This is a genomic window from Dongia sp. (assembly GCF_041918875.1).
Taxonomy (GTDB): domain Bacteria; phylum Pseudomonadota; class Alphaproteobacteria; order Dongiales; family Dongiaceae; genus Dongia.
Genome location: NZ_JAYRUV010000017.1, coordinates 56,206 through 105,872, shown reverse-complemented (window position 1 = coordinate 105,872; position 49,667 = coordinate 56,206). Strand labels below are relative to the sequence as shown.

Genomic DNA, 49,667 nt, shown 5'->3' with positions numbered 1-49,667 from the left:
ATATGCGCGACATGCATATTGACCGAGTCGCGATTTCAGCAACGACCGATGTGTTGGTCGCATCCATGAGTGATGACGGGCCGCTCCCCGCCTATCGCGCGATGCAGCGTGGCGGTCGCTTGCACCACGATCCTGCGCAGGAGCTTGCAGCCGAAAAGCTGCAGTCGCTCTACATTGCGCTGAAGGACTATCGCCCTGAGGGTGACAACGGCTCCGGCTTGCGTGGCTGGGCGGAGCGCCTGGGCTTTGCACGCCGGCGCGATGAGACCGCACCGCAAGGCCTCTATATCTATGGCGGCGTCGGTCGCGGCAAGTCGATGCTGATGGACATCTTCTTCGCCCATGTTCAGGTGGAGAAGAAGCGCCGCGTCCACTTCCACGCCTTCATGCTGGAAGTGCATGAGCAGCTCCATCAATGGCGCCAGGAAAAGCCCAAGCAGGTGGACCTTATCCCCGCTTTGGCCGAAAAGCTCGCCGATGAAGTTTCGCTGATCTGCTTTGACGAATTCCATGTCACCAACATCGCCGATGCGATGATCCTGGGGCGGCTCTTCAGCGCGCTGTTCGAGCGCGGCGTGGTGATGGTGGCGACCTCGAACTGGACGCCGGACGATCTCTACAAGGGCGGCCTGCAGCGCGATCAGTTCCTGCCCTTCATCGCGCTTCTGAAGGAGAAGCTCGACGTGCTGGAGCTGGATGGCGGGCGCGACTATCGCCTGGCGCGGCTCAAGGACATGAATGTCTATCACTATCCGCTGGGCGACCTCTCGGCACGACAGATGCGCGACGCCTTCGCGCGCTTGACCGACAACGAGCCGCCGATCGCCACGCATCTGCTGGTCCAGGGCCGCCGGCTCGAAGTGTCGCGCCAGGTCGCCAACGCCCATGGCCGCGTCGCCTGGTTCGACTTCGACGAGCTTTGCGCAAGGCCCCTGGGTGCGGCCGACTACCTCGCCATCGCCACGCATTACGACGTCGTGCTGCTGGACCAGGTGCCGCGGCTTGAGACGGATCGCCGCAACGAAGCGCGCCGCTTCATGACGCTGGTCGACGAACTCTACGAGCATAAGGTGACGACGATCGTCGCCGCCGCGGACAAACCGGAACGGCTTTATCCCAGCGGCGACGGCGCGTTCGAATTCGAACGCACCGTCAGCAGGCTCAACGAAATGCAGTCGGTCGACTATCTGACGCGACCGCATTTGACGTGAGGTGAGGGGGGATTTTCGCGAGAAGAGTTAATGCCTCTTGCCCTTGTGGCAAATTCAGGTTATTAACTCAACATCTAGAGGAGTGCGCTCGGGGCGCAGGTGCATTGCCTAAGCGAAATCGTGGCAATGCGTAAGAGACATCAGGATTACAGAATGGCACGGAAGAAGATAGCCCTAATCGGCGCGGGTCAGATCGGCGGCACATTGGCGCTGCTCGCTGGCATCAAGGAACTTGGTGACGTCGTTCTTTTCGACGTGGTCGACGGCGTGCCGCAGGGCAAGGGCCTGGACATCGCCGAAGCGTCGCCGGTCGAAGGGTTCGATGCGAAATATCTGGGCGCCAGCGACTATAAGGCGATCAAGGGCGCCGACGTCATCATCGTTACCGCCGGCATCCCGCGTAAGCCAGGCATGAGCCGCGACGATCTCATCGCCACCAATGCCAAGGTCATGGACACGGTCGGCAAGGCGATCAAGAAATACGCGCCCAAGGCCTTCGTCATCTGCATCACCAATCCGCTCGATGTCATGGTCTATGTGCTGCAGCAGGCGTCCGGCCTGCCGGAGAGCCATGTCGTCGGCATGGCGGGCGTGCTCGATTCCGCCCGCTTCCGCTATTTCCTGGCCGAGGAGTTCAACGTCTCGGTCGAGGACGTAACCGCCTTCGTGCTGGGCGGCCATGGCGACACGATGGTGCCGCTGGCCCGCTATTCGACGGTGGCCGGCATTCCGCTGCCCGACCTGGTCAAGATGGGTTGGACCACCCAGGAAAAGCTCAACACCATCATCCAGCGCACCCGCGACGGCGGCGCTGAGATCGTCAATCTCCTGAAGACGGGTTCCGCCTTCTACGCGCCGGCCAGTTCCGCGATCGCGATGGCCGAATCCTATCTGAAGGACAAGAAACGGGTTCTCCCCTGCGCGGCCTATCTCAACGGCCAGTATGGGGTAAAGGGACTCTATGTCGGCGTACCGGTCGTGATCGGTGCGGGCGGCGTAGAGAAAGTGGTCGAGATCGACCTCAACAAGGCTGAAAAGTCCATGTTTGACAAGTCGGTCGCGGCCGTAAGGGGCCTCATCGATGTGGTGAGGAAGCTTCAAAGAGGAGAGAAGCAATGAAGAAGACCATCGAACTGGCGGCCAAGAAGGTTGCCAAGAAAGCCGCCAAGAAGTCGGCTAAGAAGACCACGAAGAAGGCCGCTGCCAAGAAGCCGGCTGCGAAGAAGACCGCCAAGAAGACCGCCAAGAAGGCCGCGAAGAAGAAGTAACTTCCGGTCTGGTCTTTTTTGACCAAACGGCCTGCGACGGCGACAGTCCTATTACCTTGTTCACTCGGCGGGTTTCAGTTCAATTGGCTTGAACCCGCCTGACATGGTGATAGAGTACGATCTGCTGCACCACAGCAAATCGTCGGCTGTCGCTGTCGCCCGCTTTTTTTCTATGAATTCCTAAAGACTTCCTAGGAACAATCGCGCGGCCCGGTGGCTGGCGAACGACCGCCGGGGTGCAGTCCTTCGCAACGCAGCAAGCGGGTCAGCCCGGATGAACATCCACGAATATCAGGCCAAAGCCCTGATCAGGAAGTTTGGCGTCGCCGTTCCAGACGGCCATGTCGCCTATTCCGCCGATGAGGCGGTCGATGCAGCACAGAAACTGGGTGGCGGGCTTTGTGTCGTGAAGGCACAGATCCATGCCGGCGGCCGCGGCAAGGCGGGCGGCGTCAAGGTCGCGAAGTCCATGGACGATGTGCGCTCCCTCGCCAAGTCCATGCTCGGCATGACCCTGGTGACACACCAGACAGGCCCGGTGGGCAAGGTCGTGAAGCGGATCTATGTCGAGTCCGGCTGCGACATCAAGCGCGAGCTCTATCTCGGCATGCTGGTCGATCGCGCCACGTCGCGCGTCACCATCATGGCCTCCGAGGAAGGCGGCATGGAGATCGAAGAGGTCGCCGCCAAGAACCCGGAAAAGATTCTTAAAGTGGCGATCGACCCGGTCACCGGCGTGCAGCCCTTCCACGCGCGCCAGATCGCTTTCTTCCTCAAATTGACCGGCAACCAGATCGCTTCCGCCACCAAGTTCATCATGGCGCTCTACAAGGCCTTCACCGACCTCGACTGCTCGATCGTCGAGATCAACCCGCTGGTGGTGACTGGCGCCGGCGACGTGCTGGCGCTCGATGCCAAGATCAATTTCGACGATAACGCGCTCTTCCGCCACAAGGATGTCGAAGAGCTGCGCGACCCGGACGAAGAAGATCCGGCCGAGCTTGAAGCGGCGAAGCACAGCCTCAACTACATCAAGCTCGACGGTTCGATCGGCTGCATGGTCAATGGCGCCGGCCTTGCCATGGCGACCATGGACATCATCAAGCTTTATGGCGGGTCGCCCGCGAACTTCCTCGATGTGGGCGGCGGCGCCACCAAGGAACGCGTCACCGCCGCCTTCAAGATCATTCTTTCCGATCCCAATGTCGAAGGCATTCTGGTCAACATTTTCGGCGGCATCATGCGTTGCGACGTCATTGCCGAAGGCGTCGTGGCGGCCGCGCGCGAAGTGAGCCTGCATGTGCCGCTGGTCGTGCGCCTCGAAGGCACCAATGTCGAATTGGGTAAGAAGATCCTGGCGCAATCCGGGCTGCCCATCCTGTCCGCCGACAATCTGGCGGACGCGGCCGAAAAGGTCGTCAAGGCCGTGAAGGAGGCGTGAGGAATCATGTCCGTACTCGTCAATAAGAACACCAAGGTCATCTGTCAGGGCTTCACCGGCGCGCAAGGAACGTTCCATTCCGAACAGGCCATCGCCTATGGCACCAGGATGGTGGGCGGCGTCACCCCGGGCAAGGGCGGCACCAAGCATCTCGATCTCCCGGTCTTCGACACCGTCAGCGACGCCGTCGCCAAGACCGGCGCCAATGCCAGCGTCATCTATGTGCCGCCGCCCTTCGCGGCCGACGCCATCCTCGAGGCGATCGATGCCAGGATTCCGCTGGTCGTGTGCATCACCGAAGGCATTCCGGTCCTCGACATGGTGAAGGTGAAGCGGGCGCTGGCCGGTTCGGCGACGCGCCTCATCGGCCCCAACTGTCCCGGCATCATCACGCCGGAGGAATGCAAGATCGGCATTATGCCCGGCCACATCCACAGGAAGGGCAAGATCGGCATCGTCTCACGCTCCGGCACCCTCACCTACGAAGCCGTGGCGCAGACCACGGCGGCGGGTCTCGGCCAGACCACCTGCATCGGCATCGGCGGCGATCCGGTCAACGGCACCAATTTCGTGGATTGCCTGGACCTGTTCCTGAACGACGACGAAACCCAGGGCATCGTCATGATCGGTGAAATCGGCGGCAATGCCGAGGAAGACGCCGCTGAATTCTACAAGGCTGCCAAGAAGAAGAAACCCATCGTCGGCTTCATCGCCGGCGTCACGGCCCCTCCGGGCCGGCGCATGGGCCATGCCGGCGCCATCATCAGCGGCGGCAAGGGCGGTTCGGGCGACAAGATCGAGGCCATGAAAGCGGCCGGTTTCGTCGTGGCGGATTCCCCGGCGGCCCTCGGCTCGTCCATGCTGAAGGCGATGGGCAAGTAACGGTGGCCCCGATCCCTCAATCCGGGGGCCGTTTTACGACCGCAAACAACTATGCTTGGTACTGGCATGCCAGGTTCCGGGTTGATATCCCGGGACCTGGTTGCTATCTCACAAAATCCTTCCCCAGCGGCACGCTGCGGGAAACAGTAACCATTGGGTAACCATCCCATGCGCAAATGACGGTCAGCGGGATTTGTCGGAGAAGTCGCCGGGCACGTATACCGGCTGCTTCCCTGACAAATCCGCAATCGCCGGACGGCGGATGGCCGGACATCGGCCGGACGCCAGAATTGCCTTTCCTGAAGGCGTATCGGGGTTACGCTCCGATGCTAGACCTTTTGGTGACTTGATCTCTTATGGGCATCGGCCCAAACGGGTGAACCATGAACCAGCCAAATCCCAATCTCACCGCCGTCCCCAACTTCCTATCCGGCCCCAACGCGCCCTTCATCGAAGAGCTCTACGCCAAATACCTGGCCGATCCCCATTCGGTGGATGAATCCTGGCAGGCCTTCTTCGCCGAACTGAAGGAAGAAGCGGCGGCGGCGCTCAAGGACCTCCATGGCGCCAGCTGGGCGCCGCGCGAGCGCGATGTCGAAATCGGCAATGGCGGCTATGCCGAAGCCACCGCCGGCACCGCCGCGCCGCGCGCCTTTCCGGGCGGCCATGTCAGCGTCGCCGAGCAGCGTGCCGCCGCCCGCGATTCACTTCGCGCCATCATGCTGGTGCGCGTCTACCGGGTGCGCGGGCATCTCGAAGCCAATCTCGATCCCCTCGACCTCAAGCCCCGCGCCAAGCATCCCGAACTCGACTACCGGACACATGGCTTCACGGACGCCGATCTCGACCGCGAGATATTCCTCGACGGCGCCATGGGCTTCGAGACGGCGACCCTGCGCCAGCTCATCCATGCGCTACGCCAGACTTATTGCGGGTCGATCGGCGTCGAATACATGCACATCCAGGATAATGACCAAAGGAAGTGGCTGCAGCAGCATATGGAAGGCAGCCGCAACCACCGCGACTTCACGGATCGTGGAAAAAGGGCAATCCTCGAGCGCCTGACCGAGGCGCAGATGTTCGAGAACTTCCTCGACAAGAAATATACCGGCACCAAGCGCTTCGGCCTCGACGGGGGCGAGACGCTCATTCCGGCGCTGGAACAGGTCATCAAGCGCGGCAGCCAGCTCGGCATCAAGGAAGTCGTCATCGGCATGGCCCATCGTGGGCGTCTTTCCATGCTCGCCAACTTCATGAACAAGCCCTATGCGGCGATCTTCAGCGAATTCCAGGGCAACCCTTCCAACCCCGAGGATGTGCAAGGCTCGGCCGACGTCAAATACCATCTCGGTACTTCGTCCGACCGCGAATTCGACGGCCGCGTCGTGCACCTGTCGCTGACCGCCAACCCGTCGCATCTGGAATGCGTCAACACCGTGGTGCTGGGCAAGGTGCGCGCCAAGCAGGACCAGAGGAAGGACAAGAACCGCGAGCAGGTCATGGGCCTGCTGCTGCATGGCGACGCGGCTTTTGCCGGCCAGGGCCTGGTGCCGGAATGCCTCGAGCTTTCCCAGCTCTTCGATTACGAGGTCGGCGGCACGATCCATTTCATCATCAACAACCAGATCGGCTTCACGACGAGCCCCACGGCGTCGCGCTCGGGCCCCTATTGCTCGGACATCGCCAAGGCGGTGCAGGCGCCGATCTTCCACGTCAATGCCGACGACCCGGAAGCGACACTGCATGTCTCGCGCATCGCCATGGAATTCCGTGCCGAGTTCAACCACGACGTCATCATCGACATGTTCTGTTATCGCCGCTATGGCCATAACGAGAGCGACGAGCCGGCCTTCACCCAGCCGCAGATGTACAAGAAGATCGCGACCCACCCCACCACGCGCCAGATCTATGCCCAGCGCCTGGTCGAAGAAGGCAGCATCAGCCAGGAAGAGGCCGATGCCATCATGAACAATTTCCAGGCCCGCCTGGATGCGGAGTTCGAAGCGTCGGCCTCCTACAAGCCGAACAAGGCCGACTGGCTGGAAGGCGCATGGGCTGGCCTTGCCACCGCCTCCGGCGACGAACGCCGCGGCGACACGGCGGTGCCCGAGGACAAGCTGCAACTGGTCGGCAAGGCGATGACCAGCGTGCCGGGCACCTTCAACCTCAATCGCAAGATCGCCCGCCAGCTCGCCCAGAAGGAAGAAATGTTCAAATCCGGCGAGGGCATCGACTGGGCGACCGGCGAGGCCCTGGCCTTCGGCACCCTGCTGGATGAGGGTTTCGGCGTCCGTCTTTCCGGGCAGGATTGCAAGCGCGGCACGTTCAGCCAGCGCCACGCCGTCTTCACCGACCAGGAGAATGAGGACGAATACGTCCCCCTCAATCATATCCGCGACGGCCAGGCATTCTTCGAAGTGATCAACAGCCCGCTTTCCGAAGCCGGCGTGCTGGGCTTCGATTACGGCTATTCCCTGGCCGAACCCAAATCGCTGGTGCTGTGGGAAGCACAGTTCGGCGATTTCGCCAACGGCGCCCAGGTCATCATCGACCAGTTCATTTCATCGGGCGAATCGAAATGGCTGCGCATGTCGGGCCTCGTGATGCTGCTGCCGCACGGCTATGAGGGTCAGGGGCCGGAGCACAGCTCGGCCCGCCTCGAGCGCTATCTGCAGCTTTGCGCCGAGGACAATATGCAGGTGGCCAATCTCACGACCCCGGCCAACTATTTCCACGCCTTGCGCCGGCAGCTGCACCGCAATTTCAGGAAGCCGCTCATCCTGATGACGCCCAAATCGCTGCTCAGGCACAAGCTGGCGGTCTCGAAGCTGGCGGAATTCGGCCCGGGCACCACCTTCCACCGGCTGCTCTGGGACGACAACACCAAGCTTGCCGACCAGAAGATCAAGCGCGTCGTCCTCTGTTCGGGCAAGGTCTATTACGATCTGTTCGAGGAGCGCGAGAAGCGCGGGATCGAGGATGTCTACATCATGCGCGTCGAGCAGCTCTATCCCTTCCCGGACAAGGCGCTCGCCACCGAACTGAAGCGCTTCCCCGGCGCCGAGATCCTCTGGTGCCAGGAAGAGCCCAAGAACATGGGCGCCTGGTTCTTCGTCTCGCCGGAAATCGATACGGTGATGGAAGAGCTCGGCACCAAGCAGCGCCGTGCGCGTTATGTCGGGCGGCCGGCTTCGGCCTCGCCCGCCACCGGCCTCTACAAACGGCATATCAAGGAACAGGCCAAGCTGGTCGACGAGGCGCTCAGCCTCGGCTGAGTGCCCCAGATACTGGCGGACGCTTTCAATTATCGGATTTGGGAGAGAAATGATGTCAACACCGATCACGGTTCCGGCCCTGGGCGAATCGGTCAGCGAGGCGACGGTCGCCAAGTGGATGAAGAATGTCGGCGACCCCGTGAAGAAGGACGAGGCGCTGGTCGAGCTGGAGACCGACAAGGTGACGGTGGAAGTATTCGCCAGCGCCGCTGGAACCCTGGGCGAGATCGCGGCGCCCGCCGGCACCACCGTGAATGTCGGCACCGTCATCGGCCGCATCGCCGCCGGCGGGGCTGCTGCGGCACCGGCGCCCAAGCCTGCCGCCGCCGCCGCTCCGGCGGCACCCGCCAAGGCGGCACCCGTCCCGGCCGGCAATGGCGATGACCGCCTCTCGCCCGCGGTGAAGAAGCTGGTCGAGGAGACCGGCGTCAATCCGGCCGCGGTCGCCGCCACCGGCAAGGACGGCCGCATCACCAAGGGCGACGTGCTGGAGCATCTGGAGAAGCAGAAGGCCGCCCCCGTCGCCGCGCGCCCGGCCCCGGCTCCCATCGTGCCGCATGTGCCGCGCAACCTCACCGAGCGAGAGGAGCGCGTGCCCATGTCGCGCCTCCGGCGCCGCATCGCTGAGCGCCTGAAACAGGCGCAGAACAATGCCGCCATCCTCACCACCTTCAACGAGGTGGACATGAGCGCCGTGATGGCCCTCCGGGACAAGTACAAGGACAATTTCGAGAAGAAGCACAAGGTGAAGCTGGGCTTCATGTCCTTCTTCGTGAAGGCGGCCCTGCAGGCCCTGAAGGAGATCCCGGCGGTCAATGCCGAGATCGACGGCGACGACATTATCTACAAGAACCATTACGATATCGGCGTCGCCGTCGGCACCGAACAGGGCCTGGTCGTGCCGGTCCTGCGCAATGTCGACGCGCTGAGCTTTGCCGAGATCGAATCCGGCATCGCCGAGCTGGGCAAGCGCGCCCGCGACGGCAAGCTCGCCATCGAGGACCTGACCGGCGGCACCTTTACCATCTCCAACGGCGGCACCTATGGCTCGCTGATGTCGACGCCGATCATCAACCCGCCGCAATCGGGCATTCTTGGCATGCACAAGATCCAGCAGCGGCCGATGGTGGTCGACGGCAAGATCGAGGCGCGGCCGATGATGTACCTGGCGCTCTCCTACGATCATCGCATCATCGACGGCCGCGAAGCCGTCACCTTCCTGGTGCGCATGAAGGAATGCCTCGAGGATCCGCAGCGCCTGCTGATCGAGCTCTGATCTCGATGGCACGCGCCGTGGCGAAGGCCAGGACCAGGGCGGCGGCCGCTAAACCCAAGCGACGGCTTCTGCCCTATTACAACCAGAGTACCGACTTCAGCTGCGGGGCGGCATCGCTCCTGATGGCGATGAAGGGACTGGATGCGGCGACGCCGTTCGACCGCGTCCACGAACTGCAGATCTGGCGCGAGGCCAACACGGTCTATATGGGCAAGGGCCATGCCGGCTCCTCGCCCTATGGCATCGCGCTCGCCGCCTGGCGGCGTGGGTTCCTGGCCGAAATCTGGCTCTCGCACAAGGGCGCCATCCTGCTCGACTACCAGCGTAAGCCCGAATGGCGCAAAGCCGGCAAGCTGATGCAGGATGCCGATGCCGCCGCCGTTGCGGAACTGGGCCTGCCTATCGAGATCCGCAAATGGACGGTGGCCGACCTTGCCAAGGCGCGGGCCGGGGGCGCCGTTCCCATCGTGCTGGTGACGACCAGGGCCTTCCATGGCGGCAACACGCCGCATTGGCTGGTCTTCGCCGATAGCGACGATGGCAATGTCTATCTCAACGATCCCTGGATCTCGCGCGACAAGGGCCAGACGGCGAAATTCCAGACCGGCCGCGCGGCCACCCACGCAGCCTTCGCGAAGATGGCCAAGTGGGGCCCGCGCCAGGAGCAGGCCGTCGTTCTCATCCGGGGACCGCACGTTTAAGGTGCCTAGGTTCGATTGTCATGCCCGCGAAGGCGGGCATCCATGGGCCGGTGGATTCCCGCTTTCGCGGGAATGACAAAGTTAAATTGCGGAAGCGCGCTCAGGAGCGCCTCGAGAAACGGAGTAGGTTATGGCGGAACAAGCATTCGATGTCGTCGTGATCGGCGGCGGTCCCGGCGGTTATGTCTGTGCCATCAAGGCGGCGCAGCTGGGCCTCAGCGTCGCCTGCATCGAAAAGCGCGGGGCACTTGGCGGCACCTGCCTCAATGTCGGCTGCATTCCCTCGAAGGCACTCCTCGCCTCCTCTGAAAAGTTCGAGGAAGCCGGCCATCACCTGGCTGTTCACGGCATCAAGGTCGGCGGCGTCGCCCTCGATCTCAAAGCCATGCTGGCGCGCAAGGACAAGGTGGTGGGCGACCTCACCAAGGGTATCGAATTCCTCTTCAAGAAGAACAAGGTCACCTATCTGAAGGGCGCCGGCACGCTGCTGGGCGGCGGCAAGGTGCAGGTAGGCGGCGAAGCCAACCAGACGGTCAGCGCCAGGAACATCGTCATCGCCACGGGCTCCGATTCGACACCTCTTCCCGGCCTCACCGTCGACGAGAAGAAGATCGTCACATCGACCGGTGCGCTTGCGCTCGAGAAGGTGCCGGAACATATGGTCGTCATCGGTGGCGGCGTCATCGGCCTGGAACTCGGTTCGGTCTGGCGGCGCCTGGGGTCGAAAGTGACCGTGATCGAATTCCTCGACCGCATCGTCCCCACCATGGACGGCGAGATCGGTGCGATGTTCCAGAAGGTCCTTGCAAAGCAGGGCATGGAATTCCGCTTAGGGACCAAGGTCACCGGCGCCAAGGCGAAAGGTGCCAGGACCGAACTGACCGTCGAGCCGGCAAAAGGCGGCGCCGCCGAAACCGTCATTGCCGACGTGGTGCTGGTCTCGATCGGCCGGCGTCCTTATGTCGAAGGCTTGGGGTTGGACAAGGCCGGCGTGAAGCTGGATGAGAAAGGCCGCATCGCCACCGACGGCCATTTCGCGACCGGCGTTCCAGGCATCTACGCCATCGGCGACGTCATCGCCGGCCCCATGCTGGCGCACAAGGCCGAGGAGGAAGGCGTGGCGCTGGCCGAGATCCTGGCCGGGCAGAAGGGCCATGTGAATTACGAGACCTGTCCCAGCATCGTCTACACTCAGCCGGAACTCGCTTCGGTCGGCAAGACCGAGGAGGAACTGAAGGCGGCCGGCATCGCTTATAAGGTCGGCAAGTTCCCCTTCATGGCGAATTCCCGTGCCAAAGCCGCAGGCGACACCGATGGCAGCGTCAAGCTGCTGGCCGACGCCAGGACCGACCGGCTGCTGGGGGCCCATATCCTGGGCCCCGGCGCCGGCACGCTCATCCACGAATGCTCGATGGCCATGGAATTCCAGGCATCGGCCGAGGATGTCGCGCGCGCCTTCCACGGCCATCCGACCCATAACGAGGCGATCAAGGAAGCGGCCCTCGCCATCGGCAGCAAGCCGATCCACATGTAGCGGCATGCCGCATCCTCCGACGAGAGCTGTCACACGGCCATGACCGAGGATGTAAAAACCAAGATCGAGACATTGCTGGCGGAAGCGGACGCCACCTTCGAGAGCAGCCATGCCCGCACGCTGGCCCTGACGCTCAAGGCACTCGATCTGGCCTTGCGCAATGGCGACGAAGGGCAGATCGCCGCCTGCCAGCTCGAATGCGCCAGGCAGCAGCGGATCATGTGCCAATATGCCGATGCCCTGGCCAATCTCGAAGCCTGCCAGGGGTATTTCATCCGCAGCGGCGACCGGCGGCGCCAGGGCATCGTGCTCAGGACCTACGCCGCCATTTACGACGAAGTCGGCCTTTTCGACGAGGCGCTGGAAAGCAACCAGCACGCCCACGCCTTGTTCGAAAATACCGGCGATATTTTCTTCCGCGCCATCTGCTTCGAGGATACCGGCAACATCATGCGCCGGCGCGGCTACCATGCCGAGGCCATCGCCGCGTTCGAAAACGGCCTGGCTTTGCTCGACGAACTGCCGCCCAGCCATGCGGTGACCCGGTCGCGCGCCCATCTGGGCTGTGGCCTGCTCGACGCCTGTATTGAAGCCGGCGACGATGCGTGGGTTCTTGCCACCATCGGCCGCGTGCTGGAACTGGTCTGCCTGATCGGCAATGGCAATCTCGAAGCCTATTGCCACAGCATGGCGGCCCTCGCCCAGGCCCGGCAGGGCGATGCCGCGGCGAGCCTCGCCACCGCCGCCGTCGCCCGCCACGCCTTGCAGCGCGCCGAATCGCCCTATGAGCGTGTGAGCTGCCTCATGTATCTGGGGCGGGCGCGCGATGCCCTGGGCGATTACGCCCAGGCCGAAGCCTTCCTCAACGAAGCCCTGACCGATGCCGCCGCCGCCGGCATCCAGGATCTTACCCTGAAATGCCATGCCGAGCTGGCGCGCATCTGCGAACGCAGCGGTGCCATCGGGGCGGCGCTCGACCATCTCAAGACCCTGCGCCGGCTGGAGGCCGACCTGCTGACCAGCCGCACCGATATCCGGCTCGACCGGCTGCGGCTGGAAGTCGAGCGGGAACGTTCGCGTCATTCCGAAGCAGATCGCGCCCGCCAGGAGCTGGAACGCGAGGTCGCCGCGCGGACGACGGAATTGCGCGCCGCCAAGGAGGCCGCCGAGCGCGCCAATCGCACCAAGAGCATGTTCCTGGCCAATATGAGTCACGAATTGCGCACACCGCTCAATGCCATCAACGGCTATTCCGAGGCCATGGCGATGGAACTGTTCGGCCGGATCGGCAACCCGCGCTATGTCGACTATGCCCGCAACATCTGGAGCAGCGGGCAGCATCTGCTCTCGCTCATCAATTCCGTGCTCGACCTCTCCAAGGTCGAGGCGGGTCGGATGGAGATCTCCTGCGAGGCGCTCCGCCTGCGCTCCTTCGTCGACGAATGCCTGGCGCTGGTGCGTGTGCAGGCCGAACAGAACGGTCTTTCTCTCCTGGCCGACGAAATGCCGCAGATCGAACTCTGGGCTGACCCCCGGGCCTTGAAGCAGGTTCTCGTGAACCTCATCGGCAATGCGCTGAAATTCACCCCGCGCGGCGGCGAGATCCGCCTCAGCGGCCGCATTGTTCCGGGCTGGATCGAGATCTTCGTGACCGATACCGGCATCGGCATGGCCGAAGCCGATATTCCGCGCGCCCTTACCGTCTTCGGCCAGCTCGACAATGCCTATGCGCGGCGCCATGACGGATCCGGCCTCGGCTTGCCGCTCGCCAAATCGCTGGTCGAACTGCATGGCGGCACGCTGTCGATCGATTCGGCGCCCGGCCAAGGAACCCGCGTCGCCATCCGCCTGCCGCTCGGCCGTCCCGATGACGGCCACGATGGCGGGATCAGTTCGCGCGCAGGTAACGTTTGAGAAAGGCGCCCCAGGGCGTCAGCGACCTGCCATCCGTCTTGCGCAACGCCGGACCGTAATCGTAGTTCCAGCACCAGCCCGTATAGGACAGTTCGTATTCGTCCAGCAGCGCCGCGAAGGGCTCGCCGAAACCTTTCGCCGTCCCGCTCCAATGCTCTTTCGAGCCGGGTTCGAAACCCCATTCGGTGACGATGACCGGCTTCTTTTCCCGCAAGGACGCAAGGTTCGGCTCGAAGGGCGCCAGCTCGCCGCCGGGATAGACATGCCAGACATAGGCCGTGTTGGCGTCGGCAAGCGGGTAGTCCGCCATGCCGCTGAGGTCGAAGGCCCACCCGGCCCCCGCCGCCAGGATCACATTGGCATTCCCCTGGCCGCGGATGAGATGCGTGAGCTGCTGCCAGAACGGCACCAGTTCGCGCCAGCGTCCGCCGTCATTGGCAAGTTCCTTGTCGTTGGAGGAAACGGGCTCGTTCCACAATTCGAAGAGGATGTCGTTGTCCCTGAAGGTACTGGCGACGGCGCGCCAGAAATCGAGCGCCAGGCTCATGCGCGTGTCGTACCAATCGGTCGTTTCGCTATCCGAGGCGACGAAGAAATCCTGCCGGTAGCCGTCCGGCCAGCCGATCGCATGATAGTCGATGATGACATAGAGGCCGGCCTCGCGCGCCCATTCGACATGTTGCGTGAGCCGCGCCAGCGCACCCACCGAATCGTCGCGCCAGTAGCCGGGATGGACGGAAAGGCGCACGATGTTGGCGCCCCACTCCCGCGCGATCTCCGGATAGGGGTTTTCATCCGCCGGCAGGTCGCCGACATCGCCCATGGCGATCCCCTTGAGGCGCAGGATCTGGCCCTGATCGACGAAATGGCTGCCGCGGACTTCCAGGGCGGTCGCCGGATGCGAATGCGCAAGCGCCAGAAACGCAAGCGACACTGCAGCGATCCATCGCATGGCCGGCCCTCCCCTGCGGTCGGCGGCTGCGATTGGCACGCGCCCGGCCGAACGTGCGGTCAGATCATATCGTCGAGCGGGAGATACATCCAATCGAGATCGGCCACTTCCTTGCCGCCGATCGCCAGGTAGAAATCCCTGGCCAGCCTGTTGGGCCGGTAGACCGACCACAGCAATTGACGAGCGCCGGAGCGGCGGGCCGCATCGGCTGCCGCATCCATCAGCGCGCGCCCAGCGCCACTGCGCCGCGCCTTGGCTCCAACCCAGAGGTCGATCACGATTTCGATGCGCATGCCAAGATCGACGTCGTAATTGGGCGCCATCAGCAGGTAGCCCAGCGCCGCCCCATCCTTTTCGGCAATGAAACCGCGAAAGGCCGGATTCGGCCCGAACCCGTCCGCAAGATACTTTTCAGCCGTGAAATTATGCCGCCAGCTGTCGCCAAGCGCGTTGAGATAGGCACCGAATTCCAGCACCATCTCCTGCACCGCGGCGACATCGGCGGCGGTGAGGCCCCTCACTGTCGTCATGTCATCCCGCCCCTATCTGCCGGCCGCGGTCACCAGGTCGGCCGGATCGGTCGCATGCTTGCCGCCGGCGAAGATATCATGGGCGAGGAGAACCGTGTCGGCATGCCAGCTCATCACCCGGTCGCAGGGCGGCGTCAGGTCGGCGCCCTGGCACAGGAAGGGCGCGCCCGCGGCATCAAAGCCGACGATATGGCCCGGCAGCGGCCGCAAGGCGAGGCCCGCCGGGGGTGTCGCCAGATCGGCAATGCCCTTGCTCTTCTCGCCCACCAGGTCGAGCAGCAGCGACGCCAGGCGGTACATGGGCAGCGCGCCCAGGCGCAGCGGCCCGTTCTTGCCGTCGATGACCAGGAGCGGCGTCTGCGTGCTGCGCGCCTGCACGGCCGGCGCGACATGGTCCTGCGGCCCGCCGAGAAAGCCCGATTCGGCATAGCCGGCGAGATTCTGCCCCAGCAGCGGCAGATGGTCGCCGAAGACGACGATGACCGAATCCGGATCGTCGCGCTGCCAGCGTTCGATCGCGTCCATCATCTCGCGCGATTTCCAGTGCACCACGCTGACATAGCGCTCGACCTCCTCGACCGCGCTCATCGTGTCGATCGCATGCGGGCGCTTATCGTCGAGATCGTACATCCAGTGGCCGTAATAGGTGACCGTATAGTCGAAGACCGGGCGCCCATCCTGGCTGGCCTGCAGCTTCTCCGCCACCTGCCGGTGCAGCGAGGCATCGGAGAGGAAGATCGAGGTCATGTCATCCTGGACGAAATCGGCGATCGACCAGAAAGTCTGGAATCCCAGCCGGTCATAGCTCGCCTGCCGGTTCCAGAAGCCCGGCGTGTTGGGATGCGAGGCGACCGTGCGGTAGCCGGCCTTGGCGAGCTGGCGCGGCAGGCAGGGAAGATCGTCATTGAGCGGCTGCTCGAAACGAACGGCCCCTTGCGCCAGCGGGAAGCCGCACAGCACTTCGAACTCGGCATTGGCGGTCTGCCCGCCGAAGGCCGGCGACATCGCGGTCGACCGGCCGGCTTGATCCCACAGCGCCAGGAAGCGCGGATCGAGCGGCGATTCCTTGAGGCCGGCTGCCGTCAGCGGCGCCGGATCCCAGAAGCTCTCCTCCAGCACGACATGGATGTTGCGCCGGTGGCCGGCCAATGTCGTGGGGGCCAATGTCGTGGGGGCCAGTGCCGTGGGCTCGGCCGCGGCCAGGCGCCGCTGGATCGCCGCCGCCACCGTTTCCCTGTCCGGCGCCGGGCTCGCCAACGCCACGCCGCGCACCAGTTCCTGCAGCAGGTGGATGGTGCCGCCGCGCCAGACATAGTTTTCGCGCTGGTCCCAGGGCTTGTCGCCCCAAAGCTGGTCCATCCAGCCGACCAGGCCGATCGAGCCGGCGCCGGCACTTAGGAAGAGGCCCGTCGCCGTCGCCAGCACCGACTGCCGCAGGCGGCCGGCAAAGCGCAGATTACCGAAGAAGAGCGCCAGGATCAGGAAACAAGGCACACCCGCCACCGCCCAGCCCACCGGCCCCATCAGGCGGATGAAGGCATCCAGGCTATGGATATCCTCCGGCATCAGGGGCCGGCCGGTGATGGCGCTCTTGGCGGCACTGCCGACATAGAGGGTGGCGATCAGCAGGCCCTGCAGAACGAGGAACAGCGACACCCGCCGCGACAGGGCGAAGAGCAGCATGGAGAGAAGCAGCAGCGCGGCAAGATCCGCCGGCACCCTCCACGTCACGATGGCGACGTTGAACAGGGAAGCCGAAAGGCCATAGGCCAGTGCATAGAACAGGCCGGTCGAAACCACCGGCAGCAGCCAGGGATGCCGGCGCAGAAGACTCATTTCAGGCTGGCCGCCACCGGATGCCGATGCCGCTCCAGCAGCGCAAGGGCATGGCCTTGGCCGTCGAAGATGTCGCGCGCCACCAGCTTCACATCCTCCATCCAGGCCTGCACCGGGCCGCAGGGGCCGTGCGTGACACCCGGATTGCACAGGAAAGGCTTCGCCGCCGCGTCATAACCGATGATCGTATCGGGCACCGGCCGGATGGTGAGATCCTCGGGCGGCGGCACCAGCGCGCCGATATTGGGCACATCGAGGCCCAGGCGCTTCAGTACCAGCTGGTTGAGCCGGTAGAGCGGCTGCGTGCCGAGTTTCAGCGGCCCCCTTTCGCCATCGATGACGATGAGCGGCGTCGAGCGCGAGCGGGCATACATGGCAGGCGGGAAATCGCCCCAGCCGCCGGCGAAGAAGCCGTTATTCTTATATTCTCCCCAATTATAGCCAAGATTGGGCAGGTGATCGCCGAAGGCGATGATGAGCGAGGTCGGATCATCGCGGCGCAGGCGCTCTATCTCGTCCATCAGCTCGATCGATTTGTAGTGCATGGCCGTGGCGAACTGGCCAAGCTCGGTGAGATCCGGGTTGATCGGCACCACGGCGGGGCGCTCCGGCACCATGTCGTAGGTCCAGTGGCCATAGAGTGTCACGATGAAGTCGAGCACTGGACGCCTGTCGCTTTCCGCCTTCAGCTTGGCGGCGATCTGGCGGTAGAGCGAGCGGTCGGACAGCATCCAGACGATCATCTCGTCGAGCGCGAAATCGCCCTTCGACCAGAAAGTATCGAAGCCGAGGCGCCGATAGGCGTTGATGCGGTTCCAGAAGCCCGGCGCGTTGGGGTGGGAGGCCACGGTCCGGTAGCCCTGGTCGCCGAGCAGCACCGGCAGGCAGGGCGCGGTGTTGAATCCCTGCTCGAACTTCACCGCCCAGCTGTCGACCGGAAAGCCGCACAGCACTTCGAATTCCGCGTTGGCCGTGCCGCCGCTGAAGGTGGGCGACATCGCCGTGCTGCGCCCGGTCTCGTCCCACAGCTTGTAAAAGCGCGGATCGAGCAGCGGTTCGCCGGAGAGGGTGGGCCGATCCTTGGGCAGCAGCGGCGTCGGATCCCAGAAGCTTTCCAGCAGGATGATGTGCACGTTGCGGGGCCCCGCCGCATCGAAGGCCGCCGGCTGCACGGCCGGGTTCCGCGCCGCCTGGTGCGCGCCGGCCTTGGCATCGATGCGGTCGAGCGCCGCCGCCACTTCCGCTTCGGTGGGCGCCGGCTTGCCCGTCGCATAGGCACGCAAGGTTTCCTGCAGGATGTGGAGCGCCGGCCCCCGCATGGTGAAATTCTCGCGCTGGTCCCAGGGATGGTTGCCGATCGCGATGTCGGCGCCGCGCAAGGCGCCTTCGGCGAAGAAGCCGCAGGCCAGCGGCAGCGCGATGAAGGCCGCCAGCGATGCCTTTGCCCGCCGGCCCGCGAACTTCAGATTGCCGACCAGCAGGCCGGCCATCAGCAGCAGCGGCAGCGCCACGACCACCCAGCCCAGCCATCCCATGATGCGCACCAGCGCCACCACGCTGTAGATATCGTCCGGCATCACCGGGCGGCCCAGCAGCGCGATCTTGGCGCTGGAGCCGATGAAGAAGGCGCCGATGAGAAGCGCCATCAGGGCGGCATAGGCCCAGACCCTGCGCGAGAAAGCGAGGATCAGCCGGCCGGCCGCCGCCAGGAACAGCAGGTCGATGAGGGCGCGGTGCGGCTCCACGACGACCCCGAAAGCCAGCGCCGAGACGGCATAGGCAGCGAGATAGCAGACGCCCACGACCAGCACCGGGATACGCCAGCGCTGCCACAATTGCGCGCCGAACCGGCGCCAATCCTTTTTCGCATGCATCATAACCCGATCGCCCCGGCTGCCTGCCTGCCCGCCGATTCCAGCTCGGAAGGCGCGTTTTTCTAACTGAATTTAACAAAAGAGTCTTGGATTGGTGCCCACGAACGTCACAAAATCGCGTGATCGATGGGCGAATGCCCGGGCCGGGTCGAGGTCGGCTCCTATCTTGATATATAAGTATATTCAACTAGTTAGCCTGACGTTCCGCGTTTCGGGCCGCTGTAAGCTTCTTGTCAGGAAAGGGTCACCAGATTGCGCTAAACCTGCCGGATCGGAGCCCCGGAACCAGAAGCCCGGGAACCAGAAGCCCTGGAACCAGAAGCCCTGGAACCAGAAGCCCTGGAACCAGAAGCCCTGGAACCAGAAGCCCTGGAACCAGAAGCCCTGGAACCAGACGGGCCTGACTTTTTAGGCCGACCATCTATCTATTTAAGGATCGCCGCGTTTTGACGATGACCCTCGCCGCCCGACCGCTCGACCCCCGCGACCTCATCCGCTCGATCTTCCTGTGGCTGCTGCTCATTCCGCTGGCCGCCATGGCGTTCGTCGGCGCACAGATCACGCAGCATGACTGGGTCGACAGCGTCAACGCCCTGGTCTATGCCTTCGCCGCCTTGGTGGCGCTCTCGCTGGCGCGCCAGGCCCGGCCCGCCGGCGCCGGCCCGGCGGAAGGCGACGCGGCCGATCCCTTCGGCCGCGTCTTCTGGATTGCCGCCGCCGCCTTCTGCATTTTCTTCGTCGCCTCCGAACTGGGCGGCGACGTCATCGAGCATTACGAGGCGCAGATATCGCCCGTCTGGCTGGGCGACCTCATGTGCTGGATCGCGGCGGGCGCCTTCGTTCTCGTCGTGGCGCGGCTGCGGCCGCGCCAGGCCGTGCACGCCACGCGCATCGCCACTCCCATCGTCGGCATCCTTGCCGTCGCCTTTGGCCTGCAGAGCGTCGGGCTTGGCCTCGGCATGGGCGAGCCGCATCTCCGTCATCGTTTCGGCCTGGCACCGGCCACCTATGACAATATCGACGACCTGCTGGAATTCGCCTATCTGCAGCTCTATCTGCTGGGCCTGATCGCGCTGGCTGCCGAGATTTCGGCGCGCCATGCCTTGCGTGCCCAGATCGCCGCCATCGAGAAGCTCGCCGATCCGGCCGCGATCCTGCGCGCGGCGCAGCTCGCCTTCACCACGGCGGCCCTCACCTCGCCCAAGCTCAGCCGCCGCCGGCTGCACCGTGCCTTGATGGGTCTGGCGCTCGGCACGGGCTTCGGCGGTATCGCCGCCGGCTATCGGCTGACGCGCAGGCTCGGCCCCGGCATCCGCGGGCGCAGCGGCAAATCGCTGCCGCGCCAGTTCGCCGAACAGATGCGCTTCATGTGGAAGTTCGGCCTGGCGCCCAATACCTATTACCAGTTCGAATTGTTCGACCCAGCGTTGGGGCAAGCCGCCGGCCAGTATCTGCAGCGCAACGAGACCAAGGCCGCCGCCTACAAGATCATGCACAAGCCGACCGGCCATCGCCTCAGCGAGAAGCTGAGCTTCCACAACCGCTGCAGGGAACTGGGCCTGCCGGTGGCACCGGTCGTCTTCGCCGCCGCCCGTGGAGAGGCCGATGCCGCCTTTGCCGGCGGCACCGACCTGCCGCACTGCGACCTCTTCATCAAGCCGTGCAAGGGCAGCGGCGGCCGGGGCGCCGTCAAATGGCAATATGCCGAAGGCATCTTCATCCATGCCGACGGCCGGCATATGACGCCCGCCGCCCTGCGCCAGTCGGTGATCGCGGAATCGGCGGACCAGGCGATGCTGGTGCAAAAGACGCTCGCCAACCATCCGGATCTCGCCGACGTGAATTGTGGAGCGCTCGCCACCATCCGCATCGTCACGGCGCGCAACGAGAACGGCACCTATGAAGTGACCAACGCCGCCTTCCGCATGCCGCGCGTGACCGGTTCGGCGGTCGACAACTTCCATGCCGGCGGCATCGCGGCCGCCGTCGACATCGCCACGGGGCGCCTGGGCGTCGCCACGGATCTCGGCCTCGGCGCGAATTCAGGCTGGTTCCCGCGGCATCCGATCACCGGTGCCGCGATCGAGGGCCGCCTGCTTCCCTGCTGGCGCGAAGCGCGCGACCTGGTCGAAAGCGCCCATCCGCATTTCAGCGACTTCGCCGTGATCGGCTGGGACATCGCCATCCTGCCCGAGGGCCCCTGCATCATCGAAGCCAATGGCGCGCCGGACCTCGACATCATCCAGCGCACCGCCAGGGCGCCGCTGGGCAATGCCCGTCTCGGCCGCCTCATCGCCTGGCACGTGAAACGCGATCTGCGCGGCGCGCTGCTGGGGTGAAGGGTCGTGGCGGAAAGGCGAAACACAACGCCACCGCCGCCCCCCTCCCGCAAGATCCCTTAACCGCGCCCGTATTTCAGCAGACGCAGACGCAGCGCGTTCAATTTGATGAAGCCCTGCGCGTCGCGCTGGTCGTAGGCGCCGGCATCGTCTTCGAACGTGACATGCTTCAGGCTGTAGAGGGATTTCTCCGACTTGCGGCCGACCACCGTCGCGTTGCCCTTGTAGAGCTTCAGGCGCACGGCGCCTTCGACATGTTCCTGCGACTTGTCGATGAGAGCCTGCAGCATCTCGCGCTCGGGCGAGAACCAGAAGCCGTTATAGACCAGTTCCGCATAGCGCGGCATCAGCTCATCCTTGAGATGTGCCGCACCCCGGTCCAGCGTGATGCTCTCGATCCCGCGATGGGCGGCATGGAGGATGGTGCCGCCCGGCGTTTCATAGACGCCGCGCGATTTCATGCCGACGAAGCGGTTCTCGACCAGGTCCAGGCGGCCGATGCCGTTGGCCTTGCCCAGCGCATTGAGTTTCGTGAGCAGGCTGGCGGGCGAAAGCTTCTCGCCGTCGATGGAAACCGCATCGCCCTTCAGGAAACCGATCTCGATATAGGTCGCCTTGTCGGGCGCGGCTTCGGGCGAGATGGTGCGCTGATAGACCATTTCCTCCGGCTCGGCCCACGGATCTTCCAGCACCTTGCCTTCGGAGGACGAGTGCAGCAGGTTGGCATCGACCGAGAAGGGCGCTTCGCCGCGCTTGTCCTTGGCGACCGGGATCTGGTGCTTCTCGGCATATTCGATGAGCTTCGTGCGCGAGGTCAGGTTCCATTCACGCCAGGGTGCGATCACCTTGATTTCCGGGTTGAGCGCGTAATAGCCGATCTCGAAGCGGACCTGGTCGTTGCCCTTGCCGGTCGCACCGTGCGCCACGGCATCGGCGCCGGTCGCGCGCGCGATTTCGATCTGGCGCTTGGCGATGAGCGGGCGGGCGATCGAGGTGCCGAGCAGATACTGGCCTTCGTAAAGCGCATTGGCGCGGAACATCGGGTAGACGAAATCGCGCGTGAATTCCTCACGCAGATCCTCGATGAAGATCTCCTTGATGCCCAGCATCTCGGCTTTCTTGCGCGCCGGCTCCAGCTCCTCGCCCTGGCCTAGATCCGCCGTGAAGGTCACCACCTCGCATCGATAGGTCTCCTGCAGCCATTTCAGAATGACCGAGGTGTCGAGACCGCCGGAATAAGCCAGCACAACCTTCTTGATATCGCGCGACATGCACCACCTTTTTCGAGGAAAAGCGGGCGGAACCTAGGGGAAATGAGGGTTAGTGGCAAGGGCGGGGTGGGCGGGGCTTCGCACCTGAGTTCGCAACGACACCTCGCTCTGCCCCCCACCTTCAGGCAGGGCTATCGCATGTGAAGTTATTTCAGGTCGTCATCCCCGGGCTTGACGCGGGGATCAGTCCGCAACTGAGGGACGGGGCCCAGTCAAACCTGATGCCCGGCCAATCTTGATTCAAGAGTGGGCCCGGGCATGACGAATTTGGATACATGCGATAGCCCTCCCACCTTCAGGGGGGAGGGCCGTCGGCGTATGCCGACATGCGTCGGCGGGAGGGGGGCTACAGGCGATGATTCTGGCCAGGATTCTGGCCGGCTGGCCTACTCCGCCCGCGTCATCGCCCGTTCCGCCGCCTGGTACTCGAAGACATGGGTGGCGCCCGTTGCCAGGGCGTTGCGGAAATGCGCCCTGGCGCCCGCGGCATCGCCCGCGAGATAGGCGCGGCGGCCGATATGGTATTCGGCGGCGCAAACCGCCTCGGCCCGAGCCGCGGGCGGCTGGGCCTCGGCCAGTTGCAGCACGGCGGCACCGTCGGCCCGGCCGAGATAGAGTTCAGCGAGGATCCGCGGCCAGGGTGGCAGCTGCCTGGCGGCGGCGAGATAGGTCCGCAGGTCGGCGGCGCGGCTCTCGTTCAGCGTGGCGGCCGCCACCTGGCGCCAGAGCTGCGCGCCGAAATGCCGTGGCTCGCGATTGGCCGTCGCATCGAAATCCACGAGCGCGGCCGCATCGTCGCCCTCGAGTTCGGCGGCAAGGCCGCGCATGAAAAGGGCGGTGAGATTGCCGGGTTCCACCCGCAGCACCTCATCGCAGGCCGGCCGCTCGAAAGCCAGGCAGGCCGCGAAGGTGGGATTCTCCGCCAGTGCCGCACCGGAATTGAGGCCGATCAAGATGCCGGCGGCCGGAATGGTGCATAAGGTTCGAAGCAGGCTGCGGAAAATGATGCTCGACATGGCGGAAACCGGTTTTGTAAACATGATCAAAGGTTAATACTGGCTTTAGAATTTGCGCAATGTCAGGATTTTCCTTCAGCTTTTTGTAATATTTAGACGTGTATTGTAATCATACATGTCGCCCAGCCGGCATTCGGGAGGGATGGACGGCCGGCGAGCTTGGGAACGGTTCGGCAAGGGCAATTCGATCGGGCCACCCCGTCATATATATTCTTGGCGACGAACCTGGGTTCTTGTATGCAGCGCCGCGTCGCGACGCGTTTTTGACGGAAGCTGACGCTTCAGATCCTTGAACCCCACCGCAGCCCCGGTGGGGTTCAAGTGCTCCCGGCGGGCCATCGTGTTTGCACACTCCCCCCATCGTGCAGATGGCCCGCCGGGCGCCCCTTTTTCCGACTTTTCAAAACTGATGGATTCTTATTTCGTTATTTTCCAATGTATTATATATTCAATAATAACTTAATATTCTAATATTATGGAATATACACATGACCCGCATCCAGGTGACCATAGCGCCCGGCTTCGAACTCTGCCTTGCCTTCGAGGCGGGAAACGGCGACGGGCAGGGCCTGGAGCTGGCGGCGGAGGTCGGCCCGCTTCTCGCGGGCTGCGATTCCGCTGCCCTGACGGCGGCACTGGCGGGACGGCCCGCGGAGAATTTGCGCGCTTTCGCCGCCGGCGATTTCGCTTCTTTCTGGCAGCGGCATGCCGGAGCCTATGCGGCGGCGGCCGATCGGCTGCGCGCTGTATTGGCGGCGCATCCTCGCGCCGATCTCGGCACCCTGTTCGGCTTCGACATCGCACTCGACCTGCAGCATCTGGGCCTGCGCCAGCGCAAGGGAGCCGCCAGGCGCATTCCGGCAACGCAGATCGACAATGTCCTGCTCTATCCCAGCGCCTTCAACCGGCGGCATTTCTGGTGCCTGGAACCGGCCGGGGCCGCCCATTACCGGGTTCACCTGCCGGTCTTCGACGCCGAACTGGCGCAAGCGGTACAGGCCGCCAACCGCCCGCAGCGCGCCGAGCCCGCCATGGCGGGAGATTTCGCCGCCATCTGCCGGGCGCTGGGCGACGCCAGCCGCCTTGCCATGGCGCGGATGATGGCGGCCCAGACGATCACGGGCGCCGAGATCGCCCGGCGCCTGCACCTGTCGACGCCCGCCGTGACGCACCATCTCAACATCCTGCGCCAGGCGGGACTGGTCGAGGAAAGCCGCGCCGGCACCGCGATCCAGCTGCGCCTGCGGCATGACCGCATCGAAGGCCTGGGCACGCTCGGCGGCGAATATCTTTTCGGCGGCGGCGCGCCCCCGCCGCAACGTTCGCGCCGGCGGGCGATCTAGAGTTTTCCTGTTTTCTCGGAATCGCACCACTCCCCTCACCCCAATCCCTCTCCCCGCGATAGCGGGGAGAGGGATTGGGGTGAGGGGTGCCTCCGCCGAGCGCTGAAGTGTGGCAATTCGAATCAGGGGATCTGTTTCAGGCGCCAGCCGGCATCGATGGCTTCGGGCAGGCTGCGATCGCCCTTGGCGGCGGCCGCGAAATGCGCGCGCGCCGCCTTGGCGTCCTTCTTCAGCAAGGCCGCTTCGCCCAGGTAATAATGCGCCTCCGCCTCGATCCGGCGGGCGACATTCTTGTCGGCAACCGATGTCGAGGCGAGCAGATCCTTTTCCGGGATCTTGCCGGCGATGGTCGCCAGCACCGGCATCGGCCATTGCTCGGGTGGGAATTTGGCCAGCGTTTCGGTGAGGATCTGCCCCGGGACCTTGCCGTCGGCTTGCGCGGCGGCGAGATAGCGGCGCAAGGCCGCGTAAGGGTTGTCGGTGCGCAGGCGCTCGGCCTCGGCGAAATCCTTCGCCGCCGCCTTGAAATCGCCTTTCAAGAACCCGGCGCGGCCGCGATTGTAGAAAGCCGCCGCCGCCTTTTCATCCTGGCTGACGATGGCTGAAAAATCCGCCGCCCCTTGGGCGAACTTGCCCAGGCGCAAATAGAGTCCGCCGCGATCCATCAGCGCGTCGATATCGCCCTTGGCTTCGCCCAGCAGGTCGCTGAGATCCCGCACCGCCGCTTCGTCGCGCCCCAGCGCCGCCTGCGACCAGGCGCGGCGATAAAGCGAATCCGGATCGCCCGGCACCAGCTTCAGCAACTTGTCGTAATCGGCGATGGCGAGATCGTGGCGCTTCATCGCGGCATAGACCGAGGCGCGCGCGAATAGCAGGTCGACCGCGCCCGGCGTCAGCTTCAGCGCCGCCGAAAAATCATTGACCGCCGCGGCACCCTGCGCACGCTGGCTCTGCGTGAGGCCGCGCCGGAACAAGGCGGCGGCCAGACTGTCGCCCTGCAATTGCCGGCTTTCGATCGCCGTGGTGCAGGTGACGATCACGGTCTGGGCGTCGGCGGGTTTCAGGCAGGCATCCAGCAGCGGGTTGAGTTCCGCCGCGGCCTTCGGTGTCGATTCGGGCGCCGGGTTTTCCTGTGCGACAGCCGTGGCGGACATCAGCAGCGGCACGAGAAAGGCGGCGGCGCCGCGCGCGAGGAAATGCACTTAGGCCGCCTCGCCCGCTTCGCCGGCGACGGCCGATCTGTCCCTTTCGGAACGGCGCTGCTTGACGCTGTCGCTCTTCAACTGGCCGCAGGCTGCCATGATGTCCTCGCCACGCGGCGTGCGCACGGGGCTCGAATAGCCGGCATCGAAGACGATGTCGGAGAAATCGCGGATGGCGCCGGGTGTCGAGCGTTCGAAAGGCGCGCCCGGCCACGGATTGAAGGGAATGAGGTTGACCTTGGCCGGCACCTTGGAGATGAGCTTCACCAGCGCCCGCGCATCGGCCGGACTGTCGTTGACGCCCTTCAGCATCACATATTCGAAGGTGATGCGGCGCGCGTTCGACAGGCCCGGATAGTTTTCCAGGGCCTTCATCAATTCCTTGATCGGGTACTTCTTGTTGATCGGCACGATCTCGTTGCGCAGCTCGTCATTGACCGCATGCAATGAGACGGCAAGATTGACGCCGAGTTCGGCGCCGCAGCGCTCGATCAGCGGCACGACGCCGGCGGTCGACAAGGTGATGCGGCGCTTGGAAATGGCGATCCCTTCGCCGTCCATCACGATCTTGAGCGCCTTGGCCACATTGTCGAAGTTATAGAGCGGCTCGCCCATGCCCATCATGACGATGTTGGAGAGCAGCCGCCCGTCCTTCGGGCTGGGCCATTCGCCCAGATGGTCGCGCGCCATCATCACCTGGCCCACGATCTCGTCGGCGGTGAGGTTGCGCACCAGGCGCTGCGTGCCGGTGTGGCAGAATTTGCAGGTCAATGTGCAGCCGACCTGCGACGAGACGCAAAGCGTGCCGCGATCCTCTTCCGGGATGTGGACCGTCTCGGCCTTCTGCTTGTCGTTGAATTCCAGCACCCATTTATGCGTCCCGTCCTTGGACGCCAGATCGACCGCGATGCCGGGCCGGCCAACGAAGAACTTTTCTTCGAGCCGCGCGCGAAAATCCTTGGAGAGGTTGCTCATCCTGGAAAAGTCGCGCTCGCCGCGATGATAGAGCCAGTGCCACAGCTGGCGCGCACGGAACCTGGGTTCGCCCACTTCCGCCATCAAGGCTTCCAGCTCTTCGCGCGACAGGCCGATGAGCTCGCGGCGGCCTTGCGCATCGACGGCCGGGACGGCAAGGGAATCGGCGTGTTTTTCGATACTCATCTCGTCTTCTTTTTCTTTCCGAACTCAGTTCGAACAGGCCTTGCTCATCGTCTGATAGGCCTTGGTGAAACCGGAGAGGTCGTAGGTATCCTGTACCTTGAGGCCCTTCGTCGTCGTCGCGGTCACCACCATCTGGTTCGATTTGCGCATCGCCTGCACCAGCGCCTTGTCGTCGGCCCGCGTCTTGACCCAGGCGCGGTCCTCCGCGACCTCGGTGAATTTGAAGGTGAAACCGCCGATCTTGACGATGACCGGGGTCTTGGCCTGCGGCGTGAAGCCCAGCACGATGGATACCTGGTCGAGCGCGCCGATCTCGGGGAAATGCGTCACCAGGGCCGCGGCCTGGCCGCGACTCTTCACATTGCCCTGCTTCGTGCTGGGCTCGCTCATGGCATAGCAGGTGCGGTTGCCGTCGGCCGTGGCCGTCATCGCCCGCCATTTCTTATAGGCGCCCAGACTCGTCGGCGTCTCCGCAAAGGCGGGTGCTGCCGTGCCGGCGGCGATCAGCAGGGGCAGCAGAACCCGGGCAAATGTGCGGCGATCGAAACGCATGGCCAGACGCATGGGGTGTTTTTCCGCTTAGACGAGGAATGACGTTAAGGGCGCCGGCCGTCATCGGGGCGCGCAATCCATTTTCATCCTCTAGCAAGGATCGGCACGGAAATCCACTGTCCGCGTGTCGAAAGGCCTGTGGATCAATCAGAATTGTTCTGTTTTTTCAGCTGCTTCTGCTTCCAGACTGGCAATCCGCGCTTATGTGCCGCAAGCGCCCGGGCCGGCCCGCCCACCCGGACCGGCCGCTCGGCGAAGCGCCCCAGGCTGATCATGCGGTCATACATGACGATGGCACCCGCCACCGACAGGTTCACGCAGAAGCGCGTCGGGATCTTGATGATGAAATCGCAGCGTTCCTGCATGGCGGGTGTGAGCGAATCCTTCTCCGCCCCCAGCACATAGATCGCCGCCGGCGGGTGGGTGAAGGTCGGCAGGTCGATGGCATCCTCCGTGATCTCGATCCCGACGATCCGGCAGCCCAGAGGCGTCTGGAAGGAGGCCACATCCGGATAGATCTGCACGGGCATGCTGTCGAAGGCCACGGACGTGTCGGAGGCCAGCACATCGCGCACATTGAAGCAGGCGCCGACGGTGAAGCAGAAACTGGCATGGAAGGCATGCGCCGTTCTGAGGACGGCGCCCAGATTCATCGGCTTCGAAATGCCCTCGACGCCGATGCCGAAATAGCCGCGATTGACGGGATTATTGCTCATGATGGGCCGGAAACTAGCGAAGGAACGGCCCTGCTTCAAGCCGGCGCCTTGGCCCGCGACGCGCAGGCGAGCCCGATCAGAACGGTCGCCCCGCCCAGCAGGGCAAAGTGGCCAGGTGCCTCGGATAAAAGGAAAAATGCGATCACGGAGGCAATCACCGGCTGGGCGTAGCCGAGGATCGCGGCCGTGCTGGCGGCCACTTTGGTGAGGCCGATATTCATCAGGAAATAGCCGGCGAAGGTGACGAGGCCGTAAAGCGCCATGAAGCCCATCTCGGCCGGTGCCGCAGGCAGGCCGCGATCTTCCCAGAAGAGGAGCGGAATGCAGAAGATACCGGCACTTAAGAGCTCCCAGAAGGTCACCGCGCGGACGTCATGGCCACGGCAGGAGCGGGCCGTGATGAGCAGGCAGCCGGCATAAAAGAAGGCGGCGGTGAGCGCCAGGAGGTTGCCCAATGTGCTGGATTGACCCGTCCCGAATGAGCCCAAACGGGGTCCCACACTCATCAAAATGACACCCGAAAAGGCGATGAGCCCGCCAGCCACCAACTGCCAAGCCATCGGCCGCTTCAGGAACATTATCTCGATCGCCGCCACCAGGAGCGGGTAGAGCATGACCAGAAGCGCTGCCTCCATCACCGTCGTGGTCATGATGGCGATGTTCCAGAGGACCAGGTCGGCCGCCAGCAGGAAGCCCGCAAAAACCACCGCCATCAATACCTTAGGCGGCAGCTTCACGCGCAGGCGGGCAAAAGCCAGCGACAGGATCGCCGCCACCAGCAGCCGCCAGCAGGCCGTGGCGGCCGGGTCGAGCGGCGACAGGCGCACGAGGATCGGGCTGAAACCGGAGAGCAGGATGCCCAAGCCGAGGGCGATATAAGCAGGCTGCATGATGTAACCGTCAAAATGATGTTTGGCGGTTACAGTATCTTCCGTGCTACTGTAACCAGTCAATTGAGTTTTAATGGTTACAGCTGTGAGCCAGATCGACAAAGACCTGCCCGCGCGCATACCCAGATCGGAATTCGTCGCCGGCCGGCTGGCGCTGGCTTTCTGCAACACGGTGGCGCTGCCCGATGCCGCCGACCGGCTGGGCGATCCGGCAGGCCTGGCCGCCTGGGCAGCGCGGGGTCAGCATCCGCTGGAACCTGTACCGGATGCGGAGGACCTTGCCGCCATGCTGGATCTGCGCGACATCCTGCGGCGCATTTTCGAGACGCTGGTCAAGGGCCTGTCGCCCATGCAGGCCGACATGGACCGGCTGGCGGCCCTGGCCCTGCCGCCGCGAATCTTCTGGGACCGGGAGGCCCATCGCGCGCGGCTTCTGCCTGCCGGCGGCGCGCTGGTTCAGCTGCGCCAGGCCATCATCGCGGATGCCGTCGACCTGCTGACGGGCGAGGCGCAATTGCGCATCAAGCGCTGTCCGGCGCTTGATTGCCGCTGGTTCTTTTTCGACACCAGCCGCAACGCGACCAGGCGCTGGTGCGCCATGGGCGATTGCGGCGTGAAGGCCAAGGTGCAGCGTTACCGCCACCGGCACGCCGACTTCTAGGCGCTGTTGCCAGGAGCCCCCTTGCGGAGGCATTGTGCGCGAAACCAGCTGCCGTGAAGAGTGCCCACATGAACCAGTTGCATCCGCATATCCATGCCGACCTGCCGCAAGGCGACAGCCCGATCCTGGTCGAGGTGTGGCGCGGCAACCTGGTCGAAAGCCGCCACCGCGCCATCGCCGCCGTGGTCGATGCGGACGGCCATGTCGTGAAGGCCTGGGGCGATATCGAGAAGCCGATCTACGGCCGTTCCTCCATCAAGCCGCTGCTGGCGATCCCGCTGGTGGAATCGGGTGCCGCCGACGCGTTCGGCCTGACCGAGCGCGAGATCGCGCTGGCCTGCGCATCGCATAATGGCGAGCCTGGTCATGTCGATGCGGTCAACGACTGGCTGGGGCGGATCGGGCTCGATGCCGAAAACCTCGAATGCGGGCCGCATTATCCCTATCACGAACCCAGCCTGCACGCGATGGTGCGCGGCGGCGTGGCACCGACGCGCGCGCATAACAATTGCTCGGGCAAGCATACCGGCTTCCTGGCCACCGCCGTGCATCTCAAGGAAGAGACCAAGGGCTATATCCGCTATGAGCATAGCGTGCAGCAGCGCCTGCTCGGCATTCTCGAACAGATGTGCGGGCAGAATCTGGGCGACGTGCCGCGCGGCATCGACGGCTGCGGCATTCCCACCATCGCCATCCCGGTGGGATATCACGCGCTGGGCATGGCCAGGATGGCCGACACGAAGGGCCTGCCGGCGGCGCGCGCCGACGCCTGTACCCGCATCCTTGCCGCCATGTCGCACGAACCCTGGTACGTCGCCGGCACGGGCCGCTTCTGCACCGACGTGATGAGGGTGACCGGCACCAAGGCCGCCATCAAGACCGGCGCCGAGGGCGTCTATATGGGCGCGCTGCCGGAATTGGGGCTGGGCATCTGCCTCAAGGTCGAGGACGGCAATGGCCGCGGCGCCGAGGTGGTGATGGGCCATGTGCTGCACCATTTCGGCATCATCGATGATGCGCAGGCGGAACAATTGCAGCAGTCCCTGCAGCCGACGCTGAAGAACTGGGCCGGCACGGCGGTCGGTTCCATCAAGCCGGCGCCGCTCCTCAACGAGACCGCGCCGTTCTGAGTCAGCGGCAACGCGCCGCAGTCTTCGGCCCTGTTTGTGCAGCGCGATCAATCTGGTCCTCGCCGCGCGCCAGTGACATCATGGTCGCCAAAGCAGGTCAGCGAGGGAGACGCCGCCATGAAGTCCAGCTATCGCCAGCGTTCGATCGGCAACAGGAAGCTCAGCCCCGAAACCTTGATGACGAGCTATGGCTACGATCCCTTCCTGTCGGAAGGATCGGTGAAGCCGCCCGTCTTTCTCACCTCGACCTTCGCGTTCAGATCGGCCGAGGATGGCAAGGATTTCTTCGACTATGTTTCCGGCCGCCGCACACCGCCCAATGCGCAGGATGCGGGGCTGGTCTATTCGCGCTTCAACCATCCGAATCTGCAGATCGTCGAGGAGAGGCTCGCCGTTCTGGAAGGCGGCGAAGCCGCACTGATGTTCGCCAGCGGCATGGCGGCGATCACCGCCTCCATCCTGGCCTTCGCACGGCCGGGCGACACGATCCTGCACAGCCAGCCGCTCTATGGCGGCACCGAGACCTTGCTGGTGAGCACGCTGGCGCCATTCGGGCTGAAGGCGGTGGGCTTCATGGAGGGCCTGAGCGAAAAGTCCATCATGGCGGCGGTCGAGCGGACAAGCGGCACCAAGGTGCCGATCGTCTATGTCGAGAGCCCGGCCAATCCGACCTGCGGCATCGTCGATTTCGACCTGGTGGTGAAGGCGGCGGATGCCATCGAGAAGCGGCAGGGATCGCGGCCGCTGATCGTCGTCGACAACACGATGCTGGGGCCGATCTTCCAGCAGCCGCTGCAGCATGGCGCCGACATCATCGTCTATTCGCTGACCAAATATGTCGGCGGCCACAGCGATCTGGTGGCGGGGGGCGTCATCGGGCGCGCCGGCGATCTCGGCGCGATCAAGAAGATCCGCAGCGCCTTCGGCATGCAGCTCGACCCGCATTCCAGCTGGATGCTGGGCCGCTCGCTGGAGACATTGCATCTGCGCATGGAGCGCGCCAGCGACAGTGCCGCGAAGATCGCACGCTGGCTGAACGATCACGCCAAGGTCGATGCGGTCTATCACCCCGACCTCATCACCCACGACAATTACCAGAAGGTCTACAAGAAGACCTGCCGCGCTGGCGGGTCGACCTTTTCCTTCACCTTGAAGAGCGGGCAGGAAGGTGCCTTCCGCTTCCTCAACGACCTTCACCTCTTCACGCTGGCGGTGAGTCTGGGCGGCACGGAATCGCTCATCTCGCACCCGGCCTCGACCACGCATTCGGGTGTCGCCAAGGATATCCGCGACAAGGTCGGCGTCACCGACAGCCTCATCCGCGTCTCGGTCGGGCTGGAGAATGCGGACGATCTCGTTGCCGACCTCGCGGCCGCGCTCGAGGGCATCTGAGAACCGGCTCCCTCCCCTCACGCATTCGTGAATCCATCGCGGCCACCCGTACCGAACGGTCACAGCGACATCACCGGCGCGAAACTAATATCCGAATCGGGCCATGACTTCCGTCATGCGCCGGATAGGAACGAGGAGTGGGACATGACCAGCGCAGTGTCGACGTCCAAAAAAGGTGGAACCCTTTACCGGCTGGGTGCCGTGCTGCTGGCTGTCGGCATGGCCGCGGCGGCGACGCCGGCCCTGGCCGACGGCAAGCACAAGAATCATTGGAAGCACGATAACGGCCATCATTACGGCCAGTACAAGCATCCGGAAGTCGTGCGTTATTACGACGAGCCGGATGTGATCTATGTCGAGCGGCCAGTCCATGTGCGCGAGCCGGTCTATGTGCGCGAACGCGTCTATGTGCAGCCGCGCCCCGTCTATGTCGAGCCGGTCTATCAGCGCCCGTCGATCAATATCGTGGTGCCGCTTTTCGACTGAACGAAGCGAGGGATTGAGCGAAGCGAGAGAAGGATGCCCGGCATGCAAGTCGGCCCGCATCTTTTTCGCGGGCATCTTTTTCGCGGGCATCTTTTTCGATTCTTCTTCCATGCTATATCTGCACGCGGTCCTTTTCGCGGCAGCAAGGAAGACGGAAGATGCGCGCCCTCATCTGCGAGCAGCCGAACGGTTTCGAGAATCTGCGCCTGGGCGACATGCCAGATCCCCAAGCGGGGCCCGGCGAAGTGCTGATCGACGTAGCCGCCGCCGGCATGAATTTCGCCGATTCGCTGATGACGGCCGGCAAATACCAGGTGAAGCCCAATCCGCCTTTCGTGCCGGGACTGGAACTGGCGGGAACGGTGGCAGCCATCGGCGCCGGCGTCACTCGATTGAAGCCCGGCGAGCGTGTCATGGCGGTGGTCGATCATGGCGCCTTCGCGGCCAAGGCGGTCGCCAAGGAAGCCGACACGTTCGCCATCCCGGCGGGACTCGATTTTCCGCAGGCCGCGGGCTTTCCCATCGCCTATGGCACGTCCTATGGAGCGCTGGTGTGGAAGGCGCGCCTGCAAAGGGGCGAGACGCTGCTGGTGCATGGCGCCGCCGGTGGCGTCGGCCTGACCGCCGTCGAGATCGGCAAGGCGCTGGGGGCCCATGTCATCGCCACGGCGGGCGGCGCCGATAAATGCGCCATCGCCGCCAGCCACGGCGCCGACGAGACGATCGATTACAAGACAGAGGATGTGCGCGAGCGCGTGAAGGCGCTGACCGCCGGGCGCGGCGCCGACCTGGTCTACGATCCGGTGGGCGGTGAGATTTTCGAAGCCTCCTTGCGTGCCGTCGCCTGGAATGCGCGGCTGGTCGTGATCGGCTTTGCCGCCGGGACGGTGCAGCAGATCCCGGCCAATATCCTGCTGGTCAAGAATGTCGACGTGCTCGGTTTCTATTGGGGTTCGTACCGCCAGCACGCGCCGCAGATGATGGCGCAGGCGTTCCAGGCGCTGTCCGGCATGGTCGCCGCCGGGCAGCTCTCGCCCCATGTTTCGCATAGCCTGCCGCTCGGCCGCTGGCGGGAAGGGTTCGAGACCCTGCTGGGCCGGCGCTCGGCCGGCAAGATCGTGCTGCTGCCGGAGGTGTAGGGGGCGGCGTTCGGTCCCTGTTTTCCGGCAATCATCGACCCCGTCCCCCAGCCTGCCCTCTCCCGGAGAGGGGCCCCAAGCTCCTCGAATCGCCCGATTTCCCGCGCCGGTGGCGCAAAGCGGATTGCCGTCGGCCCGCCGAAGTGACAGATTGACCCTCAGCCAGAAGGGCTTTCGATCAACCATCCACGCTGCCGATGCTCAAAGACTCGCGCCTGCTGTTCAAATTGTGGCTTAAGAATCCGCGCAGTATCGGGGCGGTGGCGGTGTCCGGGCCTGAGCTGGCGTCGGCCATGGCACGGCAGATCCCGCATGGGGCCCAGGGCTTCGTCGTGGAACTGGGCGGCGGCACCGGCGCCGTGACGCGCGCCATCCTGGCTTCCGGCATTCCGCCCGAGCAGCTGGTCGTCGTCGAGCGCGATCCCATGCTGCACAAGCATCTGGTCGAGCGCTTCCCGGGCGTCAGAATCCTGCTGGGCGATGCGCTGCATCTGCCCTCGCTGCTGAAGCGGCATGGCGTGGTTCCCGTGGCGGCGATCGTCTCCAGCCTGCCGCTGCTCTCCTTGAAGAAATCGATCCAGCTGCGGATCGGGGCACAGGCCTTCGCCGTCCTCGAACCGGGGGCGCCGTTCATTCAATTCACCTATGGCCTGTTCTCGCCCTTGCCGCGCAACCGCCTCGGTATCGTCGGCGAAGTCGAGGAGCGCGTGCTGCAGAACCTGCCGCCGGCCAGCGTGTGGCGCTATATGCGCCCAGCCGGCCGGCTGTCGCGCAATCACAGCCGCAGCAAGCTGGACCACGCGGCCTAACCGGCCGCCTGCTCTTCGCGCAGGAAGACGATCATGTCGAGCGAGGGCGGCTGCGCCTGCGTGCCGGACAGCATGCCGTGCGCCTGGCCGCGATGATGGGTCTGGTGATTGAACATATGCGCCAGGACCATGTCGACCGGCGTCTCGAAAGGCGAGCCCGCCATGGTCTTGTAGACGAGTATCTCGTCAAGGCGCGCCGGCGGCAGGCCGTTGACGACGCCGATGATGCGCTCGTCCAGCGCCGCGCGCCGCGCCGAAAGGTCGGCGAAGTCCGCCGCCACGATCTGATCCAGCGCCATCACGTCCGGATCGGGAGTCGCCGTCAGGCGCGAGAGCCAGATGCGGTCGGCGACGACGAGATGATTGAGCGTCTTCAGTAGCGAGGGGAAGAAGCCGGTGCGGGGGGCCGCGATCTCGGCCGCCGGCAATGCGCCCACGGCCGCATAGAGGCGGCGGTTGGCCCAGCCATTGTAGCGGGCCAGTGTCTGGAAATGGCTTTTCATCATGTCAGCCTAGAGGAAGACCAAACTGGGGGAAGACCAAAAAATGCGCCATCGGCCAGGCGGGGGGCCCGGACCGATGGCGTCAAGTCTCCAGGGATGGACCGAATGGGGGTTCGGTCCAAAGGGCATCCCCCCAATGGGTCGGGGTGGGATGCCGGCCACTGCCGTGATCCGCTGGAATCAGGGCGGTGTCTCGAATAGCCGCTGGCGCCGGCCGGAGGAGCGCCCACGGGAAGAGCGTCCGCATGGGCGGCATCTCACGGGCGCCAGAACGGCTTTGAAAACTCTTCCTCGGCATCCAGCCGCGACAGGCCGATATCCTTGAGCTGGTAGTCGGTGAGGCGCATTAGGTCCCGGCGCGTGCGGCGGCGCTCCTGCCATTCCTGGAAGGCGACGACGATGGCCCCCAGCCTGGCCACCGGGGCCAGCGGATCGGAAGAGAAGCGGGTGCCACGCTGCGATGAGGCGGTCGACCCGGAAAACAAGCTGATCTGAGTCATTGTATCCTCACATTTTCCTAACCGGCACCATTGCCGTTGAGGTGAAGTTATGCTTGCATTGCCGCGGACACAAACGACCGTTTCTCACTTGTTCTGTTAGCTGAGATCAAGCATGGCCGGAGCGATTCCACCCGGCCCTTGATTCCATTAGGGAAGCCCTGCCCATGCGCCTGCCACCCTTGAAAGCCGTGCGCTATTTTGAATGCGCGGCGCGCCATTTGAGCTTCACCAAGGCCGCCGACGAGCTCAACGTCACCCACAGCGCCATCAGCCACCAGATCAAGGCGCTGGAGGAATGGCTGGGGGTGAGCCTGTTCGAGCGCGGTGCGCGTTCGCTCTCCCTCACGGAGGCCGGGCGGCGCTTCCTGCCGCCGGTGCGCGCCGCCTTTCACCAGCTGGCCGAAGCCTCGGCCGAGATGCGCCTCTTCCCCGGCGGCGGGCCACTCACCGTGAGCGCCCTCCCTTCTTTCGCGTCCAAATGGCTGGTGCCCCGGCTTTATGATTTCCAGGCACGGCACCCTGAGATCGAGGTCCGCATTTCCGCCACCGACCGGCTCGACCCCGTGGGCGAGGGGGATGTCGATATCGGCATCCGTTACGGCCGGGGGCACTGGCCAGGGGTGGAGACCGAGCTGCTGCTGCAGGACGAGGTCTTCCCGGTCTGCGCACCCAGCATCATGGACGGGGCCCAGCCCTTGAAGGAACCGCGCGACCTCGCCCGCTTCTCGCTCATCTCGGACATGGACTGGCGGCGCGCGCAGTTCGACTTCTGGCCGCGCTGGCTGGCGGCGGCCGGCGTCCCGGACCTGGAACTCAAGACCAACCTCACCTTCAATTATTCGAACCTGATGATCCAGGCGGCGATCGATGGCCTCGGCATCGCGCTCGGCAATACGATGCTGGCCGGCGACGATCTGAGGAGCGGGCGGCTGGTGCAGCCCTTTCCGCAGACGGTCGTGCTGGAAACCGGCTATTACCTGATCTTTGGCAAGGGCGCCCTGCGCCAGGCGAAGGTGAAGGCCTTCCGCGACTGGATGCTGGGCCAGATGACGGCCTTCCGCGACAAGGCCACGGCGCCCGGCAGGATCAGGGAGGGTGTGAGATGATGCCGCGCTGGATAATTGCCTGCCTGATGATGACGATGGGCGCCGCCGCCGCGCAGGAGCCGCCCATCCAGGCTTCGGCCTGGCGCATCAACAACATCCCGCTCGACATGCCGCTGGAGGCGGAATTCAACGGCGAGTTCCTGGAGGGGATCTATCAGGAGAAGCTCGCCGACCGCTTGATCGGCAGCGTGCTCAACGAATGGCCGAGCTATCACATCGCCACCACGCTGAAGATCGGCAAGCTGACGGCACAGGATGCGCAAGAAGGGGCCGAGCTGGATCCAGTCCACGAGCGGATGGAGATCTATTTCTCGAGCCGGGCGGACGGGCGGCGCGCCTTCTGGATCCGCAGCCGCAAGCCGATGGATGCGCCGGCCGATGCCGCCGGCACGGCTGAGACGCTGGCCATGATCGAAGCCAATTTCGGCAAGCCGACCCGCATCGTGACGCGGAGGGAGCGGCCAGGCGATGCCATCGTCATCGTCGCCGATCCGGCAGCGAAGGCACGCCTGCCGGACCCGCTGGTTCTGTCGGATGCCGACTATCTCGATTTCTGGAGCATGGACCTGCAGGACCGCGCCCGCATCCTCGGCCCCGATTTCCGGGGCGCCATCGTGCTGCTCATCGCCTTTCAGGGCAGGCTGCAGGCGATGCAGACGGAGCTCATCGACCTCGGGCGCGCGCAAACCGTGTTCGAGCTCACACCCTAGATCGGCGCGAAACCGTATTTCACGCGCGCCATGTTGCATTCGGCATCGCCCGGCTGGCAGGCGCGGCAGACATCGGGCCTGAGGCCATAGATGGTGCAGCCGACCGCCTTGCCGATCTCGCCGGCAAGGGCCGCGCAGCGATCGTCCGGGCAGCGCATGCCGCTTTTGTCGGCGGCCACGAGATGTTCGGGGATGAGGGCCAGGTCTTCTTCCGCTTCCAGGGAGAAACGTGGCCAGGATGCGTCGTAGGCGCAGCAGGCGCCGCAATTCTGGCAAGGGGATGGATCGGCGGCGCTCATGAACGCCCTATAGCGCAAACCCTTCAGAAAACGAAATCCGCGGGCAGCATTTCCACCGCCAGGATGAGAATGGCGTCGACCTGGCCGCCATCCGGGGCCAGCGGCAGGTAGACGATATCGCAGTCGATCGCCATGCCATCGCTGGAGAGCTGGCTGATGCGGTCGGCGAGCGGCGCCCGCTTGATGGCGGCGACCCGGCAGCCGGTGACCGGAATATGCTGGAAAAGGGCCGGATCGAGCCCGCGCGAGGTCCCGCAGACGATCGCAGCCGCATCGAAGAGCGGATGAAATAGATAGGCATGGGGATCCTGGCCCGGCGCCGCCTTGGCAAGGATCAGGCCGGCGAAACGCCCGGCCAGGGCTGGCAGATCGAGATCGGCGAGGGCCGGCAGGGGCCTGTCGCCGGCCAGCACGCGCCAGTCTTCGTACAGCTCCTGCATTTCCACCGTCGCCTCGAACATCCAGGGCGGCGATGGCGGCCTGCCTTCGGCGGGAACGGACTCATACAATAATGTACTTGTCATATAGAAATCCTTTTGACGCTGCATGTCGTATGTTGGGCATATTCACCCAGATAGCTAGGCGAATTAATGCGTTATCGGGCATTTGAGGAGAATTGCGCGCAGCGCGCCGGACGGATAAGCGGACCGGAATCGGGCCTTGTTTCAGATGCTTGACAATAGGCCAGCGCCTACCGGACCAGGAGTTAACTTATATATAGTTAACTCGATCAAGCGCTTGATCTAACACATGTTGCGTGAAGGCGCCTTATCGAAGCTTTTCTTGCACCGTGAAGACCAGGATCATATCGACATGCAGGCCATCGCCCGACAAGGGGAGAAACAGCTTGTCGCCGTCCAGGATCATGGCATCGAATGAAAGGAGATGCGCCCGGTCGATCCGGGGCGCGCGGCTGGCGACGACCCGGTCGTAATTTTCGAAAGCATCGGCGGCCGACCGGCCGAAGCAATGGGTGGCGACCGGCTTGCCGGTGGGATCGCTGCCGCGCACCGCGACCTCGCGCGTGCCGACCAGGCGGTAGGTGTAGTGGGGCCGCTCGGCGCCGGGCACGACATCGACCAGCATCAGGCTGGGCAGGTAGCGCACGAGATCGGCCGGGTCGATATCGGCACGGGCCGGCATGACGCGCCCGGCGGCTTTTTCCCGCCAGTAGCGATAGACGGTCACGATGTCGGGATGGACCTCGCCCAGCCAGTCAGGATCTGGCGCCGCTTCCACCGTGTCGATCTGGGGTTTCGCCGTCAAAGCCCGGCCCGGAGGATATATTCAGATATGAGCACGCCAGCTTCATCCTAACGCGGAGACACTGGTTTATACGGGGGCGGACCGAAAAAAGTGCAACATTTTAATGCGTTAGTTTGCAGTTTGGCGCTGGCTGGCTGCGGCCTTCATTAACCATCGGCGACGCGCCCCATCGGCGCGGAATATCCCGCGCGTCGAAGCATTTGCGACACATGCCGGTATCGGCGCGCCCCGGATCCAGGAATGCCCGTTAAGCAAACCGCGCCATACGCAAATCAAGATGATGCGGCAAAACGAAAATCAGGGGCGAAATGTCAGCGCCGCGGACGCGGTCGCGGCAGCGGCCGTTTCGCGGCAGCCCGGGCCGCCGGCTTGACGCGCGGGGCTGGCCGGCGCGGCAGGATCGGCGCTTTCGTCGCCTGTTTCAGCCAATCCTCGACGAAGGCGAAAAGGCCGCGGATGGCAAGCGGCTCGCCGCCATCGGGGCGGCCCGCGCCAAGGCCGGCGGTCCAGCCATAGGTGTCGATATGCATCCATTTGGTCGAGGCCGAAACGAATTCAGCCAGGTACAGCGCCGCGGTGATGGCGCCGCCGAAGCTGCCGGGTTCGCAATTGGCGATGTCGGCCACCTTGCTGTCCAGCATGCGGCGATAGGGCTTCCACAAGGGCAGGCGCCACAGGGGATCGCCCTCGGCCCGGCCATGGCGCAGCAGGCTTTCGGCCAGATCGTCGTCATTGGCAAAGAGCACCGGCAGGTCAGGGCCCAGCGCCACGCGCGCGGCACCGGTGAGCGTTGCCATGTCGATGATGAGATCGGGCTTCTGCGCGTCCGCTTCGGCCAGCGCGTCGCCCAGGATGAGACGCCCTTCGGCATCGGTGTCGTTGATTTCAACCGTGAGGCCCTTCCTGGTCTTCACCACGTCGAGCGGCCGGATGGAATTGCCAGAGACGGAATTCTCCACCGCCGGGATCATCAGGCGCAGGCGCAGGGGAAGCCTGGCTTCCATGATCATCTGCGCCAGGGAGAGGACGGAGGCGGCACCGCCCATATCCTTCTTCATCATCATCATGCCGGAGCGGGGCTTGAGGTCGAGCCCGCCCGTGTCGAAGCAAACGCCTTTGCCGACCAGCGTCAGCAGCGGGCCTTTGTCGCCGCCCGGCCCCTTCCAGCTGAGGTCGATGAGGCGCGGCGCGCGCTCGGGCGCCGCGGCGCGGCCGACGGCATGGATGGTCGGATAATTCTGCTTCAGAAGCGCGTCGCCGACGATGGTCGTGACCTTGGCCTTGTGCGCGGCGCCTACCTTCGCCACCGCTTTGGCGAGATCCGCCGGCCCCATATGTTCGGCCGGCGTGTTGATGAGATCGCGCCCCAGGCCGATGGCGCGGACGGCGCGCGCGACCGCTTCCCTGTCGGCGGCCTTCGGCCAGACCAGGCTGGAGAAATGCCTGGCGTCGGAGCGGTAGCGGGCAAAGCGGTAGCAGCCCATCGCCCAGGCGAAGGCATGGGCCGTTGCCTGGCCCGGCGACAGCTGGTCCTCGGCCAGTTGATAGACACCCTCGGGGAGGGCCGCCGGCAGGGCCGCCAGCGACCAGCGGTCGATACCATCCTCGACACCCGCCAGGAAATGGCCTGCCCGGCCGCCATCATCCGGCAGCAGCAGGAAGCTGCCGGGTTTGGCCTTGTAGCCGGCGGCCTTGATCCAGGCCTGGACGGCGGGCGATTGCGTCTTCTGCCACAGTCCCAGCGCTTTTTCGGTCAGGGGCAGGATAAGGGTGGCTTTGCCGGCGCGCGCAACGAGATGATCGAGCAAGATCGTGGTCCTCGAGAATGAAATGGATGTCGATTCGGGCGCGATCTTAGCCCCAGCCCACGCCTGCCGTCACGGGGGGGTGGGAACACGGGGGGTGGGAAGCCGGGGGATGGGAAGCCGGGGGATGGAAAGCCGGGGGATGGAAAGCCGGGCAGGGTTCACAGATGCCGGACTTCGCCTATGATGACCGGCATTCTGAAATCGGGGGAACCGGCAGGACCATATGGCAAGCGAAATCACCTTGATCGTCGGCAGCAAGAATTATTCGTCCTGGTCGCTGCGGCCCTATCTGGCGCTCAAGGCCGCGGGGCTTCCCTACCGCGAAGTGATCATTCCGCTGCGCACCGACGATACCTATCGGCATATCCGCCTTTATTCGCCGAGCGGGACCGTGCCGGTCCTGCTGCATGGCGCCATCAAGGTGTGGGAGAGCCTTGCCATCTGCGAATATCTGGCGGAGCTGGCACCGGCGGCGCATCTGTGGCCGGAAGACCGCGAGGCGCGCGCCTTCGGCCGCGCCATCGCCAGCGAGATGCATGCCGGTTTTGCCGCCCTGCGCCAGAACATGCCCATGGACCTGGCCCGCGACCGCCGGCACGAATCGCGGGCGCATCTGGTGACCGATCAGATCGCACGCGTGACGTCGATCTGGAACGAAGCGCGCGAGCGTTTCGGTGAACGCGGCGCCAATGGCAAGGGCCCGTTCCTGCTGGGTGCGTTCAGCGTCGCCGATGCCATGTTCGCTCCCGTGGCGACACGCTTTCGCACCTATGGCGTGGCCCTGGACGATGTCAGCCAGCAATATTGCGAGGCCGTCTTCGCCTGGCCCGGCTTCAAGGAATGGGAGGCGGCGGCCCTGCAGGAAACCGCCATCATCCATTTCGATGTGTTCCAGAAGGCGGACTAAGCGAAAGAGCGAGCAGGCGGGCGGTGGCAAGGCGCATGGCACAGGATGAAGACATCCGGCAGGTTGGCGAGGGCAAGGCTGGCGAGGGGAATCTGGCGATCGGCACCGACGAGATGGCCGGACCGAGTGCCGCCTTCCTGCGCTGGGGATTCGCGGCACCCTTCCTGCTATGGCTCATCGTCGTGCTGGGCGCGCTGTTCGGCCGGCCGCCGACGGCACCGGCCGAACTGGAAAGCCTCGCCGCCGCCTGGCACATGTGGCAGAACCAGATCTGGATGCCGCTGCATATCGGCACCGGCAGCGGCGATCAACCGCCGCTGCATCTCTGGACCATCCTGCTGGGCTGGCAGGTGTTGGGTATCGGCGATCTGTGGCCGCGCATCCTCAGCGTCGCCTGCAGCCTGGGCACGCTGTGGCTGGCCGGACGCACCGCCTTGATTCTGTGGCCGCACCGGCGGATGACGGAGCTTTATGCACGCATCCTGCTTTCCGGCGTCATCGCCTTTGCGCTCATCGCCACCATGGTGCAGGCCGAGCCGCTGGGCCTGTTCTTCACCGCCGCCGGTTTCCATGCGGTAACGCGCCTGTGGCATGGCGAGGACCAGGGCAGGCGCCGGCCGCTGTGGTGGGCGGTGTTCGCTGCCGCCTTGCTGGCGAGCCTGTTTTCCATCGGCATCATGACCTGGGCGATGCTGCCGCTCATCGCCGCCCTGGCGCCGCGGCGCGGGCGCAACGGCACCGGGCCGGCGCGCGTAGCGCCAGGCTTCGTCCCCAGCTGGCATGTGCCGCTGCTGTTGAGTTTCCTGCCCGCCATCGGCTGCTGGATCGCCTGGACGAGCTGGCTGCGCCGCAACGGGATCGAGGCAGGATATCTGAGCTTCGGCAATGGCTGGCTGCTGCCGGCCACCGAAGCCAGCCGCCGCGAGATCTGGTCGCTGGTCCTGGCGCCGGCCCTGCTTTATCCATGGATCTGCTGGAAAACATTGTGGCGCGCGCTGGAGAAACAGCTGCGCGGGCGTGCCGGACGCAGCTTCCGCCTGTGCCTGGCCTTCCTCGCCGCAACCGTGGCAGGCGGCCTTGTCAGCGGCTGGCAGATGCAGGGCATGATCTATATCGTGCTGCCCTTGTCGCTGCTGGGCGCCCGGCTGCTGGCGACGCAGGAGATTCGCGCCAAGGATTTCCATGCCATCGTGCCGGCATTGCTGGCGCTGCTGCTGGGTCTTTTCTTCTTCCTGATGAACATCGTGCCGACGGCGCATCTCGATGCGCTGTGGCGGCAGGTCTTCGACGTACCGCTACCGATCTGGATCGGCGGCATCGGCATGACGTCGGGGCTGGTGCTGCTGGTGGCTGGTTACGGCATCGCACAGCTTTCGCCGATGCATCTTCTTTCGCGCACCATCCAGGTGGCGACGCTGCCCGTGCTGCTGATGACCTGCGTCAATATCGAGTTTCCGTTCAACCTGCGCCAGTTCTTCGACCTGGAACCGGTCGCCGAACGGATGAAGGAGCTGGAAGATGCTGGCCAGCCGCTGGCCGTCTACGGTCCCTATCGCGGCGAATTCGACTTTTACGGCCGCCTTTCGGCAGCGCCGATCTCCCTCCCCGACCGGGATGCGGCGATCGCCTGGGCCCGGGCCAATCCGGCCGGTGTCATCGTCAGCTATTTCGATGGCTCGCCCTTGCGCCTGCCGGCTTTGCCCTATTACCGCGGCGTCGCCCGCGACCGCTGGGTTGCGATCTGGCCGGCTTCCGCCGTGTTGGCTACCGACGGGGCCACGCTCAATAGCAACTTTTAGCTAAATTTCCGCAAAATGAAATATCGCTCGGCCGGCAGTTTATCCTTGCCAGGCCGGGTTATAGGAACTATTTCGTAATGCACTCTGGATGTATCTCGTTTAAGGATATGCTTAATGCGGACCTATACGGTCGGATACAGGAAAGCCGGTCATTTCGACCATCGCAGGGACAAGAGACTGCGCCTGCCGGTCTTTTCCGTGAAGGTCGGACAGGAGCGTTACGACAGCATAAACTGGTCGCTGGGCGGCATCCTTGTTGGCAATTATAACGGGTATCTGTTCCAGGGAATGTCGATTCTGATCAATGTCCAGGTCAAGGCCGATATGCGCCGGGAGGCGCGCGACGAAGACGGGCTGACGATCGAGGCACTGGTCATCCGTCACGACCTGGAAAAACGCGAATTGGCCCTCAAATTCCAGCGCCTGACACCCACCATCCTCGATTTCTTCGAACGCAGCTTCAACTTCCATAATCGCGCCGCGCGCTGAGGCGCCGCCGGGCGCTTGCACCGGAACTCCAACTGTCCAGCCGGACCCCTCTCCAGGGTCCGGTCTTTTTTTTGCGGCAAAGCGCGGCTGGTGCGCGATTCGGCGCATCTGCTACACTATTCCAGAGATGGAGCCGCGCCAGTTCCGGCACCGACAGCAGAGGGACGCGCATGACCAGCTTCACCATGGGTTTCACGACGGTCCGCGGCGCCGAACACCGGCGCGACAAGCGCATGCCGCTTCCCGTCTTCACCGTGCGCGTCGCCGGGCAGATTTGCGATACGCTGAACTGGTCGCTGGGCGGCCTCCTCATCGAGAATTACGACGGGCACCTGCTGGTCGAGATGCCGGTCTCGATCGAGATCAAGATCAAGGACGAACATGCCGAGTTCGAGATGAAGCTCGACGCCAAGGTCGTGCGCAACGACCGGGAGAACCGGCGCCTGGCGGTGAAGTTCGAGCAGATGAGCCCGGCCATCTACGATTTCTTCGAGCGCGGCTTTTCCAAGCGCTTCCAGCGCCGCGAGCGCAACCCTGCCTGAGCTGGCCGCAGCATGACCTTCGTCTGGCCGGACGGCAGCTGGATGGATGCACTGGCTTTCACCTGGACGCTGGTCCTGTGGTTCGTCTATGGCCGCTTTGCCGACAAGCTGCCGCCCGATGAAGTGGCCCCCGGCAATCTCAACCAGATGATGCATCAGCTGCGCCGGATCTGGATGCGGCGCATGCTGGACCGGCCGGAGCGCATTCTCGATTCGGCCCTGACCGGCCATTCAGTGAGTTCGACCACCTTTTTTGCCTCGACCTCGATGCTGATCATGGCGGGCCTGCTCGGCGTGCTGGGGCGCGCCGGAGACGCGCATGCGGTCATTCAATCCTTCGGCTTCACCGTGCATTCCTCGGAACTGATGTTCGAATTGAAAGTGCTGGGGCTGATCGGGCTCTTCATGATCGGCTTTTACAAATTCACCTGGGCACTCAGGCAGTTCAATTTCGCCTGCACGCTGATCGGTGCAGCTCCCTTGCCGCCGGTCGAACCCGGCAGCGGCGCCCGCTTCGCCGACCATGCCGCGCGCGTCATGTCGCTGGCGGTGGTGAGCTTCAACGGAGGCATCCGCTCTTACTATTTCGCCATGGCATGGCTGGGCTGGTTCATCCATCCCATGGCTTTCGCAGCCGGCACGGGGATCGTCGTGCTGGTGCTGCTGAAACGCCAGGTGAAGAGCCGCAGCCAGGCGAGTGTCGCCGAGTATTACGAGGCGACGGGACGATGACGCCCGTCGATTTCATCGGAATGGGATTCTTCCTTGCCGTCTTCTTCGGCTATCAGCGCATCGCGCAGCTGGTGGGGCGCGGCAAGAACGTGAACGCGCTGATGCACCAGACGCGGCGCGTCTGGATGCAGCGTCTGATGGAACGGCCGGACCGCATCGTCGATGCGGCGCTTACCGGCCATACCGTGAATTCCATGTCCTTCTTCAGCTCGGCCACGATCCTGGTCGTTGCCGGGCTGCTCGGCGTGCTGGGCCAGGCCGAAGCGGCGCAGAAGGTGCTGGGCGGCTGGGTCTTCGTGGCCCACAGTTCGGCCACCATCTTCCAGCTGAAGCTGATCGGCCTCATTGCGATCTTCGTCTATGGCTTCTTCCGCTTCACCTGGGCGCTCCGGCAGTACAATTACTGCTGCGCCCTGATCGGCGCGGCGCCGCTGGCCAAGAACGACTATCCGCACCGCCTGGAACTCGCCGATCAGATGGCGATCGTCTATACCAGCGCACTCACGGCCTTCGGCGGCGGCATCCGCTGTTACTATTTCGGCCTCGCCTGGATCGCCTGGCTGGTCGACCCGCTGGCCTTCATTGCCGCGATCCTCGGCATTCTTATCGTTCTCCTGCGCCGGCAGGTCTATTCGGACAGCCACATGGCGATCCGCCGCTTCGTCGAACTCAATCCGCCGGAGGAGTTGACACGGGATGCGCGCGACTGAACCGCAGCTTCTTGGCGCCGGCTACAGCGTCTATGTCCGCGTCACGCGCCTGGCGCTCATCGAAAAAGGTGTCGCCTTTGATCCGGTCGAGGTCGATATTTTCGACGCCCATGCTAATGATGCCGCCTATCTGAAACTCCACCCTTTCGGGCGCATCCCGACATTGCGGCACGGCGATTTCGTTCTCTATGAGACCGCCGCCATCACGCGCTACGTTGACGAAGCCTTTCCCGGCCCGGCGCTGCAGCCTACTGACACGCAAGCCAGGGCGCGGATGGTGCAGATGATCGGCATCATGGACAGCTATCTCTATCGTCCGCTGGTCTGGGGTCTCCATGTAGCGCTGGATGACGCTGCGAAAGCGGGAAGACCCGCCGATGCCGCAGGCCTCGCCAAGGCCATGATGAAGGCGAGGCAAGCACTTAGAGCCCTCGATGATCTGGCCAGCGACGGGCCGTGGCTGCTGGGAGAGTCACTCTCGCTCGCCGACCTGCATCTCCTGCCGATGCTGGCCTATGGTCGTGTTACGGCAGAGGGCCGGGTGCTGCTCAGCGAACAGAAGAAGCTGCAGACCTGGTGGAAATTGATGCAGGCGCGGCCCAGTGTCGTGGCAACACGCTTTGCGGCGGAAGCGCCCTAGTTCTGCCCCGACACAGCCGACGAATGTCGGCATCCACCGACAGGGCCCGGCTGTGACGAATTTGGATACCTGCGATGGCCCTGGCGTTCGCGGGGATAACAAATTTGGGGAAAGAGGACGCCCTTAAGCCCCGGCTGCCGACAGCTTGGCCACGCGCCGGCGCATGAACCAGATGGCGAAGTTGGAGAGCGGTTTGTGCAGGAACCCTTGCGGGTCGAGGCCGGCCGCCTTCAGCACCATGGCGATGCCGCGCTGGATATGGGCCGGGCGGTAATAGGCGTAGGCGCGCCTGGCATAGGCGCTGGAAAAACGCCGCCGTTCATAGGGTTCGGCTGCATGATTGGCGGCGTAATAGGCGAAGGCCAGTTCGTCATCCTCGGATTCGGTGATGCGCGAGAGGGCTATGCGCAGGCGGCCCCAGGCGCCCAGGCGTTCGCGTTCGAGGTAACGCTGCAGATGTGTGTAGAAGAGCTTGTAATGGCGCAGCTCGTCGGCGGCGATCTTGCGGCAGACCGCCTGCAGCACCGGCTCGGCGCAGCTTTCCGCCAGCGCCGCGTAATAAGAGGAGGTGCCGGTCTCGACGATGCAGCGCGCCACCAGCTCGCCGGAGCGGCTGCCGCGCACGGAGGCGTTCACGTCGATGGGAATCTTGTAGCCTTCGGTAAAGCGCTTGAAGGCGGCGTCGAAATCGAATTCCGGATCGGCGAGCTTGGCCCAGCGCGCCAAGGCGGCACCATGCTGTACTTCCTCCAGCGCCCAGGCACGGGCGACTTTCTGGAAGCCGTCATCATCGTGAAACACGTTATTGAGATAAGTGGCGTAGTCGCCGCCGTTATATTCGACGAGCGCAGCCGCCTTGACGAGCTTGACCGTGTCGGGATCGACCTTGGCTGCCTCAAAATCATGCCAGGGAATCTGATCGAGGGTCCAATGCGCCATGACCGGCCGTTGCTCCCGCGTTAGCTTTCAGTATTCCGCTGCGCGCCGCAGCCTGGTTCCAGCCAGCCGACGGCCGGCCGGCTGATGGATCAATAGACGCTGGCACCCAGCGCGTGCATGCGCGCTTCGGCGACCGTCAGGATATCGACGGCGGCCGCGCGCTCGGCATCGTTCTTGGCGTCCTGTACATCCTCGCGCGCGTCGGCCAGGGCCTGCTCGGCTTTCGCGCGGTCGATCTCGTCGACACGCTGGGCGCGCTCGGCAAGGACCGTGCAGCCGGCGGCGTTCACCTCGGCGAAGCCGCCTTCGACGAAGATGCGGTCGCTGATGCTGTTGCCGTCGCCCAGAATCTGGATGACGCCCGGACGCACGGTCGAAATGAGATTGCTGTGGCCGGGAAGGACGGCGAAATCGCCCTCGGTCCCGGGGATGACGATCTCACCGACATTGGCCGAGAACAGCAGCCGTTCCGGCGAGACGAGCTCGAAATGCACCTGATCCGCCATGACCCAACCTTCTCTCTCTGTCTTAAAGGCCGATCCGCGCCGCCCAATCCTGGATGCTGCGCCGATAGCCCGCCGGCATGGGGAGCGCCGCGATCTCGCCGATCGGAAAACGCCCCAACGCCTTGTGTTCGTGACTGAGGCGCAGCTCCGCCCGCGGCAGTGGCTGCACCTCGAACGTGACGATCAGAACCTCGCGTTGCGGCAGCACCGGATAGCGCCAGCAATCGAGGAGGTCACCGACCTTCACGCCGATCCCCAGCTCTTCCGCGATTTCGCGCGCCAAGCAGAGATCTGGTTCCTCACCGGCCTCGAGCCGGCCGCCGGGAAGTTCCCATTCGTCGCGCTCGTTCTTCAAGAGAACGACCTGACCGGCGATGAAGAGCACTCCCTTGATCGAAACCGGCCAAAGCGGCGCCGGTCCCGGAAATTCAACGGAGGCGCCGGTCGGTTGTTCCCCCACCGGCACCTCCCTTAATCTTTACGCCGCTTCGGCCATCTTGCGGGCCTTGGCGACGGCTTCCTCGATCGTGCCCACCATGTAGAAGGCCGATTCCGGGAGGTCGTCATAGAGGCCGTCGACGATGCCCTTGAAGCCCTTGATCGTGTCTTCGAGCTTCACCAGCACGCCCGGCGTGCCGGTGAAGACCTCGGCGACGTGGAAGGGCTGGGAAAGGAAGCGCTGGATCTTGCGGGCGCGGGCGACGGTGAGCTTGTCTTCTTCCGAAAGCTCGTCCATGCCCAGAATGGCGATGATGTCCTGGAGGGCCTTGTAGCCCTGCAGCACTTCCTGGACGCGACGGGCGACCATGTAATGCTCTTCGCCGATGACACGCGGGTCGAGCATGCGCGAGGTCGAGTCCAGGGGATCGACCGCCGGGAAGATGCCGAGCTCGGCGATCTGGCGGCTGAGCACGGTGGTGGCGTCCAAATGGGCGAAGGAGGTTGCCGGCGCCGGGTCGGTCAGATCGTCGGCGGGCACGTAGATGGCCTGCACCGAGGTGATCGAACCCTTCTTGGTCGAGGTGATGCGTTCCTGCAGCGCGCCCATGTCGGTGGCAAGCGTCGGCTGATAGCCCACGGCCGAGGGAATGCGGCCGAGGAGCGCCGACACTTCCGAACCCGCCTGGGTGAAGCGGAAGATGTTGTCGACGAAGAACAGCACGTCCTGGCCTTCGGCATCGCGGAAATATTCGGCGACGGTGAGGCCGGAAAGGGCGACGCGGGCGCGGGCTCCCGGCGGCTCGTTCATCTGGCCATAGACCAGGGCGCATTTGGATCCCGGGCCGTCGAGCTTGATGACGCCCGATTCGATCATCTCGTGATAGAGGTCGTTGCCCTCGCGGGTACGCTCGCCGACGCCGGCGAAGACGGAGTAACCGCCATGCGCCTTGGCGACGTTGTTGATGAGTT

General features: G+C 64.3%; 48 protein-coding genes (1 of these 48 running past the window's edge). 27 read left to right on the top strand and 21 right to left on the bottom strand.

Translation table 11 applies throughout. The features are described 5' to 3' along the window. The first annotated feature begins 2 nt into the window (after positions 1–2). From zapE to ACE3TY_RS17490, 10 genes are all read left to right on the top strand, one after another. A complete protein-coding gene (zapE, locus tag ACE3TY_RS17535; protein ID WP_374655333.1) occupies positions 3–1,211 on the top strand; it encodes a cell division protein ZapE in 1,209 nt (402 codons plus the stop codon). Between the two features lie 153 nt (positions 1,212–1,364). Further along, positions 1,365–2,330: a malate dehydrogenase gene (mdh, locus tag ACE3TY_RS17530; protein ID WP_374655330.1), complete on the top strand. Its 966-nt coding sequence runs from the start codon at positions 1,365–1,367 to the stop codon at positions 2,328–2,330. Continuing rightward, a complete protein-coding gene (locus tag ACE3TY_RS17525; RefSeq protein ID WP_208109817.1) occupies positions 2,327–2,479 on the top strand; it encodes a hypothetical protein in 153 nt (50 codons plus the stop codon). The genes mdh and ACE3TY_RS17525 overlap by 4 nt, the downstream gene beginning before the upstream one ends. A gap of 274 nt (positions 2,480–2,753) precedes the next feature. Beyond that, a complete protein-coding gene (sucC, locus tag ACE3TY_RS17520; RefSeq protein ID WP_374655328.1) occupies positions 2,754–3,920 on the top strand; it encodes an ADP-forming succinate--CoA ligase subunit beta in 1,167 nt (388 codons plus the stop codon). 6 nt (positions 3,921–3,926) lie between these two features. Beyond that, positions 3,927–4,802 carry a succinate--CoA ligase subunit alpha gene (gene sucD, locus ACE3TY_RS17515; RefSeq protein ID WP_374655326.1) on the top strand — a complete coding sequence of 292 codons (876 nt, stop codon included), beginning with the start codon at positions 3,927–3,929 and terminating at the stop codon, positions 4,800–4,802. Between the two features lie 383 nt (positions 4,803–5,185). Next, on the top strand, positions 5,186–8,077 hold the full coding sequence (locus tag ACE3TY_RS17510) for a 2-oxoglutarate dehydrogenase E1 component (RefSeq protein WP_374655324.1): 2,892 nt from the start codon (positions 5,186–5,188) through the stop codon (positions 8,075–8,077). Between the two features lie 52 nt (positions 8,078–8,129). Beyond that, positions 8,130–9,353 (top strand): 2-oxoglutarate dehydrogenase complex dihydrolipoyllysine-residue succinyltransferase, encoded by a 1,224-nt coding sequence (gene odhB, locus ACE3TY_RS17505; protein WP_374655341.1) that lies wholly within the window; start codon positions 8,130–8,132, stop codon positions 9,351–9,353. Positions 9,354–9,358: 5 nt separating this feature from the next. Next, positions 9,359–10,054: a peptidase C39 family protein gene (locus ACE3TY_RS17500; RefSeq protein ID WP_374655322.1), complete on the top strand. Its 696-nt coding sequence runs from the start codon at positions 9,359–9,361 to the stop codon at positions 10,052–10,054. Positions 10,055–10,184: 130 nt separating this feature from the next. Continuing rightward, the gene (gene lpdA, locus ACE3TY_RS17495) at positions 10,185–11,588 is read left to right on the top strand and encodes a dihydrolipoyl dehydrogenase (RefSeq protein ID WP_374655320.1); all 1,404 of its coding nucleotides are present in this window, start codon (positions 10,185–10,187) and stop codon (positions 11,586–11,588) included. Between the two features lie 39 nt (positions 11,589–11,627). Beyond that, entirely contained in the window at positions 11,628–13,502 is a 1,875-nt protein-coding gene (locus ACE3TY_RS17490; protein ID WP_374655318.1) for an ATP-binding protein, read from the top strand. Here the strand turns inward: ACE3TY_RS17490 and ACE3TY_RS17485 are convergent. The 4 genes from ACE3TY_RS17485 to ACE3TY_RS17470 are packed head-to-tail and all read right to left on the bottom strand — an operon-like array spanning position 13,477 to position 18,697. Beyond that, a complete protein-coding gene (locus tag ACE3TY_RS17485; RefSeq protein WP_374655316.1) occupies positions 13,477–14,454 on the bottom strand; it encodes a cellulase family glycosylhydrolase in 978 nt (325 codons plus the stop codon). The two genes, ACE3TY_RS17490 and ACE3TY_RS17485, sit on opposite strands and share 26 nt — an antisense overlap. 59 nt (positions 14,455–14,513) lie before the next feature. Next, positions 14,514–14,984 carry an N-acetyltransferase family protein gene (locus tag ACE3TY_RS17480; RefSeq protein WP_374655314.1) on the bottom strand — a complete coding sequence of 157 codons (471 nt, stop codon included), beginning with the start codon at positions 14,982–14,984 and terminating at the stop codon, positions 14,514–14,516. Between the two features lie 12 nt (positions 14,985–14,996). Beyond that, complete coding sequence (locus ACE3TY_RS17475; protein ID WP_374655312.1) at positions 14,997–16,820, bottom strand: LTA synthase family protein; 1,824 nt, start codon at positions 16,818–16,820, stop codon at positions 14,997–14,999. After that, the gene (locus ACE3TY_RS17470; protein ID WP_374655310.1) at positions 16,817–18,697 is read right to left on the bottom strand and encodes an LTA synthase family protein; all 1,881 of its coding nucleotides are present in this window, start codon (positions 18,695–18,697) and stop codon (positions 16,817–16,819) included. The genes ACE3TY_RS17475 and ACE3TY_RS17470 overlap by 4 nt, the downstream gene beginning before the upstream one ends. Positions 18,698–19,146: 449 nt before the next feature. Here ACE3TY_RS17470 and ACE3TY_RS17465 point away from each other — a divergent pair, with 449 nt between their 5' ends. Further along, positions 19,147–21,033 (top strand): sugar-transfer associated ATP-grasp domain-containing protein, encoded by a 1,887-nt coding sequence (locus ACE3TY_RS17465; RefSeq protein WP_374655339.1) that lies wholly within the window; start codon positions 19,147–19,149, stop codon positions 21,031–21,033. Positions 21,034–21,092: 59 nt separating this feature from the next. On the opposite strand, the gene ACE3TY_RS17460 is transcribed toward ACE3TY_RS17465, so the two are convergent. Then, entirely contained in the window at positions 21,093–22,304 is a 1,212-nt protein-coding gene (locus ACE3TY_RS17460) for an argininosuccinate synthase (protein WP_374655308.1), read from the bottom strand. A gap of 386 nt (positions 22,305–22,690) precedes the next feature. Further along, positions 22,691–23,320: a hypothetical protein gene (locus ACE3TY_RS17455; protein WP_374655306.1), complete on the bottom strand. Its 630-nt coding sequence runs from the start codon at positions 23,318–23,320 to the stop codon at positions 22,691–22,693. 488 nt (positions 23,321–23,808) lie between these two features. Between ACE3TY_RS17455 and ACE3TY_RS17450 the strand changes: the two genes are divergently transcribed. Further along, positions 23,809–24,663, top strand: a complete 855-nt coding sequence (locus ACE3TY_RS17450; RefSeq protein WP_374655304.1) for an ArsR/SmtB family transcription factor — start codon at positions 23,809–23,811, stop codon at positions 24,661–24,663. Positions 24,664–24,785: 122 nt separating this feature from the next. On the opposite strand, the gene ACE3TY_RS17445 is transcribed toward ACE3TY_RS17450, so the two are convergent. The 5 genes from ACE3TY_RS17445 to ACE3TY_RS17425 form a co-directional block, all read right to left on the bottom strand. Continuing rightward, entirely contained in the window at positions 24,786–25,865 is a 1,080-nt protein-coding gene (locus ACE3TY_RS17445) for a tetratricopeptide repeat protein (RefSeq protein ID WP_374655302.1), read from the bottom strand. Beyond that, a complete protein-coding gene (gene rlmN, locus ACE3TY_RS17440) occupies positions 25,866–27,026 on the bottom strand; it encodes a 23S rRNA (adenine(2503)-C(2))-methyltransferase RlmN (protein ID WP_374655300.1) in 1,161 nt (386 codons plus the stop codon). Positions 27,027–27,050: 24 nt separating this feature from the next. Then, positions 27,051–27,590: an invasion associated locus B family protein gene (locus tag ACE3TY_RS17435; protein ID WP_374655298.1), complete on the bottom strand. Its 540-nt coding sequence runs from the start codon at positions 27,588–27,590 to the stop codon at positions 27,051–27,053. Positions 27,591–27,721: 131 nt separating this feature from the next. Further along, positions 27,722–28,294, bottom strand: coding sequence for an RNA methyltransferase (locus tag ACE3TY_RS17430; protein ID WP_374655296.1), 573 nt, complete (start codon positions 28,292–28,294; stop codon positions 27,722–27,724). Positions 28,295–28,329: 35 nt separating this feature from the next. Then, positions 28,330–29,184, bottom strand: a complete 855-nt coding sequence (locus ACE3TY_RS17425) for a DMT family transporter (protein WP_374655294.1) — start codon at positions 29,182–29,184, stop codon at positions 28,330–28,332. Positions 29,185–29,269: 85 nt separating this feature from the next. Between ACE3TY_RS17425 and ACE3TY_RS17420 the strand changes: the two genes are divergently transcribed. The 6 genes from ACE3TY_RS17420 to ACE3TY_RS17395 all read left to right on the top strand — a co-directional run bounded on the left by ACE3TY_RS17420 (position 29,270) and on the right by ACE3TY_RS17395 (position 34,801). Then, positions 29,270–29,845, top strand: a complete 576-nt coding sequence (locus tag ACE3TY_RS17420) for an ABATE domain-containing protein (protein ID WP_374655292.1) — start codon at positions 29,270–29,272, stop codon at positions 29,843–29,845. Positions 29,846–29,913: 68 nt separating this feature from the next. After that, on the top strand, positions 29,914–30,975 hold the full coding sequence (locus ACE3TY_RS17415) for an asparaginase (protein ID WP_374655290.1): 1,062 nt from the start codon (positions 29,914–29,916) through the stop codon (positions 30,973–30,975). A 117-nt stretch (positions 30,976–31,092) separates the two neighbouring features. Further along, entirely contained in the window at positions 31,093–32,367 is a 1,275-nt protein-coding gene (locus tag ACE3TY_RS17410; RefSeq protein WP_374655288.1) for a cystathionine gamma-synthase family protein, read from the top strand. A 144-nt stretch (positions 32,368–32,511) separates the two neighbouring features. After that, positions 32,512–32,853 (top strand): hypothetical protein, encoded by a 342-nt coding sequence (locus ACE3TY_RS17405; protein WP_374655286.1) that lies wholly within the window; start codon positions 32,512–32,514, stop codon positions 32,851–32,853. A gap of 158 nt (positions 32,854–33,011) precedes the next feature. After that, a complete protein-coding gene (locus tag ACE3TY_RS17400; protein ID WP_374655284.1) occupies positions 33,012–33,992 on the top strand; it encodes an NADPH:quinone oxidoreductase family protein in 981 nt (326 codons plus the stop codon). A gap of 293 nt (positions 33,993–34,285) precedes the next feature. Next, positions 34,286–34,801, top strand: a complete 516-nt coding sequence (locus ACE3TY_RS17395) for a class I SAM-dependent methyltransferase (RefSeq protein ID WP_374655282.1) — start codon at positions 34,286–34,288, stop codon at positions 34,799–34,801. On the opposite strand, the gene ACE3TY_RS17390 is transcribed toward ACE3TY_RS17395, so the two are convergent. After that, complete coding sequence (locus ACE3TY_RS17390) at positions 34,798–35,307, bottom strand: DinB family protein (protein ID WP_374655280.1); 510 nt, start codon at positions 35,305–35,307, stop codon at positions 34,798–34,800. The two genes, ACE3TY_RS17395 and ACE3TY_RS17390, sit on opposite strands and share 4 nt — an antisense overlap. A 254-nt stretch (positions 35,308–35,561) precedes the next feature. Then, the gene (locus tag ACE3TY_RS17385) at positions 35,562–35,804 is read right to left on the bottom strand and encodes a DUF1127 domain-containing protein (protein ID WP_374655278.1); all 243 of its coding nucleotides are present in this window, start codon (positions 35,802–35,804) and stop codon (positions 35,562–35,564) included. A gap of 164 nt (positions 35,805–35,968) precedes the next feature. Between ACE3TY_RS17385 and ACE3TY_RS17380 the strand changes: the two genes are divergently transcribed. Together ACE3TY_RS17380 and ACE3TY_RS17375 are read left to right on the top strand one after the other, a co-directional pair. Further along, entirely contained in the window at positions 35,969–36,910 is a 942-nt protein-coding gene (locus ACE3TY_RS17380; protein ID WP_374655276.1) for a transcriptional regulator GcvA, read from the top strand. Beyond that, positions 36,907–37,620 (top strand): hypothetical protein, encoded by a 714-nt coding sequence (locus ACE3TY_RS17375; RefSeq protein ID WP_374655274.1) that lies wholly within the window; start codon positions 36,907–36,909, stop codon positions 37,618–37,620. Before ACE3TY_RS17380 ends, ACE3TY_RS17375 begins: the two co-directional genes overlap by 4 nt. Here ACE3TY_RS17375 and ACE3TY_RS17370 read toward each other — a convergent pair. From ACE3TY_RS17370 to ACE3TY_RS17355, 4 genes are all read right to left on the bottom strand, one after another. Beyond that, entirely contained in the window at positions 37,617–37,919 is a 303-nt protein-coding gene (locus ACE3TY_RS17370; protein WP_374655272.1) for a YkgJ family cysteine cluster protein, read from the bottom strand. The two genes, ACE3TY_RS17375 and ACE3TY_RS17370, sit on opposite strands and share 4 nt — an antisense overlap. Before the next feature lie 23 nt (positions 37,920–37,942). Continuing rightward, positions 37,943–38,443 (bottom strand): hypothetical protein, encoded by a 501-nt coding sequence (locus ACE3TY_RS17365; protein WP_374655270.1) that lies wholly within the window; start codon positions 38,441–38,443, stop codon positions 37,943–37,945. A 244-nt stretch (positions 38,444–38,687) separates the two neighbouring features. Then, positions 38,688–39,185: a PAS domain-containing protein gene (locus ACE3TY_RS17360; RefSeq protein ID WP_374655268.1), complete on the bottom strand. Its 498-nt coding sequence runs from the start codon at positions 39,183–39,185 to the stop codon at positions 38,688–38,690. Between the two features lie 311 nt (positions 39,186–39,496). After that, on the bottom strand, positions 39,497–40,993 hold the full coding sequence (locus tag ACE3TY_RS17355; RefSeq protein ID WP_374655266.1) for a M17 family metallopeptidase: 1,497 nt from the start codon (positions 40,991–40,993) through the stop codon (positions 39,497–39,499). A 223-nt stretch (positions 40,994–41,216) separates the two neighbouring features. Between ACE3TY_RS17355 and ACE3TY_RS17350 the strand changes: the two genes are divergently transcribed. The 7 genes from ACE3TY_RS17350 (at position 41,217) to ACE3TY_RS17320 (ending at position 46,812) form a co-directional block, all read left to right on the top strand. Next, positions 41,217–41,900, top strand: coding sequence for a glutathione S-transferase family protein (locus ACE3TY_RS17350; protein ID WP_374655264.1), 684 nt, complete (start codon positions 41,217–41,219; stop codon positions 41,898–41,900). Positions 41,901–41,935: 35 nt separating this feature from the next. Next, positions 41,936–43,699, top strand: coding sequence for an ArnT family glycosyltransferase (locus tag ACE3TY_RS17345; RefSeq protein WP_374655262.1), 1,764 nt, complete (start codon positions 41,936–41,938; stop codon positions 43,697–43,699). Positions 43,700–43,813: 114 nt separating this feature from the next. Further along, positions 43,814–44,188 carry a hypothetical protein gene (locus tag ACE3TY_RS17340; RefSeq protein WP_374655260.1) on the top strand — a complete coding sequence of 125 codons (375 nt, stop codon included), beginning with the start codon at positions 43,814–43,816 and terminating at the stop codon, positions 44,186–44,188. 170 nt (positions 44,189–44,358) lie between these two features. Further along, the gene (locus ACE3TY_RS17335; protein ID WP_374655258.1) at positions 44,359–44,730 is read left to right on the top strand and encodes a PilZ domain-containing protein; all 372 of its coding nucleotides are present in this window, start codon (positions 44,359–44,361) and stop codon (positions 44,728–44,730) included. Between the two features lie 12 nt (positions 44,731–44,742). Further along, complete coding sequence (locus tag ACE3TY_RS17330) at positions 44,743–45,462, top strand: DUF599 domain-containing protein (RefSeq protein WP_374655256.1); 720 nt, start codon at positions 44,743–44,745, stop codon at positions 45,460–45,462. Then, positions 45,459–46,172: a DUF599 domain-containing protein gene (locus ACE3TY_RS17325; RefSeq protein WP_374655254.1), complete on the top strand. Its 714-nt coding sequence runs from the start codon at positions 45,459–45,461 to the stop codon at positions 46,170–46,172. The genes ACE3TY_RS17330 and ACE3TY_RS17325 overlap by 4 nt, the downstream gene beginning before the upstream one ends. Next, on the top strand, positions 46,159–46,812 hold the full coding sequence (locus tag ACE3TY_RS17320) for a glutathione S-transferase family protein (RefSeq protein ID WP_374655252.1): 654 nt from the start codon (positions 46,159–46,161) through the stop codon (positions 46,810–46,812). The genes ACE3TY_RS17325 and ACE3TY_RS17320 overlap by 14 nt, the downstream gene beginning before the upstream one ends. A 123-nt stretch (positions 46,813–46,935) precedes the next feature. Here the strand turns inward: ACE3TY_RS17320 and ACE3TY_RS17315 are convergent, their stop codons facing one another. The 4 genes from ACE3TY_RS17315 to atpD all read right to left on the bottom strand — a co-directional run. Beyond that, on the bottom strand, positions 46,936–47,751 hold the full coding sequence (locus ACE3TY_RS17315; protein ID WP_374655250.1) for an acyl-ACP desaturase: 816 nt from the start codon (positions 47,749–47,751) through the stop codon (positions 46,936–46,938). An 89-nt stretch (positions 47,752–47,840) separates the two neighbouring features. Continuing rightward, the gene (locus tag ACE3TY_RS17310) at positions 47,841–48,257 is read right to left on the bottom strand and encodes a F0F1 ATP synthase subunit epsilon (protein WP_374655248.1); all 417 of its coding nucleotides are present in this window, start codon (positions 48,255–48,257) and stop codon (positions 47,841–47,843) included. A gap of 22 nt (positions 48,258–48,279) precedes the next feature. Beyond that, the gene (locus tag ACE3TY_RS17305; RefSeq protein WP_374655246.1) at positions 48,280–48,717 is read right to left on the bottom strand and encodes an NUDIX domain-containing protein; all 438 of its coding nucleotides are present in this window, start codon (positions 48,715–48,717) and stop codon (positions 48,280–48,282) included. 18 nt (positions 48,718–48,735) lie between these two features. Further along, positions 48,736–49,667 carry the 3' portion of a F0F1 ATP synthase subunit beta gene (gene atpD, locus ACE3TY_RS17300; RefSeq protein WP_374655244.1) on the bottom strand. Its footprint extends 490 nt past the window's final position, so only the last 932 of its 1,422 coding nucleotides appear in the window; the start codon falls outside the window, past its right edge; its stop codon occupies positions 48,736–48,738.

What these genes read in the sequence shown, in the direction of transcription:
- zapE (WP_374655333.1), top strand. Translation starts at nt 3, where the DNA reads ATGCGCGACATGCATATTGACCGAGTCGCGATTTCAGCAACGACCGAT.
- mdh (WP_374655330.1), top strand. Translation starts at nt 1,365, where the DNA reads ATGGCACGGAAGAAGATAGCCCTAATCGGCGCGGGTCAGATCGGCGGC.
- ACE3TY_RS17525 (WP_208109817.1), top strand. Translation starts at nt 2,327, where the DNA reads ATGAAGAAGACCATCGAACTGGCGGCCAAGAAGGTTGCCAAGAAAGCC.
- sucC (WP_374655328.1), top strand. Translation starts at nt 2,754, where the DNA reads ATGAACATCCACGAATATCAGGCCAAAGCCCTGATCAGGAAGTTTGGC.
- sucD (WP_374655326.1), top strand. Translation starts at nt 3,927, where the DNA reads ATGTCCGTACTCGTCAATAAGAACACCAAGGTCATCTGTCAGGGCTTC.
- ACE3TY_RS17510 (WP_374655324.1), top strand. Translation starts at nt 5,186, where the DNA reads ATGAACCAGCCAAATCCCAATCTCACCGCCGTCCCCAACTTCCTATCC.
- odhB (WP_374655341.1), top strand. Translation starts at nt 8,130, where the DNA reads ATGTCAACACCGATCACGGTTCCGGCCCTGGGCGAATCGGTCAGCGAG.
- ACE3TY_RS17500 (WP_374655322.1), top strand. Translation starts at nt 9,359, where the DNA reads ATGGCACGCGCCGTGGCGAAGGCCAGGACCAGGGCGGCGGCCGCTAAA.
- lpdA (WP_374655320.1), top strand. Translation starts at nt 10,185, where the DNA reads ATGGCGGAACAAGCATTCGATGTCGTCGTGATCGGCGGCGGTCCCGGC.
- ACE3TY_RS17490 (WP_374655318.1), top strand. Translation starts at nt 11,628, where the DNA reads ATGACCGAGGATGTAAAAACCAAGATCGAGACATTGCTGGCGGAAGCG.
- ACE3TY_RS17485 (WP_374655316.1), bottom strand. Translation starts at nt 14,454, where the DNA reads ATGCGATGGATCGCTGCAGTGTCGCTTGCGTTTCTGGCGCTTGCGCAT.
- ACE3TY_RS17480 (WP_374655314.1), bottom strand. Translation starts at nt 14,984, where the DNA reads ATGACGACAGTGAGGGGCCTCACCGCCGCCGATGTCGCCGCGGTGCAG.
- ACE3TY_RS17475 (WP_374655312.1), bottom strand. Translation starts at nt 16,820, where the DNA reads ATGAGTCTTCTGCGCCGGCATCCCTGGCTGCTGCCGGTGGTTTCGACC.
- ACE3TY_RS17470 (WP_374655310.1), bottom strand. Translation starts at nt 18,697, where the DNA reads ATGATGCATGCGAAAAAGGATTGGCGCCGGTTCGGCGCGCAATTGTGG.
- ACE3TY_RS17465 (WP_374655339.1), top strand. Translation starts at nt 19,147, where the DNA reads ATGACCCTCGCCGCCCGACCGCTCGACCCCCGCGACCTCATCCGCTCG.
- ACE3TY_RS17460 (WP_374655308.1), bottom strand. Translation starts at nt 22,304, where the DNA reads ATGTCGCGCGATATCAAGAAGGTTGTGCTGGCTTATTCCGGCGGTCTC.
- ACE3TY_RS17455 (WP_374655306.1), bottom strand. Translation starts at nt 23,320, where the DNA reads ATGTCGAGCATCATTTTCCGCAGCCTGCTTCGAACCTTATGCACCATT.
- ACE3TY_RS17450 (WP_374655304.1), top strand. Translation starts at nt 23,809, where the DNA reads ATGACCCGCATCCAGGTGACCATAGCGCCCGGCTTCGAACTCTGCCTT.
- rlmN (WP_374655300.1), bottom strand. Translation starts at nt 27,026, where the DNA reads ATGAGTATCGAAAAACACGCCGATTCCCTTGCCGTCCCGGCCGTCGAT.
- ACE3TY_RS17435 (WP_374655298.1), bottom strand. Translation starts at nt 27,590, where the DNA reads ATGCGTCTGGCCATGCGTTTCGATCGCCGCACATTTGCCCGGGTTCTG.
- ACE3TY_RS17430 (WP_374655296.1), bottom strand. Translation starts at nt 28,294, where the DNA reads ATGAGCAATAATCCCGTCAATCGCGGCTATTTCGGCATCGGCGTCGAG.
- ACE3TY_RS17425 (WP_374655294.1), bottom strand. Translation starts at nt 29,184, where the DNA reads ATGCAGCCTGCTTATATCGCCCTCGGCTTGGGCATCCTGCTCTCCGGT.
- ACE3TY_RS17415 (WP_374655290.1), top strand. Translation starts at nt 29,914, where the DNA reads ATGAACCAGTTGCATCCGCATATCCATGCCGACCTGCCGCAAGGCGAC.
- ACE3TY_RS17410 (WP_374655288.1), top strand. Translation starts at nt 31,093, where the DNA reads ATGAAGTCCAGCTATCGCCAGCGTTCGATCGGCAACAGGAAGCTCAGC.
- ACE3TY_RS17405 (WP_374655286.1), top strand. Translation starts at nt 32,512, where the DNA reads ATGACCAGCGCAGTGTCGACGTCCAAAAAAGGTGGAACCCTTTACCGG.
- ACE3TY_RS17400 (WP_374655284.1), top strand. Translation starts at nt 33,012, where the DNA reads ATGCGCGCCCTCATCTGCGAGCAGCCGAACGGTTTCGAGAATCTGCGC.
- ACE3TY_RS17395 (WP_374655282.1), top strand. Translation starts at nt 34,286, where the DNA reads ATGGCACGGCAGATCCCGCATGGGGCCCAGGGCTTCGTCGTGGAACTG.
- ACE3TY_RS17390 (WP_374655280.1), bottom strand. Translation starts at nt 35,307, where the DNA reads ATGATGAAAAGCCATTTCCAGACACTGGCCCGCTACAATGGCTGGGCC.
- ACE3TY_RS17385 (WP_374655278.1), bottom strand. Translation starts at nt 35,804, where the DNA reads ATGACTCAGATCAGCTTGTTTTCCGGGTCGACCGCCTCATCGCAGCGT.
- ACE3TY_RS17380 (WP_374655276.1), top strand. Translation starts at nt 35,969, where the DNA reads ATGCGCCTGCCACCCTTGAAAGCCGTGCGCTATTTTGAATGCGCGGCG.
- ACE3TY_RS17375 (WP_374655274.1), top strand. Translation starts at nt 36,907, where the DNA reads ATGATGCCGCGCTGGATAATTGCCTGCCTGATGATGACGATGGGCGCC.
- ACE3TY_RS17370 (WP_374655272.1), bottom strand. Translation starts at nt 37,919, where the DNA reads ATGAGCGCCGCCGATCCATCCCCTTGCCAGAATTGCGGCGCCTGCTGC.
- ACE3TY_RS17365 (WP_374655270.1), bottom strand. Translation starts at nt 38,443, where the DNA reads ATGACAAGTACATTATTGTATGAGTCCGTTCCCGCCGAAGGCAGGCCG.
- ACE3TY_RS17350 (WP_374655264.1), top strand. Translation starts at nt 41,217, where the DNA reads ATGGCAAGCGAAATCACCTTGATCGTCGGCAGCAAGAATTATTCGTCC.
- ACE3TY_RS17345 (WP_374655262.1), top strand. Translation starts at nt 41,936, where the DNA reads ATGGCACAGGATGAAGACATCCGGCAGGTTGGCGAGGGCAAGGCTGGC.
- ACE3TY_RS17340 (WP_374655260.1), top strand. Translation starts at nt 43,814, where the DNA reads ATGCGGACCTATACGGTCGGATACAGGAAAGCCGGTCATTTCGACCAT.
- ACE3TY_RS17335 (WP_374655258.1), top strand. Translation starts at nt 44,359, where the DNA reads ATGACCAGCTTCACCATGGGTTTCACGACGGTCCGCGGCGCCGAACAC.
- ACE3TY_RS17330 (WP_374655256.1), top strand. Translation starts at nt 44,743, where the DNA reads ATGACCTTCGTCTGGCCGGACGGCAGCTGGATGGATGCACTGGCTTTC.
- ACE3TY_RS17325 (WP_374655254.1), top strand. Translation starts at nt 45,459, where the DNA reads ATGACGCCCGTCGATTTCATCGGAATGGGATTCTTCCTTGCCGTCTTC.
- ACE3TY_RS17320 (WP_374655252.1), top strand. Translation starts at nt 46,159, where the DNA reads ATGCGCGCGACTGAACCGCAGCTTCTTGGCGCCGGCTACAGCGTCTAT.
- ACE3TY_RS17315 (WP_374655250.1), bottom strand. Translation starts at nt 47,751, where the DNA reads ATGGCGCATTGGACCCTCGATCAGATTCCCTGGCATGATTTTGAGGCA.
- ACE3TY_RS17310 (WP_374655248.1), bottom strand. Translation starts at nt 48,257, where the DNA reads ATGGCGGATCAGGTGCATTTCGAGCTCGTCTCGCCGGAACGGCTGCTG.